We start from the raw sequence: 57,313 nt of genomic DNA on the forward strand, positions 1-57,313 counted from the left end.
GGGGGCGCGCACCGGACGGACTGGAGGCCCGGGGGGGGGGGGGGGGGCGCGCCCCCCCCCCCCCCCCGGGGGGGGGGGGGGGGGCCCGGGGGGGGGGGGGGGGTGGGGGGGGGGGGGGGGGGGGGGCGCCCCCCCCCCCCCCCGCCTCCCGTCCGTCCGTCGTGTCGGCGGGTCAGAACGCGTCGCCGGTCGGGTCCTGCGCCGTCCGGTCGATCAGGTCCTCGCCCCCGACGGGCTCGCCCTCCCAGTCGACCAGGCGCCACCCGTCGTCGAATGACCCCTCGACCTCGACGATGCCGGTGTTCTCGAGGTGCCGCTTCGTGCCGAACTCGTCGGGGGTGTTCTGCGCGACCGCACTGGCCCACGTCCGGATCGCCGCGCCGTGGCTGAACGCGGCAGCGACCTCGACCCCCGACGCGAGGATCTCCCGCACGGCGACGTCGTAGCGCGCGAAGAAGTCGTCGCCGCTCTCGCCACCGGGCATCCGGCTCGCGCGGTCGCCCGCCGACCAGCCGTGCACGGTCGAGATGTACAGCTGCACCGAGGTCCGGTCGCGCTTGCCCTGCAGGTCCCCCGCCTCGATCTCGCGCAGTCCGGGGAGCACGACGGGTTCGATCCCGAGTGCGGCGGCGAGCGGCGCCGCGGTGAGCTGCGTCCGGACCATCGACGAGACGAAGAGCCGCTCGATGCCGCGGTCGGCCAAGGCCGCCGGCAGCGCGTCCGCCTGCTGCTGCCCGAGCTCGGTGAGCCCGGGGCCGGGTGCCTCGGCGTCGAGCACGCCGTCCACGTTCGCGGGGGTCTGGCCGTGCCGGATGAGCAGGAGTCGCATGATCCCACCCTACGGACGGCCGGTGACCTACCCCTGGCGGGCCTTCCAGCGGGGGTCACGCTTGTTGATGACGTACACGCGTCCACGGCGACGCACGATCTGCGAACCGGGGATCTTCTTCAGCGCCTTGAGCGAGTTGCGGACCTTCACGGGGCTCCTTCCTGCACCGACTCCTTGTTGAGAACGGTTGTCATGTAGGGTACTCGACATGCGCCCCGCAGCAACCACCCTCGTCACCGCCCTGCACGATGCCGACGCCGTCCGCACCGCCGCACGGATCAGCAGCGGCCACCGCATGCACGTCGCCGGCAACGCCCTCGCCGCAGCCCGGGGCATCGCCGCGCGCCGCGACCAGCTCGACCGGGTGTGCGGGCCCGACGCCGACCACGACCTGGTCGTGACGCTCGCGCCCGAGGTCGACGTCCGCGCGGTCGGCATGATGCTCGCGAACGCCGCACGCTCGGAGACCGGGGACGACCGGGTCCTGCGCCACGTCGTCGCCGTGCTCCGTGCGGACGACGTCGCCCACCTGCTCTGGTCGGACGTGGACGACGCCTTCGTGGCGGCCGAGCGGGTGGTCTCCGTCGTCGAGTACGCCACGGTGATCGCACTCGACCGCATCGAGCCGCTGTCCGGTCGACGGCGTCGTGCGCTCGTGGCACTGCTCCACCGCATGGCGCCGCACGCGGTGATCGTCGCGGCGCCCACCCTGCGCAGCCCGCTCGACCTCCCGGCGTCGAACGGCGGCGCGGCGCGGCTGCTGGTGTCCGGCGCCGGATGGATGCGCGCGCTCTCGACCGACGCGGACCGGGCCGACACCGGCCGCGGTCCGCGGGACGACCTGGTGTCGATGCGGTACCGCGAACCCCTGCCGTTCCACCCGGGCCGACTCGCCGACGTCATCGCACACGACCTCGCCGCGGGGGCGAACGGCCGTGTGCTGCGCTCGAAGGGCTTCTTCCGCCTGGCGTCCCGCCCGGACCACGTCGGGTCGTGGTCGAGCTTCGGGGCGATGCTCGCGCTCGACCCCACGGCGAACCCGTCCTGGGACGAGGACGCACCCGTCGGTCAGGCGATCTGGTTCGTCGGCGAGCGCCTCGACGTGCACGCGATCGAGCGGGCCCTCGACGGCGCCCTGCTCACGCCGGACGAGCTGCTCGCCGGACCGGACGTCTGGCGACGGTGGGCGGACCCGTTCCCGGTGTGGCCGGCGCTCGACCCCTCGCACGAGCACCGACACGACTGACCGACGCCGGGCGCGTGCCCGGACGGACAGCGACGTCGCACGCGTCGATCGACACGTGCGACGTCGCTGTCCGTGTGCCGGTCACCCGAGCGAGCCGGTCGCCCTCAGCGCCGGACGGCGTCCGCCCGGTCCTGCGCCGCGAACGGCAGGTCCCCCAGGTCGAGGTTCGGGTTCGTGTCCTGCGTGAGCACGAGCTCGCGCGCCTCGTCCTCGGACTCCACCGCGGGCATCGACCCCGGGAGCGGCCGCTGCGACGACTCCCGCATGCAGAACACGCCGATCGCCCCGACGATGCTCATCGCCACGAGGAAGTACGCGGGCGCGAGCTGGTCCCCGGTGGCGGTCAGGAGTGCCTGCACGATCAGCGGTGTCGTCCCGCCGAACACCGCGATGGCGATGTTGTACGCGAAGCCCATGCCGCCGTAGCGGGTCGACGTCGGGAAGAGCGCGGGCAGCGACGCCGCCTGGTTCGACACCCACAGCGCGGTCATCAGCGCCAGCAGCCCGAGACCGGCGAGCGTCGACCACTGCGCACCGTGACCGATGAGCAGGAACGCGGGGACGGCGAGCACGACCGTGGTGCCGGCGCCGATCCACATCACGGTGCGGCGCCCGATGCGGTCCGACAGCCGACCGGCGACGGGCAGCATCACGGCGAGGAGCACGAGGACGGGGATGGTGAGGAGCGTGCCGTCGATCGCGGAGTAGCCGAGCGAGTCGGTGAGGTACGTCGGCATGTACGAGGTCAGCGCGTAGCCGACCGTGTTCGAGGCGCCGACGAGCATGATCGCGATGACGATCGGGCGCCAGTGGTCCCGCACCATGACGAGCACGTTGGCGGGGCGACCGCCCTCGGCTGCCTCGCGGTCCGACGCAGCGGCCTCCTGCGCGGCCTGGGTCGCCTGGAAGACCGGGGACTCCTCGATGCGCAGGCGGAACCAGATCGCGACGACGCCGATCACACCGGCGAGCAGGAACGGCAGGCGCCAGCCCCAGGCGGTCATCCTCTCGTCGCCCAGCGTCACCTGCAGCACGGTCACCACGGTGGCGCCGAGCGCGAAGCCCATGTAGCTGCCGAAGTCGAGGATGCTCGCGAAGAAGCCGCGTCGGCGGTCGGGTGCGTACTCGGTGACGAACGTGGTGGCGCCGGCGTACTCACCACCGGTCGAGAAGCCCTGTGCGAGCTTCAGCACGACGAGCACGACCGGAGCGACCGCACCGATGGTCGACCACGCCGGCAGCACCCCGATGAGGAAGGTCGACGACGCCATCAGGACCAGCGTCGTGGCGAGCACCTTCTGCCGACCCAGCCGGTCCCCCAGCCGCCCGAACACGATCCCGCCGAGGGGCCGCGCGACGTAGGTGGCCGCGAACACCCCGAGGCTGAAGAGGATCTGCACCGACGGCTCGGCCGTGGGCAGGAACACCTTGCCCATCGTCACCGCCAGGTAGCCGTAGACCCCGACGTCGTACCACTCCATCGTGTTGCCGACGACCATGCCGCTGACGGCCCGGCGCATCATGCTCTTGTCGACCACCGTGACGTCGCTGACCCGCAGACGTCGGGGCGGTGGGGTGGTGGTACTGCTGGGGTCGGAACCCATACGCGATCTCCTCGTGGTGGGGCGGGCCGATCGGTACCGGCCCGGAACAGCCAGCTACGGTACCGACCGACCGACATGTCACTGGTCGGGGATTCACAGGTACCGGCGTGTCACCCGGACGGGGGTCACCGCGCTTCCGCTCGCCGGTGCCGATGTGCCGCGAGGTCACGAGGCGGTAACGTCGGCCCCGTGGCGATCGAAGCGGACACGAAGGACTGGACCTGGGTGATCGGCAGAGCCTGCCCCGACTGCGGATTCGACGGCGCGGCCCTGGCGTTCCGTGACGTCCCGGCGGTGCTCACCGACAACGCCGCCGCCTGGCCGGAGCAGCTCGCCCGCGACGACGTGCGGCAGCGCCCCGACGACCACACGTGGTCGCCGCTCGAGTACGGCGCGCACGTCCGCGACGTCCACCGGAAGATGACGGAGCGCCTCCAGCTCGTCCTCGCCGAGGACGACCCGGCCTTCCCGAACTGGGACCAGGACGCCACCGCCGTCCAGGACCGCTACGACGAGCAGGACCCGGCGGTCGTCTCCCGGGAGCTCACCGACGCGGCGCGCGCCGCCGCGGCCGCCTTCGCAGCGGTCCCCGACGACGCCCTCGGGCGGACCGGTCGCCGGTCGGACGGCAGCGTCTTCACGGTCGCGACCCTCGCGACCTACTCCGCGCACGACCCGGTGCACCACCTGTGGGACGTGCGCCGGACCGCCGACCGCACGGAGTGACGGACGGGAGGCGCGGTGCCGGCCCGCACCGCGCCTCCCGTCCGTCCGTCCGTGGTCGCGTCGCGGCTCAGGCGAGCGCGTCGAGCAGGGCGCGCGCGGTCGCGGCGTCCGTCACGAGCTCGTTGATCATGCCCGCGCGGACGGCGCCGATGATGCTCGGTACCTTCGCCGCCCCGACGGCGACGCCGACCGCGTGCGGGACGCCCGCGAGGACCGCACGCGAAGTCCGGACCATGCGCTCGCTGCCGGGGAACTCGATCGGCGACCCGTCGGCGGCGAAGAAGTTCAGGCAGACGTCACCGGCGGCCTGGTCGAAGACGGCGTCCTCGACCGGGATCCCCCGCGCGAGTGCGTCGCGCGTCGCGGTCGGCGCACCGACACCGAGGATCGCCCCCTTCGCGCGCCCCCAGAGCCCGACGACGTGCTGGAAGGCGGGGTCCTCGTCGAGCGACGCCCGCATCGCGGCCGACGGCAGGGCCTGCGCGAACAGGAACGCCGGGATCGCACCGGAGTGCTCCGCTGCGGTGCGGGTGATCTCGTTCGTCTGGAACCACGGCATCGGGTCCGCCTGCCCACCGACGGTGGGGACGAGCTGCACGCCCGCGAGCGGCGGCATCCCCGTCTGCGCGACGTCGTAGACCGTCCGCCCCGAGGACACCAGGACCGCGTCACCAGGGGTGAGTCCCATCCCCTCGACCGCGGTCGCGATGGGGGCGGCGAGGTCGGCGCCGAGCGTCGTCTGGTGCGTCACGGCGGCGAGGTGCACGGCGCCGAGGCCGAGCACGACCTGCAGCCGTTCGGCGAGCGCGACGGTCTCGTCCTGGAAGGGGTCCACGACGTCGATGCGGACGAGGCCGGCACGACGGGCCTCGGCGACGAGGCGGCTCACCGTGGGGCGGGAGACCCCGAGGCGTGAGGCGATCTCGACCTGGGTGGCGTCCTCGAGGTAGTACATCCGCGCCGCCTGGTAGACGGTGTCGAGCGGGAAGCGGGCCCGCGACCCCTCGGCGCCGGTGGTGCTCTCGGAGGACATGCTGCGGGACCCTTCGGATCGGTCGGACACTCGGATCGTAGTCCGACCGAGGGTCACCGGATCGTGAACCCGCCGTCCACGCGGAGGTCCGCGCCGTTCACCATCGCGGCACCGTCGCTCGCAAGGAACAGCACCGCGGCGGCGATCTCGGCGGGGGTCGCGAACCGCCCGGTCGGGATCTCGTCCTGGTGCCGGAGGCCAGCCTCGTTCCCCCAGGCCGCCCGACCGAGGTCGGTGAGCACGACGGTCGGCGAGACCGTGTTGACCGTGACCCCGCGTCCGCCCCACTCGAGCGCGAGCACCCGGGTCAGCCCGAGGACGCCGGCCTTCGACGCGCAGTAGGCAGCGTGCCGGTCGAGGCCGACGTGGGCGGCCTGCGACGCGATGTTCACGATCCGGCCGCCGCCCGCGGCGAGCATGTGCCGCCCGACGGCCTGCGCCAGCCGGAACGTCCCGGTCAGGTTGACGTCGAGCGTGCGCGCCCAGGCCCCGGCGTCGAGGTCCTCGGCGGCGTCGAGCGCGACGATGCCGGCGCAGTTGACGAGCACCTCGATCGAGCCCGCGGCGTCGACGACCTGCTGGACCGCAGCGGCGACGGAGCCGTCGTCGGTGACGTCGCACGCGAGCCCGAGGTGCGCGCCGGTGGTGACGGCGGGCAGCTCGGCGGCAGCCTCGGCGGAGGGGTCGGCCCTGACGTCGACGATGGCGACCCGGGCACCGCGCGCGGCGAAGGCGTGCGCGATCGCGTTGCCGATGCCGGACGCGCCGCCCGTGACGACGGCGGTCCGGCCCGTCAGGTCGTTGGTCAGGTCGACGGCACCGGGGCCCGGTCGGAGCGCGGCGGCGAGGTCGGTTTCCGCGGCGAGGTCGGTGTCGGCGGTGCGGTCGGTGTCGGCGGTGCGGTCGGTGTCGGCGGTGTCGGCGGTGCGGTCGGTGTCGGCGGTGGTCATGGTCGCTCCCTTGCGATGCGCGGTGGTCGAGAGGGAACCGTACCAGAAATTGTGTTCTGGACATCTGTTCCCGACCGTGTACAGTCGTCGCCGAACCATCGGAACGGGCGCACCGCCCGGCTGACCAACGGAGGACCAGCACATGTCGACGACGACGACCGAGACCCCGGCGCAGGGCGACGCGCACCGCCAGATCCCGACCACGATGCGTGCCGTCGTGGTCCACGGCCCCGGCGACTACCGACTCGAGGAACGCCCGGTCCCGCAGCCCGGACCGGGCGAGCTCCTGCTCCGCACGGACGCCGTCGGCATCTGCGCGAGCGACCTGAAGTGCTACCACGGCGCCGCGAAGTTCTGGGGCGACGAGAACCGCCCCGCGTGGGCCGAGCGGGACCGCATCCCCGGTCACGAGTTCGTCGGGACGATCGTCGCGGGTGACGACGTCGCGCTCGCGAAGCGCGGGGTGTCCCTCGGCGACCGGATCGCCTGCGAGCAGATCGTGCCCTGCTGGGAGTGCCGGTACTGCCTCGAGGGTGCCTACTGGATGTGCAACGTCCACGACATGTTCGGCTTCAAGGGCTTCGACGGCGCCATGGCCGAGTACGTGCTCGTGCCGTCGAAGGCCCTGACGCACCCGGTCGACCGCTCGCTGCCCGGCCAGGTCGCCGCGTTCGCCGAGCCGCTGTCCTGCGCCTTCCACGCCGTCGAGCGCGGCGACATCCGGTTCGGCGACACCGTGGTGATCGCCGGCGCCGGCCCGATCGGCCTGTCCGCCATCGCCGGTGCCCGCCAGAAGAACCCGCTGCGGATCATCGCGCTCGACGTCGTCGACGACAAGCTCGCGCTCGCCCGCAGGGTCGGTGCCGACCTCACGATCAACATCGCACACGAGGACGCCGTCGCTCGGGTGAAGGAGCTCACCGACGGCTACGGCGCCGACGTCTACATCGAGGCGACCGGCCACCCCTCAGCCGTGCCGCAGGGGCTGAACCTGCTCCGCAAGCTCGGCACCTTCGTCGAGTACTCGGTGTTCAAGGACGCCGTCTCGGTCGACTGGTCGATCATCTCCGACGACAAGGAGCTCGACGTGCGCGGTGCCCACCTCGGCCCGCACACCTGGCCGGCCGCGATCAAGCTGCTCGAGTCGGGCACGCTGCCGATGGACGACATCTGCACGCACCAGTTCCCGCTCGAGGACTTCCAGCAGGCGCTCGACCTGGTCGGCGACTCGGCGGGCGCGTCCGTCAAGGTGTCGATCGTCCCGTCGCTGTCGGCGCCCACCACGTCCGTCCCGACCACGCCCGCCGCGCGGGCCTGAGCGCCGAGGAGTCCCGCGATGTCGACGACGACCGCGCGCACCACCACTGCGCCCACGACCACCACCACCCGCCCCGAGGGTCGGCTCGACCGGATGGGCATCCCCCGTCCGCTCGCCCTCGGCTTCGTCGCCGTGCTGGTCTTCATGACCGGCAACGGTGTCGAGTCGAACTTCATCACGCCGCACATGGTCGCGGTCCTCGGCAGCCCCGAGGCCACCGTCGCCACGATCGTGACCTGCTACAGCCTCGCCGCACTCATCGGCAGCTACGTCTCCGGAGCCCTGTCCGACCTCGTCGGCCCACGCCGGGTGATGATCCTCGGATTCGCCGTCTGGGTCGTCTTCGAGGTGCTGTTCCTGCTGGCGCTCGACGTGGAGAGCGTCCCCTTCGCCGCCGTGGCCTACGCCCTGCGCGGGTTCGGCTACCCGCTCTTCGCCTTCGCCTTCCTGGTGTGGGTGAACATCACCACGCCGGTCGAGCGCAACGGCGCAGCGGTCGGCTGGTTCTACGTCGCGTTCACGGGCGGTCTGCCGACCCTCGGGTCGCTGTTCGCCATCGGGGCGATCCCCGTGTTCGGCGGCGGCGCGGTGGGCGAGACGGGCGCGATGATCGCGTCGATCGGCCTGGTGGTCGCCGGGTTCCTGATCATGCTGTTCGGCGTCCGCCTGCCCAACGGCTTCTCGCGGATCGCGCCGGCCGGCGAGAGCGCCTGGCGGGTCCTGACGAGCGGCATCCGGCTCACCGCGACGCGACCGAAGGTCCTGATGGGCTTCCTCGTCCGCCTGATCAACACCGCTCCCGAGTTCGGCATGTTCGTCGTGCTCCCCGCGATCATCGCGAACGACCGCGGCTGGGGACAGAGCCGGTGGCTGCTCATGACGGTCTGCGTGTACGCGACGAACATCCTGGTCAACGCCCTGTTCGGCTGGGTCGGCGACCGCATCGGCTGGCAGCGCACCGTGAAGTGGTTCGGCATCGTCGGCTCCGCGACCGGGCTCGTCGCCTGGTGGTACGTCCCGCAGCTCGTGCCCGCCGGGTCCGACTGGGGCTACGTGCTCTCGGTCGTCGCCGGCTGCGTCTTCGGCTGCCTGCTCGCGGGCTTCGTCCCGATGGGCGCGATCATGCCGGCGCTCGCCCCGGAGCACAAGGGCGCCGCGATGGCGATGTACACGACGGCCGCCGGTGGCGCGGCCTTCCTCGGCACCGGCGTCGTCGCGGCGGTCTTCGCGCTCGGCGGCGGCGGCCAGGCGGTCACGTGGACCTTCGTCGGCCTCTACGCCTGCGCGTTCGTGATGATCCACTTCCTCGACGTGCCCCAGGGGCGCCCGCACCGCGGCGCCCGCTGAGACACGTCACCTCTCCCTCCACCCACCCCGGACCCCGGTCCACCGCACGACAGGAACGCACTCTCATGACCACGATCCACGACGACCCCGAGGACTTCGCCGACGACCAGCTCGCCGGCTGGCTGGCCCTGTACGCCGACCGGGTCCGCGGCGTGCACGGCGGGGTGGTCGCCCTCCCGACCGAGGGCGCCGACCCGCAGGTCGCCGTCGTCGTCGGCGGCGGCTCCGGGCACTACCCCGCGTTCTGCGGTGTCGTCGGCCCGGGCTTCGCCACCGGTGCCGTCGTCGGCAACGTCTTCACGTCACCCTCGGCGGCGCAGGTCTACTCGGTCGCCAAGGCCGCCGACCAGGGCCGCGGCGTCGTGCTGTCCTTCGGCAACTACGCGGGCGACACGATGAACTTCGGGCTCGCCGCCGAGCGACTCCGCGCCGAGGGCATCGACACCCGCATCGTCGTGGTCACCGACGACGTGGCCAGTGCGGACGAGGTCGCGGAGCGTCGGGGCATCGCCGGGGACTTCTCGGTCTTCAAGGCGATGGGTGCCGCAGCCGCCGCCGGTGCGGACCTGGACGAGGTCGAGCGGGTCGGTGCCGCCGCGAACACCGCCACCCGCACGATCGGCGTCGCGTTCTCCGGCTGCACCATGCCCGGCGCCACCGAACCGCTCTTCTCCGTCCCCGACCGCCACCTCGGGCTCGGGCTCGGCATCCACGGCGAACCGGGCATCCGGGACGTCCCGGTGCTGCCCGCCCGGGAGCTCGCCGCACTGCTCGTCGACCGGCTGCTGGCCGAACGCCCCGAGGGTGCCGGGCCGCGGGTCGCACCGATCCTCAACGGCCTGGGCGACACCAAGTACGAGGAGCTCTTCCTGCTGTGGGGCCGGGTACTGCCCCTCCTGCAGGACGCGGGCCTCGAGGTCGTCGAGCCCGAGGTCGGGGAGCTCGTCACCAGCCTCGACATGGGCGGGTGCTCGCTGACGCTGCAGTTCCTCGACGACGAGCTCGAACGGTACTGGCGCGCGGACGCCTACACGCCGGCGTACCGCAAGGTCGCCGCGCCGGTCGCCGCGCTCGTGCCGGCCACCGCGGTCGCCGAGGCCGCGGCGGAGGCGACGGTCGTGCCGGAGGCGACCGGCGCCTCCCGGCGGGCAGCCGAGTCCGCACGCGTCGCCGTCGCGGCGATGGACGTCCTGCTCCGCGAGCAGGAGGAGACGCTCGGCCGCATCGACGCGGTCGCCGGGGACGGCGACCACGGTCGCGGCATGGTGAAGGGGATCGGTGCGGCCCGTCGCGCGGTCGAGCAGACCGACCGGGAGGCCGGGGTCGCCTTCGTCCTCGGCCGCGCCGGTGAGGCGTGGGCCGCGTCGGCCGGTGGCACGTCCGGTGTGCTGTGGGGTGCGGCTCTCGAGGCCTTCGGCCGCGCGCTCGGCGACGACGCCGACGAGGTCGGCGCGGCCGAGGTCGTCACCGCGGCGCAGGCGTTCGCGGACTCGATCGTGCACCTGGGCGGTGCGTCCCGCGGCGACAAGACGCTGCTCGACGCCCTGCTGCCGTTCGTCGACGCGCTGCGGTCCCGGGTCGACGACGGCGCCGACCTGTCGGAGGCGTGGCAGGTGGCGGCCGGGGTCGCGGTCGCGCATGCCGCGGCCACCGCGGACCTCCGACCGAAGGTCGGGCGTGCCCGGCCCCTGGCCGAGAAGAGCGTGGGGACGCCCGACGCGGGCGCGACCTCGATGGGGATGGTCCTCACGCGGATCGGCGAGGTGCTCGCCGACCGTGCACGACGACGCGAAGGAGTGGACGCATGACGTACCGGTTGGTGGTGGGCTCGGACGACGCGGGCTTCGACTACAAGGAGGTCATCAAGCGTGACCTCGAGGCGGACGACCGCGTGGTGAGCGTGGTCGACGTGGGCGTGGACACGGACGGGCACACGGCGTACCCGCACGTCGCGGTCGACGCCGCGCGGATGGTCGCCGACGGCGAGGCGGACCGGGCGATCCTGGTCTGCGGGACCGGACTCGGTGTCGCGATCAGCGCGAACAAGGTGCCGGGCGTCCGGGCGGTCACCGCGCACGACTCGTTCAGCGTCGAGCGCTCCGTGCTGTCGAACGACGCCCAGGTGCTCTGCTTGGGGCAGCGCGTGATCGGACTCGAGCTCGCACGTCGTCTGGCGACGGAGTGGCTCGGGTACACGTTCGACCCGTCCAGCGCCTCTGCCGAGAAGGTCGCGGCGATCTGCGGCTACGACGGCTCGGAGCCGGTGGGGGCCGACACCGCGGCGGCGACCGGCCGCTGACCGTCGATCCCCAGCGCGCTGTCGGGTGCGCGACGTACGGTGCTCGCGCACCCGACGCTCCACGGTGACGCCGCTCGTGCACCCACCGCTCCACCGAAGGGGACCCGATGAAGAAGTCAGCCTGGCTGCCCGCCGCGATCGCGCCGGTCGTCGTCGCCGGAGCGATCGCCGCGCCCGTCATCGCGAACGCCGCCTCCGAACCGGTCGCCGGCTCGGACCCGACCGCGGCCGACGTGCTCGCGAGCATCACGGCCTCGCGCACCGCGCAGTACTCCGGCACGCTCTCGCAGACGAGCGACCTCGGGTTGCCCGAGCTCCCCTCCGGCAGCGGCGGGTCCTCGCTCGAGGGCGACGCGTCCGACGTCCTCGGACTGCTCACCGCGTCGCACACCGCGCGGCTGTACGTCGGCGGCGAGGACGAGCAGCGCTTCCAGCTCACGCAGCAGCTGGCGGAACAGGACGTCGTGCGGAACGGGTCGGACGTGTGGACGTGGGACTCGAAGGCGCGGAAGGCCGTGCACCTGACGCTCCCCGCCGGCTCCGACGCCCCCACGGCCGGCGCGACCACGCCGGCGCAGGCAGCCGAGCGCGCGGTCGCGGCGATCACCCCGAGCACCCGGGTGTCCGCCCCGACGACGGTCCGGGTCGCCGGACACGAGGCGTGGCAGGTCACCCTGACGCCGAGGTCCGACGACACCCTGGTCGGCACCGTGCGGCTCGCGGTCGACCAGCAGACCGGCCTGCCGCTGCGGGTCACGGTGACGGCGGCCGGGCAGCAGGACCCGGCGTTCCAGGTGGGGTTCACGAGCCTCGACTACGGCGCACCCGACGCACGACTGTTCGACTTCACGCCGCCGGCCGGCGCCGAGGTCACGACGAAGGACCTCTCCGCCGCCCAGCAGTCCGGGCAGGGCGGTCGGGCACACGGTGGCGAGCGGGGCGGTGTCGAGCCGACCGTGACCGGATCCGGCTGGGACACCGTGGTCGAGCTGCCCGCCGGCGACCCCGCTCGGACGACCCGGGACACGGACGCCACGGCGCTCCTCGACCAGCTGACGAAGCCGGTCGACGGCGGTCGGGCGCTGCAGACCTCGCTCGTGTCGGTCTACCTGACGGACGACGGTCGGGTGCTCGCCGGTGCCGTGCCGGTGTCCGCGCTGGTCGCCGCCGCGAAGTGACGGCAGCACGGCAGCCGGACGACGCAGCACGGCCGTCCGGTGACCCAGCACCGCAGCCGGGCGACGCGGCGCCGCAGTACGCGGTCCGGACCGAGGCGCTCGTCAAGGTGTTCCGGAAGCAGCGCGCGGTCGACGGGATCGACCTCGCCGTGCCCCGCGGATCGGTCTTCGGTTTCCTGGGGCCGAACGGCTCCGGCAAGACCACCACGATCCGCATGCTGCTCGGACTGTCGTCCGCCACGAGCGGCACGATCGAGGTGCTCGGCCGACCGGTGCCCGGTGCCCTGCAGGTGGTCCTCCCCCGCGTCGGCGCGCTCGTCGAGGGTCCGGCCGCGTACCCGTACCTGTCCGGCCGGGCCAACCTGCAGCGGTTCGACGCCGCCGACCCCAGCTCGGACCCGCGCACCCGCCGGGACCGCGTCGCCGCCGCCCTGGAGCGCGTGGGGCTCACCCACGCCGCGGACAAGAAGGCGCACGCCTACTCGCTCGGCATGAAGCAGCGCCTGGGACTGGCGGACGCCCTGCTCGCGCCGCGCGACCTGCTGGTGCTCGACGAGCCGACGAACGGCCTCGACCCGCAGGGCACGCGCGAGGTCCGGAACCTCATCCGATCCCTCGCCGACGACGGCACGACGGTGTTCGTGTCGAGCCACCTGCTCGCGGAGATCGAGCAGGTCTGCACGCACGCCGCGGTGATGCGGAGCGGCCGTCTCGTGGCGCAGGGGTCCCTCGACGAGCTCCGGTCCACCGGCGGACGGACCGTCACCGTGCGGACGCCGGACGTCGGCGAGGCCTCGGCGGTCCTCGTCCGGATCGGGCTCGTCCCCCGCCGGGACGCCGGCCCGGACGCCGTGGTCGCCGACCTTCCCGCCGACGTCGAGCCCGAGACCGTCACCGCGGCGCTCGTCCGCGCCGACGTCCGCGTGCGGGGCATCGCCGTCGGTGGCGGCACGCTCGAGGACCTGTTCGTCGCACTCACCGGGGAGGGCTTCGATGTCGCAGCATGACACCGTGCGCCGCCCGACGCGGCCGTTCGCCCTGCTCGGGTCCGAACTCGCCCTGGTGTTCCGCCGTCGACGGACCTGGGCGATGCTCGGTGCGCTCGCCCTGGTGCCGGTGCTCATCGCGATCGCCGTCCGCCTGACGACCGACCGCAGCTCGGGCGGCCCGGCCTTCCTCGGCGACATCACGAACAACGGCCTGTTCGTCGCCTTCACCGCGCTCACCGTCTCGATCCCGCTGTTCCTGCCGCTCACCGTCGGCGTCGTGTCCGGCGACACCGTCGCGGGCGAGGCGTCCCAGGGCACGATCCGCTACCTGCTGGTGGCGCCGACCGGGCGGCTGCGGTTCGTCCTCGTCAAGTACGCGGGCGCGGTGGCGTTCTGTCTCGCGGCGACGCTCCTCGTGGTGCTCGTCGGAGCAGCGGTCGGCGCGCTGCTCTTCCCGATCGGACCGGTCACCCTGCTGTCGGGGACGCAGGTCGGCGGCTGGTCCTACGCCGGCCGGGCCGTGCTCCTGGCGCTGTACGTCACGCTCTCGATGCTCGGACTGGCCGCGATCGGGCTGTTCGCCTCGACGCTGACGACGGTGCCGGTCGGGGCGATGGCCGCGACGGTCGTGCTCGCCGGGGTCTCGCAGGTGCTCGACCAGCTCCCGCAGCTCGACTGGCTGCACCCGTTCCTGTTCTCGCACCTCTGGCTCGGGTTCGGGGACCTCCTCCGCGACCCGATCTCCTTCGACTCGTTCGGGTCGAACGCGCTGCTGCAGCTCGGCTACGTCGCCGTGTTCGGTGCGCTGGCGTACGGCCGCTTCGCGACGAAGGACGTGCTGAGCTGACCGACGGCCGGCCGACGGCCGCGACGGCTGCCGGACACGGATCGGGCCCGGCCTCCCTCAGGAGACCGGGCCCGATCGTGCCGGGGTCGGCTCACGCCGTGGGGCTCGCCGATCCGCCGGCCATCGTCTCCGTGTCCGCCCCGCGCTCGTCGGCGTACCGGTCACGCAGGTCGCGGGCCTTCTCGGAGCGGTACCAGTCGAGCCGAGCGCCGGTCTCGACGGTCTGCATGCCGATCACGACCTTGCCGCGGGAGCGCATCTCGGCCAGGTCCTCGTACGCGTCGACGATGTACTCGAACGGGTAGAAGCCCGAGATGAGCACCTGCACGCGGCGGTCTTGCACCGCCTTCGCCAGCAGGGTCAGCAGGTCGCGGGCCTCCTCGTCGTCGGCCGGGGCCCGCAGGAACCGGATCTCGACGTCGCGCCGGTGCTCGGAGGTCACCAGCCGCTCGGCGGGCACACCGAGTCGCGAGGCCAGGTCCGCCGCACCGCCACCGCCGTGGTTGTCGATGAACGCCGTGATCGGCCGACCGCCCGCGATCTCGCGGATGCGGTCCTCCTCGCCGTCACCGTAGGCGACGGGCAGGGTGCCGATCTGCCGCAGGTAGTCGTGGTTCCGCGGACTCCCGAGGGCGATCACGGTGGCGCCGGCGTCGTGCGCCAGCTGGCACTGGATGTGTCCGACCCCGCCCGCTGCGGCCGAGATCACCACGGTGTCCTCGGGGCCGAGGCGCAGGTTCCGCACGATCGTCGCAGCGGTCGCGCCGGCCAGGTACAGCCCACCCGCGACCTCCCACCCGACGTGCTCGGGCTTCTTCACGACGGCTCCGCGGGGCACGCGGACCCAGGTCGCGTGGGCGCCGCCCTCGGGGGCGTGTCCCATGACCTCGTCGCCGACCTTGAGGTCGCGGACCTCGGCGCCACGAGCGCGGACGATGCCCGCGAAGTCGACGCCCTGGTGCGCCGGGAACTCGAGGTCGATGTGGTCGCGCAGCTTCCCCTCGCGGAGGAACCGCTCGACGTGGTTGAGACCTGCGGCGACGACCTCGACGACGATCTCGCCGGGTCCGGGTTCGGGACGTTCCTGCGGGACGAGGTCGACGACGTCGAACCCGCCGTACCGGTCGTACTGCACGGCACTACCGATGCGCATGGCTGACTCCTTCCGTGGTCATGGCTCCGGTGTACTCGCGCCGACGGGACGGTGTCCGTGAGCGAGGGGTACCGGCCTGCGGACGGGAGGCGCGGGGCGGGCCGGCAGCGCGCCTCCCGTCCGGCGGTCAGCGCGCGGCGGGTCCCGCCTGCTCCGCGATCCGCGTGACGGTCTCGGCGTCGAGCGCGAAGGCGAGCGCGTCGCGGTCCGGGTCCGGGACGCGCACCGGCGTCGACCAGACGGAGCCGTCGGCACCGACGTCGACGATCAGTGCGCCGTGGGCGACGTGGGCGGACTCCTCGTCGTACGGGCCGACGACGTCCGTGTCGTTGGCGACGCCGGGCGCGACGAGCACCGGGACGCCGGCGAGCGAGCCGACGGCGTGGTGGTGCTGGTGCCCGCCGAGGACCACCCGGACGTCCGAGCCGTCGAGGACCTCCGCGAGGTCCTCGGGGTCCTGCAGGCGGAGGGCCTCGTGCAGGAGCGTCGGCGAGGGGACCGGCGGGTGGTGGAGCACGACGACCGTGCCGTGCGGCACGGGCTCGCCGGCCAGCGCCGTCCGGAGTCGCTCGAGCGCGGTGTCGCCCAGCGCGCCGTAGCCCGCCCCGGGGACGCTCGTGTCGACCGTCACCACGCGGAAGCCCGCGACGACGGACTGACCGGAGACCGGCACGGACGGCGGCGTGTACTCCATCGTGTGCGCGAGCGGGGTGCCAGCCTCGCCCAGGACGTGGCCGTTCGCGAGGACCTGGCGGAACCCCTCGCGGAGGTCGTGGTTCCCGGGCACCAGCACGAGCGCTGCCCCGTGACGCTCGGCCCACGCGCCGATGCGCTCGCGAGCGGTGCGGTACGACTCGGGGCTGCCGTCCTCGGAGACGTCCCCCGAGACCACGACCAGGCCGACACCGGGGACGCCGTCGACGTGGGCGAGCACCGCGTCCAGGGCCGCCGTCGTGTCGACCGACCCCTGGTGCAGGGCTCCGTCGCCGGTCAGGTGGGTGTCGGACAGGTGGAGGATCCGGAGGCTCCCGGCTGCTGGCGGCTGCATGCGGCTCACGGTAGCCGCGGTGGTGATCCGGGGTCTGGACGGCGGGTTAGCGTTGCCTGGTGACCGACGCTCCGATCGACCTGCGCTCCGACACCGTGACCCGGCCCACGCCCGCGATGCGCCGGGCGATGGCCGAGGCCGAGGTCGGTGACGACGTCTTCGGTGAGGACCCGGAGACGAACGCCCTGGAGCGCGAGGTCGCGGACCTGCTCGGGCACGAGGCCGGGCTGTTCACCCCGACCGGCTCGATGGCGAACCAGCTCGGCCTGCGGCTGCACGTCGCACCGGGCGAGGAGCTCCTGGCGGACGTCCGGGCACACGTCGTCCGCGCCGAGCTCGGCGCCGCGGCCGTGTTCTCCGGCATCACGACGCGCACGTGGCCCTCGGAGCGCGGGCGACTCGTCGCGGCGGCGGTCGCCGAGGTGGCGGAGCCGAACGCCGGCGCGTACAGCGTGTCGACGACGGCGATCGCGATCGAGAACACGCACAACTTCGGCGGCGGGACCGTGCAGCCCGTCGACGAGGTCCGCGCCGTGCAGGCCTTCGCGTGGGAGCACGGCATCGCGGTGCACCTCGACGGCGCCCGGCTGTGGAACGCGCACGTCGCGTCCGGGGTCCCGCTCCGCGAGCTCGCCGCCGGCTTCGACACCGTGTCGGTCTGCCTGTCGAAGGGCCTCGGAGCACCGGTCGGCTCGGTGCTCGTCGGCTCCCGGGAGCACGTCGACGCGGCCCGGATCTGGCGGAAGCGCTACGGCGGGGGCATGCGGCAGACCGGGTTCCTGGCCGCTGCCGGTCGGTACGCGCTCCGGCACCACGTCGACCGGCTCGCGGAGGACCACGCGAACGCGCGGGTGCTCGCGGCGGCGCTCGACGTCGACCCGACGACGGTCGACACGAACATCGTCTTCGCCGAGGTGTCCGACCCGGCGGCGTTCGTGGCCGCGGCCGCGGACCAGGGCGTCCGGGTGATGCAGCTCGGCCCGAGGAGCGTCCGGCTCGTGACGCACCTCGACGTCAGCAGCGAGCAGGCCGCTCGTGCCGCCGATGTCCTGGCGTCACTCCCCCGCTGAGGACGGGCCGCGTCCTCGAGCCGCTCAGTCGCACATCCAGCGCGAGCCGAACGCGTCGTGGACCCGGCGCAGCGCCTCCGGAGTGCCCCACTCGTGCACGTCGACGCAACCCGGACCGGCCTGCGCTGCGACGACGCCGAACCGCCCGACACCGCTGTACGAGTACCGGACGTCCGACGAGCCCGCCTGCGAACCGACGCCGATCGACTCCTCCGGCAACTGCAGCTGACCGCCGTCGGGGAAGACGAGCACCTGACCGACGGGCTCGCACGCCGGCAGGTCGTCGGACGCGAGCGCGGCGACCGGCACGGGCGCTGCGTGGTCGCACGCCGGGAGCGGGACCGCGTCGCTGCCCGTCAGCGTGAGGACGCCCTCCTGCGGGCCGACGGCGACGCATCCGGTGAGCACCACCGCGAGCACGCCGAGGACCACGGGGACGAGGACGGCCCGGTTCGTCACGTGCCCATTCTGGCGCGGAACACGCCGCGGCGTCAGCGGTCAGGTCGCGAGGGCGGAGGTCTCCGCCGGCAGCGGGAACGCCAGTGGGTCGGCGTGCACGAGGTCGAGCGCACGCGCGACGGCTCCGAGCACGACGACGTCGCCGCCGAGGCGGGAGGCCACGACCTCGGGCGTCGGGTCGTACTCCCCGGTCGCCAGGCGCTCGCGTGCACGCTCGATCACCGGCGCTGCTGCATCGGCGATCGCCCCGGCGACGACCACGCGGTCGATGTCGAGCAGGCTCGCGAGCAGGACGCACACCCGGGCGAGCCGGTCGCCGAGCCGGTCGACGACCTCGAGCGCGACCGGGTCGAGCAGCGCTGCGGCGGCGAACACCGCCTCGGCCCCGGGCTCCTCGGCCCCGCCGAGCAGGGACGCCGGCCCGACGAGCCCCTCGGCGCGGGCCTCGCGGACGAGCTCGCGGGCGGTGCGACCGATGCCGTTCGACGAGGACACCCCCTCGACCAGGTCGAGCACCCGGAGCTCACCCGCACCGCCCCGGGCACCGCGGAGCAGTGCGCCGTCGACGACCAGGCCGGCGCCGAAGCGTTCCCCGGAGAGCAGCGCGGCGAAGGACGCGTCACCGGAGGAGGGTCGCTCGGCCAGCGCCGCAGCGTTCGCGTCGTTCTCCACGACCACGACACCGTGGGGCACCACGTCGGCGAAGCCCGGGTTCATGCTGTCCCAGAACCCGCCGTCGCGGGGTGAGGCGCCGAGCGAGTCCACGGGGGCCGGGATGCCCACGACCGTCACGAGCACGCGAGCCGGGTCGACGTCGGCCACGGCGAGCGCTGCCGCGATCGTCTCGGTCGTCACCCGGAGTCGGACGGGCACGTCGAGTCCCGACTCCCCGAGCGCGCCCTCGGTCCGGGCGAGCACCGTGCCGCGGAGGTCCGCGACGAGCGCCGTGACGCGGTGCTGTCCCGCGTCGACACCGACGACGACGCCGGCGTCGGCGTCGAGCTCGTAGCGTCGCGCGGGTCGGCCCTTCCGGTACTCCCCCGCCGCGCGGGCGTCGTCGAGGTCGCGGAGCCAGCCGAGCCGGACGAGTTCCGCACACGCGGCGAGCACGGTCGACCGGGTCAGCCCCGTCGCCTCGATCGCCTCGGTCGCCGTGAAGGCCCCGGACAGCGGGTCGAGGGCGTACGCCAGGACCGTCTCGGCGCTGGTGGCGCGGGGGGTCACACGGCGTTGCGGCATGCGCCGACCCTACCGCCCGAAGAGTTGCTTGCGCGATTAGATTTTCTGAGTAGATTTACTCTCGCGAGCCGACACCGACGCCGGCACGCGAGCCGGAACGGCAGGGACGCCGGGTCCGGACGGACGGAGACGACGTGCAAGCACACGCCACCACCAGGAGCGCGGCCGGGGTCACCCGCCGCGGGTTCCTGCTCGGTGCGGGCGGTATCGGCGCGGGCCTGGCACTCGCCGGGTGCGCCCCGCTCGGAGGATCGAGCAGCCGACCCGAGACCATCACCTTCTACGTGTCGAAGCCCGAGGTCATCGGGTACTTCGACGACGTCATCGCGAAGTTCCACGACAGCCAGTCGAAGATCCGCGTGGTCCGCGACTCGACGTCGAACATGTCCGCGAACTTCGTCCGGAACCGGCCGCCGGACCTCGGGTGCCTGAACTACAACTACGCGATGGTGTCGTTCGTCGAGCACGGGGCCCTGACCGACCTGTCCGACCTGCCCGAGAAGGACACGATCAACCCCGACCTGTGGCCGCTGATGCAGCAGACCGCGGACTACCCGGGTCGGACGAGCGTCCTGCCGTACTCGGTCACCGCCGCGTCCGTCATCTACGACAAGCAGCTGTTCGCCCAGCAGGGCCTCGAGGTGCCGACGACCTGGAGCGCGTTCACCGACGTGTGCAAGCGACTCGTCACGGCCGGGATCACCCCGATGTACGGCACCTACAAGGACAACTGGACCATCGCCCAGGGCATGTTCGACTACTCGGTCGGCGGCATGCTCGACGTGCCGGCGACCTTCGCGGCACTCGACAGCGAGGGCACCTCGGTCGGCAGGGGGTCGAAGGTGTCGTTCGAGAAGGACTTCGCCGCTCCGGTCGGACGCATGGTGGACCTGCTGCAGTGGCACCAGGAGGGTGCGGCCAGTCGGGGCTACGGCGACGGCAACCTGGCGTTCGCGCAGGGGAAGGCCGCGATGTACCTGCAGGGCCCGTGGGCGCTCGGCGAGATCGCGAAGACGAACCCCGACATGGACCTCGGCACGTTCCCGTTCCCCGCGACCGACGACCCCGCCGACAACAAGGTGCGCGTCAACGTCGACCTCGGGCTGTGGATCCCGGAGGCGTCCCGGAAGCAGGAGGCCGCCCGCGAGTTCCTGTCCTTCCTGATGAGCCCGGCGATCAGCGACCAGTACAACGCCGACAACAACGGCTTCGGCGTCCGCAAGGACTCCCCGCCGGTGTCGAACCCCGCGCTCAGCGGCATGCAGGACTCGTACGACCGCGCCGCGTTCTACCTGGGCGCCTCGCAGCTCATCCCCGCCGAGATCCCGGTGGCGAACTACCTGCAGTCCATCGCCTTCGGCGGTGCGCCCGAACCGCAACTCCGCACCCTCGACGGCGACTGGGCGCGGCTCGCGCTCCGGTCGGCCGCGTAAGGAGACGACCTTGGCCACCACGACCACCGAATCGATCACGACGGCGGACCGCCGCCGCCGGGGCGGAGCCGCACCGCGCCTCCAGGCCGGCAGCCGCGGACGCGGGAAGCGCGTCGACCCGCTCTTCCTCGTGTTCCTCGTCCCCACGCTCGTGCTCTTCACGCTCGCCATCACGCTCCCCGCGGTGATGGGCATCGTGCTGAGCTTCACGAACTCCGTCGGCTTCGGCGAGTTCCGGTTCACCGGCCTGACGAACTACGTCGCGGTGTTCTCCGACCCCGCGATCCTGCAGGCGTACCTGTTCACCATCGGCTTCTCGCTCGTCACCGTGCTCCTGGTGAACGCGGTCGCGTTCCTGCTCGCGATCGCGCTGACGTCGAAGATCCGCGGCAAGATCGCGCTGCGTGCGGTCTTCGTGCTGCCGATGGTGATCTCCGGCATCGTCATCGCCTACGTGTTCTCGTTCCTCTTCGCGAACAGCCTGCCGGCGCTCGCGTCCGCGCTCGGCTTCGCCCCGCTCGAGCAGAGCATCCTGGCGAACCCGGACCTGGCGTGGGTCGCGATCGTCCTCGTGACCGCGTGGCAGGCGATCCCGTCGACGCTCCTCATCTACATCGCCGGCGTCCTGTCGATCCCCGGCGAGGTCTACGAGGCGGCGGCGCTCGACGGCGCCAGCGCGTGGCGGCAGCTGGTCTCGATCACGGCACCGCTGACGGCGGGCTACATCCTCATCAACCTGGTGATCGGGTTCAAGAACTTCCTGAACTCGTACGACATCATCGTCGGCCTGACCGACGGTGGCCCGGGCACCTCGACCACGTCGGTCGCGATGTCGATCTTCAAGGGCTTCAGCGGCGGCGACTACGCGTACCAGATGGCGAACGCGACGATCTTCTTCGTGATCGCCGTGGTCATCGCCGTGATCCAGCTGCGGGCGACCCGCGGGAAGGCAGCGCTCTGATGACCATGCAAGCACCCCTCCGCCCGGGCACGACGGCCACCGGCAGCATCCGGTCCGTCGACGCCGACCGCACCGCCGGACGCCGCGGCGAGCGCTTCAACTGGCCGGTCACGATCGTCCTCGCGCTCTGCACGCTGTCGGTCCTCGTCCCGCTGTACGTCACCGTGACGATGGCGTTCAAGACGACGTCGCAGGCCGTGGACGGCAACGCGTTCTCGCTGCCCGCGCCGTTCAGCGTCGACGGCTTCGTGCAGGCCTGGGAGCTGACGGACTTCCCGCGGGCGTTCGGCGTCTCCGTGCTCATCGCGGCGATCACCGTCGTCGGCACGATCCTGCTCGCGTCCTTCACCGCGTACGCCATCGCCCGGAACTGGGAGCGCCGGTTCTTCCGCTGGTCGTTCTTCTACCTGCTCGCCGCGATGTTCCTGCCGTTCCCGGTGCTCGCGCTGTCGCAGGTGAAGCTCACCGGTCTCGCCGGACTGGACAACCCGTTCGGCGTCGCGATCCTGCACGTCATGTTCCAACTGTCCTTCAGCGTGCTGCTCTTCACCGCGTTCCTGCGCTCGATCCCGGCGGAGCTGGAGGAGAGTGCACGCATCGACGGCGCGAGCACGGGGCAGGTGTTCTGGCGTCTGGTGTTCCCGCTCCTCGCACCGATGAGCGCCACCGTCGGCATCTTCGCGTTCCTCGCATCCTGGAACGACTTCGTGATGCCGTCGCTGATCACCTCCGACCCGGCGCTGCAGACCCTGCCGGTGCTGCAGCAGATGTTCCAGACGCAGTTCAGCAACAACTACAACGTGTCGTTCGCCTCGTACCTGATGGCCATGGCACCGGCGATCCTCGTCTACCTGGTCACCCAGCGATGGGTGATGGCCGGTGTGACCCAGGGCGCGATCAAGTGACGACCGCGACCGAGGCCGCGGCTGCGGCCTCGGTCTCCGACGACACGACCACCACCACCACCACCACCACCACCCGCACGACCAACGAAAGGCCCGACGTGACCGACACGCTCGTCCAGCCCGCAGCATCCACCGACGCCGAGACCTGGTGGCGCCAGGCGAGCGTCTACCAGGTCTACCCGCGCTCGTTCGCCGACGCGGACGGCGACGGGGTCGGTGACCTGCGCGGTGTGACCTCGCGCGTGCCGTACCTCGCCTCGCTCGGGATCGAGGCCGTCTGGCTCAGCCCGTTCTACCCGTCCGCACTGGCCGACGGCGGCTACGACGTCGACGACTACCGCGACGTCGACCCGCGCCTCGGCACCCTCGCCGACTTCGACGACATGGTCGAGGCCCTGCACGGCGCCGGCATCCGCGTGATCGTCGACATCGTGCCGAACCACACGAGCGACCGGCACGAGTGGTTCCGCGAGGCCCTGGCGTCGCCGAAGGGCAGCCCGGCTCGCGACCGCTACGTCTTCCGTGACGGCACCGGTCCCGACGGGTCCGAGGCGCCGGCCGACTGGGTGTCGATCTTCGGCGGCCCGGCGTGGACCGCCGTGGGCGACGGCCAGTGGTACCTGCACAACTTCGCGAAGGAGCAGCCCGACCTGAACTGGGCGAACCGCGAGGTGCGCGACGACTTCCTGCACACGCTGCGCTTCTGGTCGGACCGCGGGGTCGACGGCTTCCGCATCGACGTCGCGCACGGCCTGGCGAAGGACCTGCCCGCGGGCGAGCTGCCCACCTGGGCCGAGGTCCTGGCGGCACCGAAGGACGGGTCGCACATCCTCTGGGACCGCGACGACGTGCACGAGATCTACGCCGAGTGGCGGAAGGTCTTCGACGAGTACACCCCGGCCCGCACCGCGGTCGCCGAGGCGTGGGTCGCCGCGGACCGCCGCGCCCGGTACGCGAGTGCCGAGGGGCTCGGGCAGGCGTTCAACTTCGACCTGCTCGAGGCCGACTTCGACGCGCAGCAGTTCCGCACGATCATCGAGTTCAACCTCGGCCTCGCCGAGCAGTCCGGGTCGTCGACCACGTGGGTGTTCTCGAACCACGACGTCGTCCGGCACGCCACCCGCTACGCACTCCCCGCCCGCGACGGCGACGAGCAGAAGCAGGGGTCGGCGTGGCTGCTCGCCGGAGGCGACCAGGCGGCGCTCGACCGTTCGCTCGGCCTCCGACGCGCCCAGGCGGCGACGCTCCTCGAGCTCGCGCTGCCCGGTTCGGCCTACCTGTACCAGGGCGAGGAGCTCGGGCTGCACGAGGTGGGCGACATCCCGGACGCCGACCGCCAGGACCCGGCGTTCTTCCGGAACCCGGGCGTCGACGTCGGCCGTGACGGCTGCCGCGTCCCGATCCCGTGGACGCGGCAGGGGTCGTCGTTCGGCTTCGGCGAGGGCGGCTCGCACCTGCCGCAGCCGGCGTGGTTCGCGCGGGTCTCGGTCGAGGCGGAGGACGCCGACCCCGACTCGACGCTGAACCTGTACCGGAAGGCCCTGGGCCTGCGTGGCCAGCTGCAGTCCGAGGAGCACCTCGAGTGGCTGGAGACCGGCCGCGACGACGTGCTCGCGTTCCGCCGGCCGAACGGGTGGACGAGCGTCACGGTGTTCGGCGACGAGCCCTACGCACTCCCCGCCGGCGAGCTGCTGCTCGCCTCCGCGCCGGTGGCAGACGGCGCACTGTCGGGTGTGGGGACCGCCTGGTTGCGTTCCTGAGGCGACCAGTCGGCGGTCTGGAGGCGCGGTGCGGGCAGGCACCGCGCCTCCAGTCCGTCAGGGGGTCACCCCGCGTGCCTGGCGGAACCGGGCGTACCCGGCCGGAACGGGCGTACCTGATCGAGCCGTTCGACCAGGTACGCCCGTTCTCGCTTCCCATCGCAGGCGTTATGGGAAGGAACGGGCGCGCTGAACTCGCGGTGTCGGTCGGTAGGGTCGGCACCATGAGCGGTGCGGCCATCAGCGTGCGGGACTTCGTCATGCGCTTCGGCGACCGGGACGTCGTCGACGGGCTGTCGTTCGACGTCGCCCCCGGCGAGACGTTCGGGCTGCTCGGCAGCAACGGCTCCGGCAAGACGACCACGATCCGGGCGCTCCTCGGCATCACGACGCCGACCTCCGGCACGCTGCACATCGACGGGGCGCCCTACCGTCCGGCGACCGGAGGGATCGGCTACCTGCCCGAGGAACGCGGGCTCTACCGCAAGGAGTCCGTGCTCGACGTCATGACCTACTTCGGCACGCTGCGGGGGTTGCGCCGTTCGGAGGCCGCCGCCTGGAGCACCGAGTACCTGGCGCGCGTCGGGCTCGCGGACCGCGCGAAGCTCCGGGTCGACAAGCTGTCCGGCGGGCAGCAGCAGAAGGTGCAGCTCGGGATCACGATCATGGACCGCCCGCGCCTGCTCATCCTCGACGAACCGACGAAGGGCCTCGACCCGGTCAACCGGCGGCTGCTGCTCGACCTGGTGGACGAACGGAAGGCGGACGGCGCGACCGTGGTCCTCGTGACGCACCACATGGACGAGGTCGAGCGGCTCTGCGACCGGATCCTGCTGCTCAAGGACGGTCGGGCGGCCGCGTACGGCAGCATCCCCGACGTGCAGGACGCCTTCGGTGGTGCCGTCGCCCGGGTGCAGCTCACCGGCTCGGTCCCCCGCTCCCCGCTGTACGAGCTGGCCCGGCACGAGGGGCACGTCGCGCACCTCGTGCCCACCGCGGACGCGGCCGTCGACGGGTCGGACGTCCTCGCCTCGCTCGTCGCGGCCGGGGTGCACGTCACCGGGTTCGAGATGCGACGGATCCCGCTCGACGAGATCTTCGTCCAGGTCTACGGCCACGACGCCGGTGAGGACCGGTCCGCGGACGGCCCGACGACGACCACGGGCACCGCGAGCGGGGCAGCCGCGTGAGCCGGCTCGGGACGGTCGTCCGCTTCGAGTTCGTGCGCGCGATCAAGAAGCCCGCGTTCTGGATCGGCACGCTCGCGCTGCCGATCGTGGTCGTCCTGGTCTCGGTGCTCGTCGGCATCGGACAGGCGGCCGGCTCCGACTCGATCTCGGCGAGCACGTCGGCGGCGAAGACACCGTTCCGGTACGTCGACCACTCCGGTCTGGTGTCGGCCAGGATCGCCGCGGAGTGGGGCGGCTCGCCCTCCGACGACCCGGCAGCCGACCGGGCGGCAGTCCGGGCGGGCACGCTCGAACTGTTCGTCGAGTACCCCGAGAAGCCCTCGTCGCAGTCGATCCGGCTGGACGCCGCCGACCGCGGACTGTTCGAGAACGGCGGGTACTCGACGCTCGCCGAACGCGTGCTCGAGCGGAGCGTCGCGGACTCGGTGGGCGACGACGAAGCCGTCGCGCTCCTCCGGGCACCGCCGTCCACCGACCTGACCACGTACGCGGACGGCCGGGTGGCGCCGGGCTGGTTGTCGATCGTGCCGCCCCTGCTGTTCCCGCTCGCGTTCTTCGGGATCGTGATCCTGCTCGCGACCCGGATGGTGACGGTGGTGGTCGAGGAGAAGGAGAACCGCATCTCCGAGATGATCCTGACCACGGTGACGGCCGGCGACCTGATCCGGGGCAAGGTCCTCGCCATGCTGCTCGTCGGGCTCGTGCAGGTCGGGGTCGTCGTCCTGCCGGGACTCGCGGTGGCACTGGCTGCACTGCCCCTGGTCGCCTCGCGGCTCGGCGGTCTGACGGTGGACCCGTGGCGGATGGTCGTCGGGGCCCTGCTGCTCGTCGGCGGGGTGCTGCTCGCCTGCGGCCTCTTCGTCGCCGTGGGTGCCGCCGTGCCCTCGATCAAGGACGCCTCGACGCTGCAGTCCGCCGCGATCTTCGCCCTGATCATCCCCCTCTACGCGGCGTTCTTCGTGATGACGACGCCCTCGTCACCGGTGGCGGCGTTCTTCACGTGGTTCCCGACCTTCACGCCGATCACGGCGATGGTCCGGAACGCGGTCGGGTCGCTGTCCGTCGTCGAGTCGGTCGTCTGCATCGTCGAGGTGTTCGCCGTCGCCGCACTGCTGCTCTCGTTCGCCGAGTACCTGTTCCGCCACTCGGTCGCGCAGTACGGGTCGAAGGTCAGCCTCAAGCAGATCGCCGGGTGGCGGAAGGGCCGGCCCCGGACCCGCTGAAGCGGGCGCGACCCGCTGAACCGGGCTCAGCTGCGGACGAGCGCCGCGGGCTCAGCCGCGGACGAGCGCCGCGTCGAGGTCCCAGGCCACGGGTTCGGGCTCACGCCACCCGTGCCGGAGCGTGCGCACGGCGCGGTCGTACTCGACCAGCACGTCGAGGTACGGCCGGACGAGCATCTGCACCTGCAGCCCCTCGTGGACGGCGAGCAGCTGGGTGGCCGCCTGGTGCGCCGGGATGCCGATGGTCTCGACGCCGGTGGCGACGTCACGCTGCAGCCCGACGGTCAGCTCCTCGACGTACTCCTCGAACCGCTTGCGGAAGAAGCCGGCGAAGTCACGCTCCGAGGCGGCGAGGGGCAGCACGCCGGCGAGCAGCCGGACGAGGCCCGGGTCGGCGACGTCCTCGGCGAGGGTCATCCGCACGTGGTCGATCGTGCACCGCGGCACGGACGAGCGTCGGGAGCCGCGGAGCTGCAGCCAGCGGTCGTACGCGACCAGGAGCAGCCCGTCCCAGGTCGGGAAGAGCCGGTCGACGATGGTGCGGTCCACGCCGCACGTCTCGGCGACCGTGCCGGCGTCGACCTCGTGGAACGGGTGCAGTCGGAAGGCCCGGATCGCGCCGCGCACGATCCGCTCGGCCGATGACGCGTCGTCCTCGACGCGCCCGCCGTGCATGTCTGCCATCCCGACATTCCATCGCACCGGTGCCACGGTGTCCCCACCCAGTGCGGGGGTCAGGCAACACCTGTCGAGCGCGTCAGCCGACGGTGACCGGCGCAGCCGAGGGCTTCCGCCCCTGCTGCATCCAGACGAAGAACCCGGTCAGGGTGAACACTCCGTAGAACACGTACATCAGACCGGACGCGTAGTACCCGGCCGAGAAGAGCAGCGGCACACCGACCAGGTCGACCGCGACCCAGACGAGCCAGAACTCGACCCACCCCTTCGCCATGCCGTAGGTCGCCAGCACGGACCCGACGAAGATCCATGCGTCGCTCCACACCGGCTCGTACGAACCGAGGGCGCGGAATACCGGGGTCAGCACGGCGGTGCCGCCCACCAGCGTCAGCACCAGCAGACCGCGGGTCGACCAGGAGGCCCACCGCGGCTCCACGACGGTCGTCGCCTCGTCCGCACGGTGCGTCCACCGATACCACCCGTAGACGCTGACCGCGATGAACATGACCTGTCGGCCGGCCTGGCCGAGCAGGTTCACCGGGTTCGGGGTGTCGAAGAGCGCCCCCATGAAGACCGTGAAGAGCAGGGCGTTCCCGAGGATCCCGACCGGCCAGGCCCAGACCTTGCGGCGCATCCCGCCGAGCGCGCTGAGCAACCCGAACACGTTGCCGATCACCTCGCGCCAGAGCACCGTCTGGTCACCGATGACGAGCTGCGCGTCGAACAACCACCGCACGATGCCCATGGGCCCTCCTCGTTCCGAGACCGTGCAACCGTACGGGCAGCAGACGCATTCCACCGGCCGCGAGACCCCGCGTGACGCGCCGGGCTAGGCTCGGGCACCGTGACGGACGGGGTCGTGCAGGACGCGGTGCAGCGCACCCGCGCTGCCCTCGACGAGGCCTCGGCCCGCCTCCGGGGAGCCGGCGTCCGCGACGAGGCCCTCGGCGAGTACGTCGAGCCGCGCGCCGTCCTCGGCATCCGGCGGGAGCCGACGATCCGCTCCCTCGGACGGGTGTGGCGCGTCGGTGCGCTGCTGCTCGGGTCCTCCCCCGAGACGGCGGGTCGGGTCTGGGCGACCGGCCGGATCACCCGGGTGACCGATCCGGGTCGTCAGCAGTTCGTCTCGGTCTCCGCCGAGGTGCGTCGCGCGTACCGGGCCGCCGCGGCGAAGGGCCACTTCGCCGCGGGCGACACGGTCAACCACGGCGCGGTACCCGTCCCGCTCGACGACTCGCTCGTCGGCGCCGACGGCGTCCTCGCCGTGGTCGACGGCGAACCGGTCGTCCGTTGGTCCCCCACCGCCGGGACCGCCGTGCCGCTCGAGGACTACCTCCGCGACCGGGTCGCCCTGCTCGTGGACCCGCCGAGGGGCGCGACCGACTGAGCCGCGGGCCCGGTCCGACGACGGGCAGGGGCTCAGACGGCGTCGGATCCGGATCCCCCGCGTTCCGCCACCACGCGGTCGAGCCACTCCGCGAGGACGGTGCGCTCGCCCCCGAGCCGGTCGGCCGACGAGCACGGCCTCGCGGCCGACCGGTGTCAGCGGCGAGACCGATCGGCGACCCACTCGTCGAACGACGGCCCGACCACCTCCGTGGCCGCACCGGGCAGGAGCGCACCGTCCCGGAACGCGCGCCCGAAGCGCCCGGGGAGGCGGAGCGACAGCGCGCGGACCCCGGGACCGGGCAACGCCCTGGTCATCTCGAGGAGGGTCGTGCGCTCCGGACCGGCGACCTCTACCCGCCGCTCGGCGCGGTCACCCGAGACGACGTCCGCCACGACGGCGGCCACCGCGGTCAGCGCCACGGGGGCGATCGACATCTCCGGCACGAGTGCGAGCCGTCCGATCCGGAAGCGCTCGGCGTTCTGCTCCGCGAACTCGTGCCACTGCGTCGAGCGGACCACGGTCAGCGGGGTACCCGTCGTCAGCGCGGCGCGCTCCTGCGCGGCCTTGCCGGCGAAGTAGCCGTACCCCTGCACTTCGGGCCGCTCGCACCCGACGATGGACAGCAGGACGTGCCGCGCGCCGACCACCGCTGCAGCGGACCCGATCGCGGTGGTCGACCGGACGAAGAAGTCCGTGGCACGTCGACGGCTCGTCGTGAAGCGACCCGTGGCCTCGACCACGACGTCGGCGCCGGTCAGCGCAGCCACGACGTCGTCTCGCAGGACGTCGAGGCCGGTCCTCCGGGACGACAACTGCACCACCCACCCGCGCGCTGCGATCGCCGCCCCGATCGCTCGACCCGATGTTCCCCCGCCGATGACGACTGCGCGCACGACACCCTCCCGATCGTTCCTCTACAGATGTAGAGAACAGTACGATGTCCGAGCTGGGAGGGGAAGCCATGGGACGACGCGAGGACCTCGCCGACGCAGCCGTCCGCCTCGTTGCGCGCGGGGGCGCGCGGTCGCTCACGCACCGTGGTGTCGACACCGAGGCAGGCGTCCCACCCGGGTCGACGACGTACTACGCGTCCACACGCCGCGCCCTGCTCGCACTGGTCGCGGCACGGATCACCGAGCAGCTGGCGGCGGACGTCGCCGGGCTCCGACTGCCGGACGACCCGGACGACGCCGCGGTCGTTGCCGTGGCGACGGGGTTCCTCGACGCCCTGGCCGCCCGCAGCGACGCACAGGCCGCGCGGCTGGCACTCCTCGTCGAGCTGCGGGACGACACCGAGCTCCGCGCTCCCCTGACCGGGGCCGACCCGGTGCGCGACGAGCTCGTCCGTGCAGCTCGGTCCCTGCTCGACGGCATCGGCGTCGTCGATCCGGATGCGACTGCACGAGACCTCGTGGGGGTCGTCGACGCCCTGCTGCTCTACCGCGTCGGCACGGTCGCCGCGGTCGACCCCACCGCGGTACTCACGGCCTACGTCGCCGGACTCGAGCGACGTTGATCCCCGTGCCGGTCAGATAGCGAGCCGGTCCGTCACCGCCGCGAGCCGCATCGCCTCCCGGCCGTCGTCGAGCGCACCGCGACTGACGGACCACAGCGCCGATTCGACCAGCCGCGCCGTGCACCAGGCGGCGATCCGGTCCTCGGGCTCACCGGTCGCGTCCGCGAGCACGGCGACCCGGTGTCGGACAGCACGCAGGGGGTCGTCCGCGCGGAAGGGGTCGTCGACCTGCACGAGCAACGGGCACAGGTCGTAGGCAGGATCGCCGACCATCGGCTTCGGGTCGATGACGAGCCACGGCTCCCGCCGGGCCGCGAGGACGTTGCCCGGGTTCGCGTCGCCGTGCACGACCACCGACCGTGCGGCACTGCGGGGAAGGGTGCGGAGCAGGTCGGTGCCGCGGCGCACGAGCCCGGGGTCGAACGGTGGCGCGAGCTCGCGCATCCGGGCATCCGCGAGCGCCGCCCACTCCGCGGCGACGTCGGCGACGCACTCGAACGGGTGGTCGTCCGGGACCCCGGTCGCCCAGAGCCGGGTGAGGAGGCGGTCCGCGGCCGGCAGGTCGTCGCGCTCCACGAGTCGGGTGCCGGGGTCGCAGTGCTCGAGCAGGAGCACGAAGGGGTCGACGGCGAGCAGGCGGACCGCACCGGCGCCGTCCCACCACGCGAGCGCTGCGGCCTCGTGCTCGGCTTCGCGGTGCGGGAGGGACAGCTTGAGGACGGCATCGCCACCGTCGGGCAGTCGCACGGGCACGACGTGCGAGACGCTGCCGCCGGCGTACGGCTCGCCGGGGCGCAGGCCCCAGCGCTCGACCGCGCGGGCGAGCAGGCGCGGGACGGACGCACGCCAGTCCTGCTCGGTCGGCCACATGCGCGCAGCGTACCGACCGCCGGACCGGGAGCTGCGGGGCGGGCGCGGTCCGGGCCTCCCGACCGGCCCCCGAACGGGGTACGCACTTGTCCGCCGCAGCACCGACTGCCGCGGCACCCGGGCGGGTCTACCGTCTGTTGCGGGCGGCAACGGGGCCGCCCGACGACGAATCGAGCATCATGCAACGACGGATGAGCACGCTCCTCGCGACGATCACGGCGGTCGGCCTGGTCGGCGCCCTGACCCCTGCCCTGCAGGCACAGGCAGCCGTCCCGACCAGCGACACCCCGGACTTCGGGAGCAACGTCAAGGTCTACGACCCGTCCACCCCGACGTCGACGATCCAGGCCGACGTCGACGCAGCGTTCACCTCGCAGCTCCGCAGCACCAGCGCGCAGTTCGGCTCGCAGCGGTACGCCTTCCTGTTCAAGCCGGGCAACTACGGTCGGGTCTGGGCGAACCTCGGCTTCTACACCTCGGTGGCCGGTCTCGGGAAGAACCCCGACGACGTGACGATCTCCGGCGCGCTCAACGTCGACTCCGGCTGGAACGCCGGCGACGAGAAGAACGCGACGCAGAACTTCTGGCGGTCGGCGGAGAACCTGTCGGTGGTGCCCGAGGGCGGGACCGACCGGTGGGCGGTGTCGCAGGCCGCACCGATGCGGCGAGTCCACGTCAAGGGGAACCTGACGATGGGGCCGTCGAACCAGGACGGCGGGCAGGGGTACTCGTCCGGCGGCTACATCGCCGACTCGAAGGTCGACGGCACGGTCACGAGCGGGTCGCAGCAGCAGTGGTACACACGGAACTCGACGCTCGGCAGCTGGCAGGGCGGCAACTGGAACATGGTGTTCTCGGGCGTGCAGGGCGCGCCGGCGAACGACTTCTCGAAGAGCTTCACGACGCTGTCGACCACCCCGGTGACGCGGGAGAAGCCGTACCTGTACGTCGACTCGTCGAACAGGTACCACGTGTTCGTGCCGTCGCTGCGGACGAACTCCACCGGGGTGACCTGGCCGAACACGCCGGGGACCGACATCCCGATGCGCAACTTCTACGTCGCGCACCCCGGTGACAGCGCGGCCACGATCAACAGCGCGCTCGCGCAGGGGCTCAACCTGTTCTTCACACCGGGCACGTACCAGCTGAACGCCGCGCTGAACGTCACGCGTCCGGACACCGTCGTCACGGGCATCGGCTTCCCGACGCTCGTGCCGACCGCCGGCAACGCGGTGCTCACCACCGCCGGCGTCTCCGGGGTGAACGTGTCGAACCTGGTCGTGGACGCGGGGACCCAGAACAGCGCGCAGCTCGTCCGACTCGGCACCAGCGGCTCGCACGCCGACCACGCGGCCGACCCGCAGAGCATCCAGGACGTGTTCTTCCGCGTCGGGTCGAGCATCCAGGGCAAGGCGTCGACGACGCTGCAGGTCAACGCGGACGACACGCTGGTCGACCACATCTGGGCGTGGCGAGCCGACCACGGCGGAGCAGCGACGGGGTGGAACGTCAACACCGGCGCCCGGGGCGTCGAGGTGAACGGGGACGACGTGCTCGCCACGGGGCTGTTCGTCGAGCACTACCAGCAGTACGAGGTGCTGTGGAACGGCAACCGGGGTCGGACGATCTTCTTCCAGAACGAGATGCCGTACGACGTGCCGGACAACGCCTCGTGGCAGAGCCCGACCGGGGCCGGCTACGCGGCGTACAAGGTCGCGTCGGGGGTGACGAACCACGAGATCTGGGGCGGTGGCGTGTACTGCTTCTTCAACACGAACCCGGCCGTCCACGCCGACCGGGCGTTCAAGACCCCGACCGGCTCGGGCATCCGGGCGCACGGGCTCGTGACGGTGTCGCTCGGGGACACGGGCAAGATCTCGAGCGTCATCAACGGGGTCGGCGGGGCGGTGCCGACGCCGGCGGGCAACACGGCGCCGAACCGGCTCGCGTCGTACAACTGACGCGGCTGTCCAGCGGCACCGGGGCCGTCGACGACACTGCTCGTCGGCGGCCCCGACCACGACCGGGGCACAAGTCCCGTCAGCCCGTCGTCACACGCCGTCGGTACCGTCCGGGCATGGCACCCGACCGCACCAGACTCGTCCTCCCCGGACAGTACGGACCGCTGTTCGACGACGGCGGCCCCGCGCTCGTGGTCGAGGCCCGCGAGTTCTTCACCGCCCGACCGGTGCACCGCGCGAAGGCGCACCTCTGGCTGAGCGCCCTCCGGCACCGCGTGCGCGAGCTCGGCGACCGGGCCGAGCACGTGCAGGTCGAGACCTTGAAGGACGCCCTGGTCGGACGCGACGACCTCGACGTGGTCGACCCGCCGTCGCGCACCCTCCGCGCGCAGGTCCGGCACTGGGGCCGCGGCACCGAGGTCCTGCCGAGCCGCGGGTTCATCACCGACGAGGCCGAGTTCGCCGAGTGGGCCGCCGAGCGCACCGGGCGCTTCCGCATGGAGACCCACTACGAACGGGTCCGCCGCCGCGAGGGCTGGCTGATGCACTCGGACGAGCCCGTCGGCGGGAAGTTCAGCCTCGACGACCAGAACCGCGAACCCCCACCCAGGGGTGCGACGACGCTCGGGCTGCCGGACCCCTGGTGGCCGACCGAGGACGACATCGACGACGAGGTCCGCCACGACCTCGACCGCTGGGAACGCGACGGCGACGTCCGCTTCGTCGGCAGGGACGACACCCGCCGCTTCGCCGTCACCGCCGACGAGGCCCGGCAGTCCCTCGACGACTTCGTGCAGGTCCGGCTCGGGGACTTCGGGCCGTTCGAGGACGCCACGCTGACGAACGACTGGACGATGGCGCACTCGCTGCTCAGCGTGCCGATGAACCTCGGCGTGCTCGACCCGTTCGAGGTCGTCGAGGCGGCCCTCACCGCGCACCGTGACCACGACGCCCCGCTCGCAAGCGTCGAGGGCTTCGTCCGCCAGGTCGCCGGCTGGCGCGACTACGTCTGGCACCTCTACTGGTGGTTCGGCGACGACTACGGCGCCGAGGAGAACGCCCTCGGCGCACACGAGCGGCTCCCCCGCTGGTGGCAGGAGCTCGACGCGTCGGAGATCGACGCGGTCTGCCTGTCCACCGCGATCGAGGGGCTGCACGACCACGGCTGGCTGCACCACATCCAGCGACTCATGGTGCTCGGCAACTGGGCGCTGCAGCGCGGGTACGACCCGGTGCACCTGACCGAGTGGTTCACCGACGTGTTCGTCGACGGCACCGACTGGGTGATGCCGGCGAACATCATCGGGATGTCGCAGCACGCCGACGGCGGCATGGTCGCGACGAAGCCGTACGCGTCCGGCGGGCGGTACATCGACCGGATGTCCGACCACTGCGGCGGGTGCCGCTACGACCCGACGAAGCGGCTCGGCGAGGACGCCTGCCCCTTCACGGCGGGCTACTGGGCCTTCCTGTCGCGCACGGAGCCCGCGCTGCGGGACAACAACCGGATGGCGCGACCGCTGCAGCAGATGCGGAAGCTGGCTGACCTCGACGAGGTGGTGGCGCAGGAGGCGCGACGCGGCACGCCCTGACCGGCCACGGTCGGTCGGGTGGCCACGGGGCGGACGGGAGGCTCGGTGCGACGCCGCCACGAGCCTCCCGTCCGTCCTCCGTCACCACCGCGCACGCAACCGGCGTGCGTTCATGGAGCAGCAGACGTCGGGTCGCCACCGTCCACCCGACGGTTCCTGCTCCACCGCGCGAGGGAGGCGCCCGGGAGGAGCGCCCCGGTAGGGTCGGCTCGTGGCCAGCAACGACGCATTCGACGACCGCTACGACCTGCGCGAGTTCGCGCCGACGACCGACGACCAGGGCGCTCCGACTCCGGAGACGGAGGCGTGGATGCACGCCGTGGGGCTCGGCTTCCACGAGCCGCACCCCGATGCCGAGGGCGCCGCGCGGATGGCGTCGCACTTCCTCGAGGACCGGGAGACGTTCCTCGGTGTGTACGTGCGCGAGCCGCTCCCCGGATCCGTGGACGAGACCTGGCCGGCGGGCACCTTCACGTGGTTCCGCAAGCGCCTGACCTGGGACGAGGGCGCCGCGATCGACACCCAGGCGATCTCCGCCGTCACGGTCCGGCCGACCGAGCGCCGTCGAGGGATCCTCCGACGGATGATGACGCACGCGCTCGAGCGCGGTGTCGCCGAGGGCTACGCCGTCGCATCGCTCACCGCATCCGAGGGCACGATCTACCGACGCTTCGGCTTCGGCTGCGCCATCCGCGAGCGAGCGGTCACCGTCCGCCGCGAACGTGCCCTGCCGCTGCTCGCACCGACGACCGGCACCGTGACGGTCGTGACGCCGGAGTGGCTCGCCGAGGGCACCGGCCGCGCCGTGTTCGACCGGTTCGACGCGCGCACCCCCGGCTCGATGGTCCGGAACGCCGGCACGTGGCCGATCGTCCTCGGGCAGCGGAACGGCGACGGCTCCCCGGCGAAGGACGTCCGCGCCGCGGTGCACCGCCCGGAGGGCGCAGGGTCCGACCCGGCCGAGATCGACGGCTACGTGACCTGGCGCGTGAAGGAGGGCACGGGCGACACCGTGCTCGAGGTCGTCGACCTGGTCTACGCGACCGATGCCGCGTACCTGTCGCTGTGGGAGTTCCTGCTGTCGATCGACCTGAACGACGTGGTGAAGTACAACCGCTCGCGGCTCGACGACCCGATCGTCGCGGCGCTCGGCGACAACCGTGCGTACGACGTCGAGCACGAGGAGGACCACGTGTGGCTCCGGGTGCTCGACGTGCCGGCGGTGCTCACCAGCCGCCCGTACGCCGTCGACGGGTCGGTGACGCTCGCGGTCGCGGACGCGATGGGCTTCGCGGCGGGCACATACCGGCTCGACGTCGTCGACGGGCAGGGCACGGTGACGCGCCTGTCCGACGGCGACGACGGCGAGGCCGACCTGCGGCTCGACGTGGCGGACCTCGGCGCGGTGCTCATCGGTTCGGTGTCCCCGGTCACCCTCGCGGCGGCCGGGCTCGTGCGGGCGGCGGACCCGGCGGCGCCGGCGCTGCTCCGGGCGATGCTCACGCCGACGCGGACGCCGCACGGGATCACGTACTTCTGATGCCGGACGGCGAGCTCACCACGTCGATCGGACGTGCGCGGCAGGCCGTGGCCGTGCTGGCATCCCCGACGCTCCGCGCCGCGGTGGTCGGTGGCGGGACGCTCGACGACCGGACCGCGGCGTCCGTGGCGGCGTTCGACTGGCTGGGCGACGGCGGACCGGACAGCGCCGTCCTCGGACGGACGACGAAGGACCTGCAGCGGTTGCAGGGCCCGGCTGCGCTGCTCGAGTTCGGGCGGATCGAGCGCATGCCCGTGCCGGAGGACCAGCGGCACCCGGTCTCGGTGCGCATCATCGGCATCGTCGGGGATCGCCTCGGTCGAGCGCGGCCGGTGTCGGAGCGCGAGCTCAACGCGGCGATCGCGATGTTCTGCGCCGACGTCGCGATCGTCCGGCGCGACGCGGTCGACCTCGGTGTGCTCGAGCGGACGGACGACGGCGCGGCCTACCGCTTCACCCGCTGACGACCGGCGGGGCCCCTTCCGCAGAACGCGACGTCGGCGACTCCTCGCAGCGCTGTACCGCTGCGAGCGGTCGCCGACGTTGCGCGTTGCGGTCCCGGACTGCCGGCTGAGCGGGCCTCGCCCTAGGCGCGGCGGCGCACCCGTGGGTCGACGAACGCGTAGACGACGTCCACGATCACGTTCGCGGTGACGATGAGCAGCGCCGAGAACACCGTGAAGCCGACGACCACCTGCAGGTCGAGGGTGTGCACCGCGTCGATGAGCAACGCTCCGAGGCCCTGCATCGAGAACACCTTCTCGGTGATGACCGCACCGCCGAGCAGCGACCCGAGGTCGAGCCCGAACAGCGTCACCACGGGCAGGATCGCCGTCCGGAGTCCGTGCCGCACGACGACCTGGCGCTCCCGCAGGCCCTTCGCGCGGGCGGTCCGGACGAAGTCCTGCGACATCGACTCGAGCATCTCGCCGCGGGTCAGCCGGGCGTAGATGGCGGCGCTGATGAACGCGAGCACGCACCACGGCAGCACCAGGTGCGTCACCCAGCCGACCGGGTCCTCGACGAACGGCACGTAGCCGCTCGTGGGCAGCCACCCGAGGGTGAACCCGAACAGCAGGATCGCGAGCAGCCCGATCAGGTACGCGGGCGAGGACACCCCGGCGACGGCGACCGTCATGACCGCGCGGTCGGCGATCGTCCCCCGCTTGAGCGCGGACACCGTGCCGCCTGCGACACCGGCGACGAGCCACAGCACGGCGGCCCCGACGGCGATCGACGCGGTCACGGGCAGGCGCGACGCGATGAGGTTCGTGACGCTGTCGTGCAGCTGGAACGAGTACCCGAAGCACGGCGCCGCGCACGTGATCGTGGACGCGCCGGAACCGAACGTGCGACCCGCGAAGATGCCGGCGAGGTACGCCCCGAACTGCGCGAACCACGGCTTGTCGGTGCCGAGGAACGCCTGCACGTCAGCGAGCCGCTCGGGCGTGCACGGCTTGTCGCAGATCGCCCGGGCCGGGTTCGTCGGCAGCAGCATGAACAGCGCGTAGGTGATCGCCGCGACGACGAACAGCACGACGACCGCACCGAGGATCCGGACGGCCAGGAAGCGGAAGGTGTTCACCGGTCGCCCCCTCGCGGGTCGAGGGCGTCGCGCAGGGCGTCACCGAGCACGTTGAAGGCCAGGGTGATGAGGAACAGTGCGGCTCCGGGGAAGACGAGGTACATCGGGTCGGTCTGCACCCAGCCGATCGCGTCGCCGATGCTGCGGCCCCACGACGGCGTCGGCGGGTTGACGCCGACGGCCAGGAAGGACAGCGCGGCCTCGGCGCCGATCATCGACGGGATCGAGATGGTCGCGTAGACGGTGATCGTCGCGGCGAGGTTCGGCAGGAGCTGCTTGCGGATGACGTGCCAGCGCCCCGCACCCATCGCGGTCGACGCGACGACGTAGTTCCGGCTCACGAGCGAGAGCGTCTGCCCGCGCACGACGCGGGCGACGGAAGGCCAGCCGAAGAACCCGATGACGAGCACGACGAGCAGCGGCTTCGGGAACGAGGTCGGCACGACCGCGGTGAGCGCGATCATGAAGACCAGGGAGGGGAAGCCGAAGATCACGTCGACCACGCGCGACAGCACCCGGTCGTACCAGCCGCCGAGGAACCCCGTGGTGACACCGACGAGCACCCCGATCACGATCGACATCGCGGTCGCGGCGAGCCCGATGCCCAGCGACGTCCGCGCGCCGTACGTCACGATGGCGAAGAGGTCCCGCCCGGTCAGCGGCTCGACGCCGAACCAGTGCTCGCCGCTCACACCGCCGGCAGCGCCGCGGGGCGCCCCGAAGTCGTTCAGCGCGTCGACGTTGTAGCTGTACGGGTTCTGCCCCGTCACGGCTGCGATGAGCGGTGCGGCGATCGCCACGACGACGAACACCGCGATGACGACCGCGGCGGCCACGGCCCAGCGGTCCTGACGGACCCGGCGCACGACGGCCCGGAACCCGGTGGTCCGACCGGCCGACGCGGAGACGGGCCGGTCGACGACGTTCGCGGTCACGAGACCACTCCTTCCCAGGCCCGCCAGGCCTCGCGGCGGGCGGCCTGGCGCTCGGGGTCGGCGACCGGGGCCGCCGCGAGCAGCATGCGCGTGTAGTCCTGCTGCGGGTGGTCGAGCACGGCGGAGGTCGCGCCGCGCTCGACGATGCGGCCGTCGTGCAGCACGACGACGTCGTCGGCGAGCTGGCGCACCACCGCCAGGTCGTGGCTGATGAGCAGCATGCCGAAGCCGAACTCGTCCTGCAGGTCCGCGAGCAGGTCGAGCACGGCGGCCTGCACGGTGACGTCGAGGGCGCTGGTCGGCTCGTCGGCGATCACCAGCGCCGGTCGGAGCGCCAGTGCCCGGGCGACGGCGACGCGCTGCCGCTGGCCGCCGGACAGCTGGTGCGGGAACCGTTCGGTCCACGACGGGTCGAGCTGCACCGCGGACAGGAGGTCGCGGGCGCGGTCGGCGCGCGATGCCGGAGTGCCCTCGCCGTGCACGAGCAGCGGTTCGGCGATGCTCCAGCCGATGGTCTGTCGCGGGTTCAGCGACGACGCCGGGTCCTGGAAGACGATGCCCACGCGGCTGCGGAGCTCGCGGAGGCGCTTCCCGCGTGCGGTGCGCAGGTCGTTCCCGTCGACCTCGACCGAGCCGTCCACGACGGGGACGAGTCCGGCGAGCGCGCGGCCGATGGTCGACTTGCCGGACCCCGACTCCCCCACCAGGCCGAGCGTCCGCCCGGCCGTGAGTTCGAGGTCGATCGCGCGCACGATGGGTTCACCGCGGCGTGCGTAGCGCACGGCGACGTCGCGCAGGCGCGCGACCACGGCTCCGGGCTCGACCACGTGCTCGGCTGCCGACGCGAGACTCGCGCTGGGCGACGTTCCTCGCGCCGCGGAGCCCGAGGACGGTCGCTGGGCCCGAGACTCGACCTCGTCGCCGGACGCGGGTCGTGCCTCCAGGGCGGGGACCGCGGCGAGCAACTCGCGCGTGTAGTCGGCCGTCGGGTGCGCGAAGACGTCGGCGACCGTGCCGTGCTCGACGGGGTCGCCGCGGCGCATCACCAGGACCTCGTCGGCGACGTCGGCCACCACACCCATGTCGTGGGTGATGAGCAGGACGGCGAGGTCGCGCTCGCGACCGAGCCGACGCAGCAGGTCGAGGATCCCGGCCTGCACGGTGACGTCCAGCGCGGTCGTCGGCTCGTCGGCGAACAGCGCGACGGGGTCGCCCGCGAGCGCCATCGCGATCATCGCCCGCTGGAGCTGCCCGCCGGACAGCTCGTGCGGGTACGCCTTCCGGATCCGGGTGGGGTCCGGGAGCCCGGCGGCGCGGAGCAGCTCGTCCACGCGGGCCGAGACGCCCGCGCGGTCGAGGTCGGTCGGGTGTGCCCGCACGGCCTCGGCGATCTGCGTGCCGATCGACAGCACCGGGGTGAACGAGTTCATCGGTTCCTGGAACACGACCCCGATGCCCGCACCCCGCACGGCACGCAGCGCCTCCGCGGAGGCGCCGATCAGCTCGGTCCCGCGGAAGCGGGCGCTGCCCGACACCCGGGCGGCGGCCGGCAGGAGTCCGAGCACGCTCATGGCACTGACCGACTTGCCGGAACCGGACTCGCCGACGAGTGCGAGCACCCGACCGGGCGTCAGGGTGAAGGAGACGTCACGGACGACGGGCTCCGCGTCGCCGAACGCGACGCGGAGCCCCTCGACCTCGAGCAGCGGTGCACTCACTGGGCGAGCGAGACCTTGAGGTAGTTCGGGTAGGCCGGGAAGTCCGCGATGCGGAAGTTCTCGACGTTCGACCCGGCCAGGAAGGACTGCTTCGCGTAGATCAGCGGGACGACGGGGGCGTCCTCCATGATGCGGCGGTCCGCCTGCGCCCACAGCTCCTGCGCATCGGACTGGTCGACGGTGCCGGTCGCCTTCGCGATGAGGGCGTCGACCTCGGGGTTGCTGTACTTCGAGACGTTGTAGCCGCCCCCACCGATCTGCGACGAGTCGTAGAGCGGCTGGATGTTGGCGTTCGCGCTCGGGAAGTCCGGCTGCCAGCTCGACAGCGACAGGTCGAAGTCGGTGCCGTTCGTGGTGGCCTGCGTGAAGGAGTCGTAGTCGAGCGGCTTGAGCGTCACGGCGATGCCGGCGCGCTTCAGACCGGCCTGCAGCGCCTGCGCCTGCGCGAGGTACGTCGGGTCGTTCTGCGTCACGAGGGTGAGCGACAGGTCCTCGGCCCCGGCCTCCTCCAGGAGCGCCTTCGCCTTGTCGACGTCGCCCGTCGCGCCGGTCTCGTACAGGTCGTAGTCCTGGCGTCCGGCGATGCCCGGCGTCACGAGGGTCGTCGCGTACTCGCCGGCGAGCGCACCACCGGCCGCGATGCGGAAGGACTTGCGGTCGACCGCGTACTGCAGCGCCTGGCGGACCTTGAGGTCCTTCAGCGCCCCACGCTGGGTGTTGATCGCCATGTAGGTGATGGGGCCGGCCTTGCTCGTCGCGAGGCGGTCCTGTGCAGCGGGGTTGGCGCGCACCTGGTTGAGCTCGGCGGCACCGAGGAACTGCGCGCCGAAGGCGTTCTTCGCGTCACCGTTGTCGGCGATCAGGCTCTGCGTCGTGGTCGAGGCGTCCTGGCTCTCCTTGAACACGATCTTCGACGGACCGGCGGTGCGGATCGCGTCGGTCTTCGCGCTCCACTCCTTGTTGCGGACGAGCGTGACCTGCGAGCCCTGCGTGTTCGACTCGATCTGGTACGGACCGCTCGACACGGGCTTCGCGTCGTAGGCGCCGGTGTCCTTGCCCGCGCCCTCGGGCACGGGTGCGAACGCCGGCATCGAGGCGAGCCACGGCCAGTCGCCGTACGGGGCGTCGAGCTTGAAGACGATGGTCTTGTCGTCCGGGGTCTCGATGCTGTCGAGCGTCTTCCCCTCGAAGGGGCCCTGGTAGTCCGAGCCGCCGACCAGCAGGGACTTGTGGTAGCTCAGGCCACCGGTGAGGTTCGGGGCGAACGACCGCTCGATGCCCCACTTGACGTCCTTCGTGGTGATCGGCGTGCCGTCCTGGAACTTCAGGCCGTCCTTCAGCGTGTACGTCCAGGTCTTGCCGCCGTCGCTCGACTCACCCGTGGTGGTCGCGAGGTCCGGCACCACCTTCGCGGTCTTGCCGGGCTGGACGTCCCACGTGGTCAGGCGGCGGGCGACCAGGCCCATCGAGGTGATGCCGAGGCTCTGGCTCGTCGCCGGGTCCCAGTGCAGCGCGGTCTGCGCCGTCAGGATGTCGAGCGTGCCGCCCTTGCTCGTGCCGGTGGACGCGTCGTCCGACGCGCCGCCACCCGAGCAGCCGGTCAGCACGAGGGCTGCGGCGGCGGCGACGGCCGCGGTGATCGTCAAGCGCTTGGGGCGGTGCATGGTGTGCTGCTCCTCGTGGGGTGGGGGTGTCGGGCGCGGACGACCGGGTGGCCCGGTCGGCTGCGGCCCTCGTCGTCGTGGTGGACGGGGCGTCCGGCCCGGTTCGGGTGGCCGGGCGGTCCATGGTCGCACCGGTCGGTGCGCGGATCCGAACGCCCGCGGGGTCCGGACGACATGCAACGCAACATTGCATGACGCAACGTCCCAACGTCTGCGCCCCGAGCGTATTCCCGGGGCGCGCGGGTCGTCCGGATCGCGCCCGGCGCCGGGCCAGGTCGGACCGGCCGGGAGGCACGGTGCGGCCCCGTCAGGCCGCGATCATCGTGCGCGCGGCCCGTCCGGACGACCGCTGCCCCGTCACGCCGCGACCGTCGTGCGCGCGGCCCGCCCGGCGATCGCACCGACGCCGAGCGCCGCGCCGAGGAACACGACGGCGAGGATCCCCCACCCGACCGTCCCGAGGTCGACGGCGGTCAGGGTCACCACGGTCGGGGCGATCATCGCCGCCACCGCGTACCCGGTGCCGTAGATGCCCTGGTAGGCGCCGACGCGGTCCGCCGGTGCGAGCTCGAAGCTCAGCGCCCACCCGGCGGCGCTCGACGTGATCTCCGCGAGCGAGTGGGCGACCGCCGCGAGGACGAGCACGGCGGTCGCGATCGCCGCCGGCACCCAGTCGTCCCCGCGTACCCATCCGGCAGCCGCCCACAGCCCGCACGCCACCGCCATGACCCACCCCGCGTGCCGCATGACCCGCGCCGCACCCGCGACGGTGTCGGTCCCGCGGCTCAGCCTGACCTGCAGCAGCACGACGATCACGGTGTTCACGAGCAGCAGGGGCGAGACGAGCACGTCCGGCGCGACGGTGTGCTGCACGACCCAGATCGGCACGCCGACCTCGAACAGGCCGAACTGCATGCCGAACAGTCCGGTCAGGGCGGTGACCGCGAGGAACCGGACGTCACGGTAGGGGCTGCGGCCGGCGGGCTCCTGCCGAACGATCGTGCCGGTGTCGGTCCGGTCGGCCGGTGCCGCGTCGACCCGCACCGCGGGGAGACCGGCGACGAGCACCGCCGACGCCAGGAACAGGGCGCCCGAGAGGACCATCGTCACGCGGTAGGCCTCGCCGGTGCCGATCGCGAGCGGGACCGCGGCCAGTGCGGTGCCCACGCCGATGCCGACGTTCGTGACCGTGCGCATGGTCGCCCGGACGCGGACGCGCTCGGCACCGGGGAACGCCCGTCCGACCGCGGCACCCCGGACGGAGCCGCCGCCCTGCTGCGCGAGCGTCACGACGGACGCCGTCGCGATCAGGGTCGGCAGGTCGTGGACGAGCACGTAGCTGACGAGCGCGAGACCCTGCACGAGGTGCAGCCAGACGAGCATCCGTCGCGCGCTGAAGCGGTCCGCGAGGTGCCCGAAGACCAGCGACGAGGCCACACCGACCGCTCCGGCGACGGTGAGCCCGAGACCGACCGCGACCGCCGGGATCCCGACGATCGTGATGAGGTACAGCGACGTGAGCGTGATGAAGGCGCCGCGACCGAGGGTGTCCACCAGCGTGACCGTGAGCAGGCGTCGGAGGGTCGGGTCCTGCCGGACGAGGGTGCGGATCGGGACCGGTTGCGCCGTGGTGCTCACGCTCCAGTTCTCGCACCGTCGCGGTGCTCCGCCGAACAGATGTAGCGTCTGGCTTCATGATCCGGTACCGCCTCGACCCGTCGGACGTCTCGGCGGTGCGGTTCGGCATCTCGCCGCTGTCGGAGCTGGGCCTCGGGCTGCGTGCCTTCCGAGCGCCGGAGCGGTACCCGCTGCAGCGCCCGTGGCTCGAGCGCATCGCCGGCGTGCTCCCCGTCCTCGACCGCCCCGTCCTCGCCGGTCTGGTCGACGAGCGCCGGTGGGTCGCGGACTTCGTCAACCCCCGACCGGACTCGCCCCTCGGGTCGATCGACGACGAGCTCCGAGCCCTCGGCCGGATCTCCCCCGCACGGCTCCGCACCGACCTCGAGCGGGTGCACGGCTCCGTGCCGGACGTGTTCGTCGGACGGCACGAGGACGTCGTCGACCGGCTCGTGCGCGCGCTCGCGACGACGTGGGAGCTCTGCTTCGCACCGTACTGGCCACGGATGCGCCGCGTGCTGCAGGCCGACGTCACGCACCGCGGACGGATCGCCGCGCTCGAGGGTGTCGGCGCGGCGCTCGGCGGCCTGTCCGAGTCGGTGCGGTTCGACGGTCGGCACGTCGACGTCCGTCTGAACAGCCCGATCGCCCGCGACCGTCCGGTGCAGGGCGAGGGCTTGACGCTCGTCCCGTCAGTCTTCGTCGTCCGTGCGTCGACGCCGATCGACGACGACCTGCCTCCGACCGTGATGTACCCGGCCCGGGGCCAGGGAGCGATGTGGTCGACCGCGTCGCACCCCGACGTCGGGGCCGTCCGGGACCTGCTCGGTGCCACCCGGGCGGCGCTCCTCGACGCGCTCGGCGAGCCGGCGTCGTCGACCGACCTCGCCATGCGGTTCGGCGTCTCGACCTCTGCCGTGAACCAGCACCTGCGGGTGATGGAGCGCGGAGGACTGCTGAACCGCACCCGGTACGGCCGAGCGGTCCTGTACTACCGCAGCGCGGTCGGCGACGCGCTCGTCCGCCGGGAGTGAGCGCGCCGCCGTGGCGTGTCAGCGGTCGAAGAGTCCGCCGAGGAAGTCGTTGCCCAGGTTCGACGCCTGCTCGCCCAGCCCGGAGGCCTGCTCGCCGAGCCCGGAGGCCTGCTCGCCCAGTCCGCCCAGGAACTGCTCGCCCTCGGCGGCGAAGCCCTCGACCCCGCCGCCCAGGTCCGCGAGTCCGAGGTCACCCATGCCGGAGGCGATGCCCTCGAAGTCGACGCCGAGGTCGGCCGCGCCGGCCAGGACCGGCGCGGCTGCTGCGCTGACCACCGCTCCACCGGCGACGGCCACCGCGAGACCGCCCAGGGCCATCGCACCGGCACCGACGGCCCCGCCGCCGGCGAACGCGCCGCCGCGCCCACTGCCGCCGCCCGGACGACCCGAACCACCGAGCACCCGACGGATGAGCCCGGGCCGCGACATCTCACCACGGGTCATCGCACGGGCCATGCCGCCGGACGAGTCGTCGCGCAGGTGCTCGTGCGGCGGCAGCTCGGAGTTGAGCCGGTCCCGCACCTGCTGGCGCTGCGCCGGGGTGAGCCGGGCGAAGGCGTCGTGGTGCACCTGCTCGATCTGGTCGGGGTTCGCCGTGCGGAGCAGGTAGTCGTACTTCGCGAGGGCGACCTTGTCGGGGTCTGCCTGTCCCTGGTGTCGCTGCGGCTGGCGGTACTGCTGCGGCTGTCCGTACTGCTGCTGGCCCGGCTGCTGCTGCCGTGAGCGGTCGTCGCCCGTCAGCTTGTCCGCCGCGCCGCGGACGATGTCGCGCCAGTCGGCCCCACCCCCGGTGCCGCGCGCGTTCTGCTGGTCGCCGGCGGCGGCGTTCCCCTGCGCGCGCTGCTTCTGCATCTGCTTGTCGATGACCTTCGAGGCCATGCCGAGGATCCGGTTGAGATTCGCCATGCCCCAACCTTTGTGATCACACATGTGAGCACTCAGCGACGGAGCAGTGCGCCACCCGCCGGTCAGGTCCGAGAGCGCTGTGAACGCTTGTTCAGCCGAACACCTCTGCCAGCCGGACGAAGAAGAGCGCACCACTGACGAGGCCGAGGATGACGGCGGCGAGCGAGACGCCGAAGCCAGTGACCCGCTCCCCGACCAACTGCCCAGCTCGCACGAGGCCGATCGCGCCGAAGACGATCCCGAGCAGGCTGGGGATCGCCAACAGGTTCACGATGAAGGCGATCAGGGACAGCACGAGACCGGCGTACCCGTAGGGATTCGCTGCCCGCGTGGCACGATCACGGGCGATCCTCGCCCCGCGTCCGGTCGCACGCCCGGGCATTGCGATCCCTCGGTACTCGGATGGAGCGGGTGGGCGCGGCGAGGCCTCCACGAACCTCCCGAACGAGGGCACCACTGGCTGTGGAGCGGGATCGCCCCACCGTTGGCCGTCCCACCAACGAAGCCGGGCCTGGTCTTGCGGGTCCGGGTACCAGCCCGCAAGGGGGAGAGTCACAGGTCATCTCTCTGAGGCATGCTCGGAGCGTCACCAGATCGGTCACGCTCGGGGCAGCCCCTGTTCGGGACCGATCACTAGTACATCACCGGACGGTTCGGTAGGGTGTCCTCGCCCGCGCACCCGCCGGAGCGCGGCCAGGTGAACGTGCGAGGCCCGGATCTGCTGGAACAGATCCGGGCCTCAGTTCGCCTTCCGAGTGGAAAGCCAGGGATGCAAACCCATCCCCGAGCTCAGCGCTCGGACCGATGGTAGCCGAGCCCGCTCGGCTTCGCATCCCTGGCTCGAAGCTCTTCGTGTCCGCCGGCGACGACACCAGGAGGTCCTCGATGTCGCGAGACGACGACGGCCGGAACAGGCGTCACGCGCTCTGGCTGGGGATCGCGAGCTTGCTCGTGAACACCACCAGGCTGCTGGTCGACCTGCTCCGCAAGGGCTGAGGATGCGGGTGCCCCTCGCCGCCACCAGCGGCGAGGGGCACCCCGTCGGTCAGGACAGCAGGCGCGTCAGGACAGCAGGCGCGCCAGGAACGCGTTGCGGAACCGCCCGGTCGGGTCGAGGTCCCGCGCCAGCGCCGAGAAGTCGTCCAGCCGCGGGTACGCCTGGTGCAGGCGCTCGACGCTCGCGGCCGAGACCTTGCCCCAGTGCGGCCGAGGGTCGAAGGGCGCGAGGAGCTCCTCGATCCGCTCGACCGTCTCGGCGACGGCGGCGGCATCCCGTCGGAAGGTGAAGTGCAGGCCGACCGACTGCCGTCCCGACGAGGGCGCCAGCCAGGCCGTGTCGGCAGCGACCGTGCGGACCTCGGCCGCGATGAGCAGCGGCGCGAAGAGCGGTTCGAGCGGACGCAGGGCCTCGAGCGCGGCGACGGCGTGCTCGGCGGGGATCAGGTACTCCGCCTGGATCTCGGCGCCGGTGGACGGCTCGAAGGTCGACCGGAAGTGCGGCAACCGTTCGGCCCACGGCCCGGGGACACCGCCCTGCTCGGTCACGCTCGCGGCGTCGTTCTCCCCCGGGTGCACCGGACCGTCGGCTCGGCGTGCACCGACTGCGACGAGGTCGACCGACGGTGCGGGTTCGTCCACGCGGTGCTTCGTCCACACCTGGCGGGCGCCGCGGTCGTCGAACGACGTGAACATCGACACCGAGTACGCGTCCGACATCACCGCGTCGAAGTGTGCCGTCACGGCGTCCCACGGCAGGTCGAGGTGCACGGTCGTGGCCACCTGGAACGTCGGCTCGATCGCGAGCTCGACCGCGGTGACGACGCCGAGCGCGCCGAGTGCCACCCGGTGCGCGTCGAGGGCGCCGTCCGGCGACGACGCGTCGACCCGGACGACGTCGCCGGAGGCCCGGACGACCTCGAGACCGACGACCGCCTGCGCGAGCGACGGGTTGCGGACGCCGGAGCCGTGCGTGCCGGTGGCGACCGCGCCGGCGACCGAGATGTGCGGCAGGGAGGCGAGGTTCGCGAGGGCCCAGCCACGAGCCTCCAGGCCGGCCGCCACCTGCGCGTGCGTCATGCCGGCCGCGACCCGCACCACGCGCCGGTCGGCGTCGATCTCGAGCACCGGAGGCAGGCCGGCGAGCGTGACCTGCACGGCGTCGGTGTCGGCGATCTCGTTGAACGAGTGCGTCGAGCCGAGCGCCGTCAGGCGCGGCGTGGCCGCGACGAGCTGCTGCAGGGCCGCCACCGAGGTGGGGCGTTCCAGCGCGGAGGCGTGGTAGGTGACGTTCCCCGCCCAGTTGGTGCGTGTCGTCGCGGCCACGGTCACGGCCCTAGAACCCGCGGTCCAGACGGTGCCACGCCTGCTGCAGGCGGAGCTCGTCCTTGAACGCGCGGGCCGTGGTGTGCTCGTCGATGACGAGGAACTCGGTGCCGACCATGGTCGCGAGGTCCTCGACGACCTGCAGGCCGACGGCGGTCGTCATCACGGTGTGGTGCGCGGCGCCGGCGGTGAGCCAGGCCTCCGCGGCGACCGGGAAGGACGGCCGAGGCTCCCAGACGGCGCGGCCGACGGGCAGCTTGGGCAGCGCCGAAGTCGGCGGCACCACGTCGACGACGTTCGCGGTGAGGCGGAAGCCGTCACGGGTGTCCGACAGCGCGACGACGACCGCTTCGCCGGCGTCCGCGGTGAAGACCAGGCGGACCGGGTCGTCCTTGCCGCCGATGCCGAGGGGGTGGATCTCGAGCGTCGGCTTCGTCGTGGTGAGCGTCGGCGAGACCTCGAGCATGTGGGCGCCGAGGATCTTCTCCGCACCCGGGGTGAGGTCGTACGTGTAGTCCTCCATCAGCGAGGCACCACCCGGGAGGCCCGCGCCCGCGACGTTCATCGCACGGACGAGCACGGCGGTCTTCCAGTCGCCCTCGGCGCCGAACCCGTAGCCGTCGGCCATGAGCCGCTGCACCGCCAGGCCCGGCAGCTGCTTGAGCGTGCCGAGGTCCTCGAAGTTCGTGGTGAACGCCGCGGAGCCGTTCTGCTCCAGGAGTGCACGGAGGCCGAGCTCGATCGCGGCACCGTCGCGGAGCGCCTGGTGACGGTCACCGCCGTCGCGCCGCAGCGATGCGTCGACGTCGTAGTCGCGCTCGTAGACGGCGACGAGCTCGTCGACCGCTGCCGTGTCCGCCTCGGCCTCGGCCACCGCTGCGGCCAGCTCGTTGACCGCCCAGGTGTTCACCTGCACGCCGAGCTCGATCTCGGCCTCGGTCTTGTCGCCCTCGGTGACGGCGACGTAGCGCATGTTGTCGCCGAAGCGCGTGAGCTTGAGCTCACGGACGGCGGCGGCACCGGCCGCCGCGCGCGTCCAGTTCTCCACTCGCGAGACCACGCGCGGGTCGGACACGTGCCCGACCGCGGTCGCGTGCCGGACGCCGAGACGGGCGAGGGCGTAGCCGAACTCGCGGTCGCCGTGCGCGGCCTGGTTGAGGTTCATGAAGTCGAAGTCGATGTCGCCCCACGGCAGCGCGACGTTCGCCTGCGTGTGCAGGTGCAGCAGCGGCTTCGTGAGCGCCTGCAGGCCGCCGATCCACATCTTCGCCGGGCTGAACGTGTGCATCCAGGTCGTCACACCGATGACCTTGTCGTCGGCGCTGGCCTCGATCAGCGCGCGGCGGATGCCGTCGGCGTCCTTGAGGACCGGCTTCCACACGAGCTTCACCGGCACGTGCGGCGCCAGCTCGGCGTGCACGGCGCGGCTCTGCTCCTCGACCTGGCGCAGGGTCTCCTCGCCGTACAGGCCCTGCGACCCGGTGAGGAACCAGACCTCGTAGCTGTCGAGGGTGGCCTGGGGGTTCACCTGCGTCATCGCATGGCTCCTTCGGGGTTCTGTCCGTAGACGTTCTGGTAGCGATCGAAGAGTCGATCGATGTCGTCGGGGGCGATGGGGACGAGCTCGCCGCCCTGCTTCGCGATGTGCACGGTGCGGGCGACGTCCTCGCACATCACCGCGGCCTTCACGGCGTCCTTCGCGTCCTTGCCGATCGTGAAGACCCCGTGGTTCTGCATGAGCACGGCGCGGCTCCGGTGGCCCGCGAGGGTGTCGACGATGCCGCGGCCGATCGAGTCGTCGCCGATGATCGCGAACGGGCCGACCGGGATCGGTCCGCCGAACTCGTCCGCCATCGCCGTGATCACGCACGGGATCTCCTCGGCGCGCGCCGCCCACGCGGTCGCGTACGTCGAGTGGGTGTGCACGACGCCGCCGACCTCGGGCATGTTCCGGTAGACGAAGGCGTGCGCGGCGGTGTCGGACGACGGGCCGTGCGCGTTGCCCCACCCGTCGGCGGGGACGCCGTCGAGGGTGCAGACCACCTGGTTCTCCGGGGTCAGGTCGTCGCTGGCGACCCCGCTCGGCTTGATGACGAACAGGTCGGTGCCGGGGACGCGCTGGGACACGTTGCCGCCCGTCCAGATCACCAGGCCGTAGCGGACGAGCTCACCGTGCAGGGCGGCGACGCGCTCGCGCGTGGCGGCGACGGCCTGCCTCGTGTCGTCGGTGGGCGCTTCGGTCATCGGGTCGGCTCCTGTTCGGTCTGGAGGCGCGCCTCGACCACGTCGATCGGCTCGCCCTGGTCGGTCGTCGGGCTGGTGCGGGTCGCCGCGGCTGCCACGTCCTGCACGGGGAGGGCCGCGCGGTACCGGGCCAGGTAGTCCTGGAAGCCCCGGACGTCGCGCTCCTCGGGCTCGGCGACGTGCACCGCGTCCCCGCGGAACACCGTGTCGGCGAGGAAGTCCTCGAGCGGGCGGTCGGTGTGCTCCAGGTACGCCGCGAGCACGGCGATGCCCCAGGCGCCGCCCTCGCCCGCGGTCTCCTCGAGGGCGACCGGCACGCGGAGCGCCGCGGCGAGCAGGCGCTGCGGGGCACCCGGCGTGCGGAAGAGTCCGCCGTGCGCGGTCATCCGGTCGACGGCGACGCGTTCGCCGTGCAGGACCTCCATGCCGATCGCGAGGGTGGCGTAGGCGCCGTGGACCTCGGAGCGGACCAGGTTGCCCAGGGTGAAGCGGGCACCGGGAGTGCGGAGCAGCAGCGGACGGCCGTCCTCGACGCCCGTGACGGGTTCGCCCGCCAGGTAGTTGAAGGAGAGCAGCCCGCCGGCGTCGGGGTCGGCGTCGGCGGCCTCGGCCAGCAGGGTCGCGTAGACGTCGTCGACCGCGACCGACGGGCTGCCGGTCCGCTCGCTCGTGGCGTCGGCGAAGCGACCGAACACACGTGCCCAGGCGGCGATCTCGCTCGCGCCGTTGTTGCAGTGCACCATCGCGACGGCGTCGCCGGCCGGGGTCGTGACGACGTCGAGTTCCTCGTGCGGGGTCCGGAGCGCGCGTTCGAGCACGACCATAGCGAAGATGCTCGTGCCGACGCTGACGTTGCCGGTGCGCGGAGCGACGGCGTTCGTCGCCACCATGCCCGTGCCGGCGTCGCCCTCGGGCGGGCAGAACGGGACGCCGGGCTGCAGCGTGCCGGTCGGGTCGAGCCACGCGGCACCCTCGGGGGTGAGCACACCGGCGTCCTCGCCCGCCACGAGCACCTCGGGCAGCAGGGCGCGGAGGTCGGGGACGTGGTCGCCGAGCAGGGTCTGCGTGGTCGCGAGCATCGCGGCGTCGTAGTCACGGCGGCCGGGCTCCCCCGGGGCGCTCTCGACCGGGCCGGACTCGATCGGGAACATGCCGCTGGCGTCGCCGACACCGAGGACGTCGCGGCCCGTGAGCATGCGGTGCACGTACCCGGCGAGGGTCGTGATGCCCGCGAGCTGCGCCACGTGCGGTTCCTCGTCGAGCACGGCCTGGTACAGGTGGGCGACCGACCAGCGCTGTGGCACGTTGAAGTCGAGCGCGGCGCTCAGGCGCTCGGCGGCGGGGCCGGTCGAGGTGTTGCGCCAGGTGCGGAACGGGACGAGGAGCTCGCCGTCCTCGTCGAACGCGAGGTACCCGTGCATCATCGCGGAGACGCCCGCGGCGCGGAAGGCCGTCGGACGGACGCCGAACTGCCGCTCGACGTCGGCGACCAGGTCGGCGTAGGCCGCGCGGACCCCGGCCTCGACGGCGACCAGCGGGTAGGTCCAGCGGCCGTCGACGTACTCGTTCTCCCACTCGTGGGAGCCGCTCGCGATCGGTCGGAGTTGCTCGTCGACGAGCACGGCCTTGATGCGGGTGGAGCCGAGCTCGACACCGAGGGTCGTGCGGCCGTCCTCGACCTGTTGCCGGCGGTCGTCGCTCATGTGTCCTCCCGAGACCTCGTCGTCCTGCGTGAGCGCTCACATCCTGGCACGTGAGCGCTCACGCGTGCAACGCGACGGCGCGCCGCGGTCCCCGCCGCTCGCCGCTCCCTCTGCCACCCTCCGCCCGTACCCCGCTCGAGTCGCCCCGAGCGGGCACGATCTGTCACGGTCAGCACCCCTCGCCGACACATCTCACCCGCTCGGCGACGCGCACGCGGCACGTCCTGCCCACTCGGCGCCCCGGTCCGCCGGCCCCGGACACCCGCCGGGCTACGCGCCGAGGGTGCTCTCGCGGACGACGAGCGCCGGGGTGACGGCCGTCGACGCCGGACGCCCACCCGCCACGAGGTCGAGCAGCGCCCGCCCCGCGATGCGACCGAGCTCGTCGAGCCGCAGGTCGACGGTGGTCAACGGCGGCCTCGAGGCCAGCGCCACCACGTCCCAGTCGTCGTACCCGGTCACCGCGACGTCGCCCGGCACCGTCCGACCGGTCTCACGCAGCCGGTCGCACACGCCCCGGGCGATCTGGTCGTTCCCGCACAGCACCGCGTCCACCGCGGTCGAGTTCCGGTCGAGCAGGTCCACGGCCTGCCGCCCCCAGCGCTCGGACCACTCGCCGTGCATCGGAGCACCCACCATCCGCTCCCCGAGCACCGGAGCGGCGCCGCGCGCCCGGTCCACCGCGGACCGCGCGTCCTCGGGCCCGGTGACGACGGCGACCCGCTGCCGTCCGAGTCCGAGCAGGTGCGCGGCCGCAGCAGCAGCACCTGCGGCGTCGTCGAGGGTGATCGACACGTCGGACGGGTCGGTCGAGGGCGTCAGCGCGTAGACGACGGGGACCGGCACGGGTACCTCGATCGGCGGACGGGCGTCGGCGGACCGACCGGTGACGACGATGCCGTCGACACCCCGGGCGACGAGCGAGCGGAGGTAGTGGGCCTCGCGGACGTGGTCGTCGCGGGTGTCGCAGACGAGCACCATCATCTCGCCGGCGGACAGGGCGTCCTCGGCGCCGAGCAGCACCGGCATGGTGAACCGTCCGAACGAGTCCGTCGTGATCATGCCCACCGTGAACGTGCGGCCGGACGACAGCGCCCGCGCCCGTGCGTCACCGACGAAGCCGAGCTTGTCGGCGGCGTCCTTCACGCGACGACGGGTCTCGTCGCGCAGCTGCCCGGTGTCGTTGAGTGCCTTCGAGGCGGTCCCGATCGACACCCCGGCGAGCGCCGCGACGTCGGTGATGCGGACGGACCGGTTCGGGTGATCGACGGCCACGGCAAGGTCCTTTCCGACTCGGAGGGCTGGCCCGATGCTAGCGCGGAAGGCTCTTGTGCATGCCCTGACGGTGCCGTAGCGTCAAGAACGGAAAGCGCTTTCCGAACGGACGGCCGCCAGTCAGACGCAAGGAGGCGCCATGACCACCACGACCGGCACCAGGACCGACACCCCCGCGACCGGGCGCCGCGTGCGGACCGCGACCCCGGCCCTCCCGACCGCGGCGGCGCACCTGTCGTGTCGTCCGCTCCCGGCCGGAGCCGCCCGCATCACCGGGGGCTTCTGGGCCCAGCGCCAGGACCGCAACGGTCGCGACGCCGTCCGCAGCGGGTACGAGCGCCTCCGCGACGCCGGGAACTTCCGGAACCTCCGGATCGCCGCCGGCGACGAGCAGGGCGAGGTCGTCGGGCCGGTCTTCATGGACTCCGACGTGACGAAGTGGCTCGAGGCCGTCGCGTGGGAGTACGGCCGCGCCCCCGCCCAGGACCTGCTCGACCTGCAGCGCGAGGTCACGGCCCTGTACGCCCGGGCACAGGCCGCGGACGGCTACGTCGACTCCGTCCAGCAGGTGCGCGGGAACGGCGAGCGCTACGTCGACCTGAAGTGGAGCCACGAGCTCTACTGCGCCGGGCACCTGTACCAGGCCGCCGTCGCGCAGCACCGTGCGACGGGCGACACCGCGCTGCTCGACGTCGCGACGAAGAACGCCGACCACCTCGTCGCCACGTTCGGGCCCGGCGACGACCACACCCAGGACGTCGACGGGCACCCGGTCGTCGAGACGGGCCTCGTCGAGCTGTACCGCGAGACCGGGGACCGCGCCTACCTCGACCTGGCGCACTGGTTCGTCGACGCCCGGGGGCACGGCATCATCGAGCGCGCCGGCGGCGAGCCGACGTACTTCTCCGACCGGGTCCCGGTCCGCGAGGCCACCACCGTCGAGGGCCACGCGGTCCGCGCCGTGTACCTGGCCGCGGGTGCCGTGGACGTCGCGATCGAGACCGGTGACGCCGAGCTCCTGGCGGCGAGCGAGCGGCAGTTCGCGGACATGCAGGCGACCAAGGCGTTCATCACCGGCGGCCTCGGCGCCCGCTGGGACTGGGAGGCGTTCGGCGACCCGTACGAGCTCCCGACGGACCGCGGCTACGCCGAGACCTGCGCGGCGATCGGCGGCGTCCAGTGGGCGTGGCGCCTGCTGCTCGCGACCGGGAAGCCGGTCTACGCCGACGCGATCGAGCGCCTGCTCTACAACGCGTTCCTGCCCGGGGTCAGCCTGGCGGGCACGGAGTACTTCTACGTCAACCCGCTGCAGCACCGCGACGGCGCCCACCGGGACGAGAACCGCTCCCCCGCCCACGGCCGCCGCGGCTGGTTCGACTGCGCCTGCTGCCCGCCGAACATCATGCGCACGTTCGCGAGCCTCGACGGCTACCTGGCGACCGCGACCGACGGGGGCCTGCAGGTCCACCAGTACGCGGACGCCGACCTCGGTCCCGTGCGGGTCTCGACCGGGTACCCGCACGACGGCCGCGTGGTGGTGACGGTCACCGAGGGCGGCCCCCTGGCACTCGGGCTGCGCATCCCCGCGTGGTCGGACACCACCACCGTGACGACCCCCGACGGCACCGCCTCGCCGGAGCCCGGCACCCTGCACGTGGTCGAGCGCGACTGGTCGGTCGGCGAGACCGTCGAGCTCGCCTTCGACACGACACCGCACCGGTACGTCGCAGACTCCCGCATCGACGCGGCGCGCGGTCAGCTCGCGATCGAGCGCGGCCCGCTCGTGTACGCCGTCGAGCAGGCCGACCAGCAGGGCTTCACGGTCGACGACCTGACGGTCGACGACCTGACGGTCGACGACCTGACGGTCGACGCCACGGCGCCGATCACCGAGGAGCGCCGCGACGACCTGCTCGACGGGGTCGTCACGCTGCGCGTGCCCGGGTACGCACCGGGGCGGCACGAGCAGGCGGCGTGGCCGTACCGACGGATCGACCGGCCGGGAGGCGCGACCCACCCCGCCGACGCGGCCGCCGCCTCCGACGTGGCCGGCCCCACGGACGCAGCCCCGGCCTCCGACCCGACCGGCCCCACGACCGCGGCCGGTCGCACGGACGCGGCCACGGGCCTCCAGGCCGGACCGCCCGTCACCGCGGTCGCCGTGCCGTACTACGCCTGGGCGAACCGCGGCCCTGCGCCGATGCGCGTCTGGCTCCCGCTCGCCCGCTGAGGCCGACGCTCAGGCCGAGCGGCGCACCACGAGCTCGGGCAGGAGCAGCGTCTCGTCGCGGGGCTCACCCTCGACCACGGCGCGCACGGCCTCGAGCACCCGCTGCCCCATCGCCATGAAGTCCTGGCGCACGGTGGTGAGCGGCGGGGTGAAGTGCGCCGCCTCGGGGATGTCGTCGAACCCGACCACCGCGATGTCGTCCGGCACGCGGAGCCCCTCGTCGGCGAAGGCGTGCAGCACCCCGAGCGCCATCTGGTCGTTCCCGGCGAAGACCGCGTCGACCGCGTGCACGTCGATCGTCCGCGCCGCCGCGAACCCGCTCGCCGGGGTCCAGTCGCCGTCGAGCACGACCGGCTCGAGCCCCGCCTCGCGCATGATCCGACCGTAGCTCTCGCGGCGCACCTCGGACTCCTGCGAGACCGAGGGCCCGGCGATGTGCACCACCCGGCGGTGCCCGCGGGCGAACAGGTGCTCCATCACGAGTCTCGTACCGGCGGCCTGGTCGATGGCGACGGCGGCGACACTGCGTGCGGCCGGGGTCCGGACGGCGTCGCGCTGCACGGCGTTCGCGACGACCACGGGGACGGTGACCGGGATCGTCAGCGACGCGAGCGCGTCCAGCACGCGGTTGTCGGCCGCGACCAGCACGATCGCGGCGACGTCCTGCGCGAGCAGCGTGGTGAGCGCCCCGGACAGGTCGACCGGCCGGGGGTCGTCCGGCAGCGTCGAGAGCAGCACGTGGTAGCCGGCCGACCGAGCGGCCCGTTCGAACCCGACCGCGGTGCTAGACGGTCCGTACAGCGCGTCGCCGGCGGTGATGATGCCGAGCGCGCGGCTGCGTCCCCCGGCGAGGGCCCTGGCGGCGGCGCGGGGCCGGTACCCGAGCGCGGCGACGGCGTCGGTCACCTGCGAGCGGTAGGCGTCGCGGACGGTGGGGTCGCCGTTGATCACGCGGGAGACGGTCTGGTGCGAGACACCGGCGCGCTCGGCGACGTCGAAGATCGTCGGGGCCTTGCGACGTCTGCCGCCGGGGCCCCCGAGCGCGGTCGTGGTGGTCACGTCGCCGAGCGTACCGTCCGGGCCGCTCCGCGAGGCAAGATCCCGAAACGGTCACGACGAGTTGACACCCCGGTACGGAACCCTCAGTATGTGAGCGCTCACACGAGCGAATCCCACGGGGCACAGCAGCCCCAGCACCCGAGCGCGTCGAGGACGACGCGAGAGGAACAGAGGTACTTCGATGATGAAGCGCAGGATCATCGCGGGGGTCGCGGCCCTCGGCATCGCGTTCTCCCTGGCAGCTTGCTCGGCCGGCGGCCGTGCGGCGAGCACGGGCGGCGGCGACACCGCGGACGGCAACAAGGGCGCCCTGGTCGGCGTCGCGATGCCGACCAAGGTCTCCGAGCGGTGGATCAAGGACGGCAACGCCGTCAAGAGCGACCTCGAGAAGGCCGGCTACAAGGTCGACCTCGAGTACGGCGACAACAAGGTCCAGCAGCAGGCCCAGCAGGTCAGCAACATGATCACCAAGGGCGCGAAGGTCCTGATCATCGCCTCGATCGACGGTGGCGCGCTGTCCGACCAGCTCGACCAGGCGGCGAAGGCCGGCATCAAGGTGATCTCCTACGACCGCCTGCTCACCGGCAACAAGAACGTCGACTACTACGTGTCGTTCGACAACTACAAGGTCGGCGTCGACCAGGCCACGTCGCTGCTCACGGGCCTC

51 protein-coding genes and 1 pseudogene (1 of these 52 cut by a window edge) are annotated in these 57,313 nt (G+C 72.7%); 25 read left to right on the plus strand and 27 right to left on the minus strand.

Annotated elements, in window-relative coordinates:
• Positions 1-172: 172 nt before the first annotated feature.
• On the minus strand, positions 173-829 hold the full coding sequence (locus ABIC52_RS12710) for a histidine phosphatase family protein (protein ID WP_354027502.1): 657 nt from the start codon (positions 827-829) through the stop codon (positions 173-175).
• A gap of 27 nt (positions 830-856) precedes the next feature.
• Positions 857-979 (minus strand): type B 50S ribosomal protein L36, encoded by a 123-nt coding sequence (gene ykgO / locus ABIC52_RS12715; protein WP_058743312.1) that lies wholly within the window; start codon positions 977-979, stop codon positions 857-859.
• A gap of 58 nt (positions 980-1,037) precedes the next feature.
• On the opposite strand from ykgO, the gene ABIC52_RS12720 reads away from it, so the two are divergent.
• Entirely contained in the window at positions 1,038-2,075 is a 1,038-nt protein-coding gene (locus ABIC52_RS12720; protein WP_354027503.1) for a GTP-binding protein, read from the plus strand.
• Between the two features lie 104 nt (positions 2,076-2,179).
• Here the strand turns inward: ABIC52_RS12720 and ABIC52_RS12725 are convergent, their stop codons facing one another.
• Complete coding sequence (locus tag ABIC52_RS12725; RefSeq protein ID WP_354027504.1) at positions 2,180-3,679, minus strand: MFS transporter; 1,500 nt, start codon at positions 3,677-3,679, stop codon at positions 2,180-2,182.
• A 189-nt stretch (positions 3,680-3,868) separates the two neighbouring features.
• Between ABIC52_RS12725 and ABIC52_RS12730 the strand changes: the two genes are divergently transcribed.
• The gene (locus ABIC52_RS12730) at positions 3,869-4,405 is read left to right on the plus strand and encodes a DinB family protein (RefSeq protein WP_209678783.1); all 537 of its coding nucleotides are present in this window, start codon (positions 3,869-3,871) and stop codon (positions 4,403-4,405) included.
• A 67-nt stretch (positions 4,406-4,472) separates the two neighbouring features.
• Here ABIC52_RS12730 and ABIC52_RS12735 read toward each other — a convergent pair whose 3' ends face one another.
• Complete coding sequence (locus tag ABIC52_RS12735) at positions 4,473-5,438, minus strand: sugar-binding transcriptional regulator (protein ID WP_126890556.1); 966 nt, start codon at positions 5,436-5,438, stop codon at positions 4,473-4,475.
• 53 nt (positions 5,439-5,491) lie between these two features.
• A complete protein-coding gene (locus ABIC52_RS12740; protein WP_354027505.1) occupies positions 5,492-6,388 on the minus strand; it encodes a GolD/DthD family dehydrogenase in 897 nt (298 codons plus the stop codon).
• Between the two features lie 142 nt (positions 6,389-6,530).
• Here ABIC52_RS12740 and ABIC52_RS12745 point away from each other — a divergent pair, with 142 nt between their 5' ends.
• The 7 genes from ABIC52_RS12745 (at position 6,531) to ABIC52_RS12775 (ending at position 14,366) form a co-directional block, all read left to right on the plus strand.
• Positions 6,531-7,706 carry a zinc-binding dehydrogenase gene (locus tag ABIC52_RS12745; RefSeq protein WP_209678787.1) on the plus strand — a complete coding sequence of 392 codons (1,176 nt, stop codon included), beginning with the start codon at positions 6,531-6,533 and terminating at the stop codon, positions 7,704-7,706.
• Positions 7,707-7,724: 18 nt separating this feature from the next.
• The gene (locus tag ABIC52_RS12750; protein ID WP_209823881.1) at positions 7,725-9,053 is read left to right on the plus strand and encodes an MFS transporter; all 1,329 of its coding nucleotides are present in this window, start codon (positions 7,725-7,727) and stop codon (positions 9,051-9,053) included.
• 65 nt (positions 9,054-9,118) lie between these two features.
• Positions 9,119-10,861, plus strand: coding sequence for a dihydroxyacetone kinase family protein (locus tag ABIC52_RS12755; protein WP_209678791.1), 1,743 nt, complete (start codon positions 9,119-9,121; stop codon positions 10,859-10,861).
• Positions 10,858-11,352: a ribose-5-phosphate isomerase gene (locus tag ABIC52_RS12760; protein ID WP_354027506.1), complete on the plus strand. Its 495-nt coding sequence runs from the start codon at positions 10,858-10,860 to the stop codon at positions 11,350-11,352. Before ABIC52_RS12755 ends, ABIC52_RS12760 begins: the two co-directional genes overlap by 4 nt.
• A 107-nt stretch (positions 11,353-11,459) precedes the next feature.
• Positions 11,460-12,530 (plus strand): LolA family protein, encoded by a 1,071-nt coding sequence (locus ABIC52_RS12765; RefSeq protein WP_209678796.1) that lies wholly within the window; start codon positions 11,460-11,462, stop codon positions 12,528-12,530.
• Between the two features lie 107 nt (positions 12,531-12,637).
• Positions 12,638-13,537 carry an ABC transporter ATP-binding protein gene (locus ABIC52_RS12770; protein ID WP_354027541.1) on the plus strand — a complete coding sequence of 300 codons (900 nt, stop codon included), beginning with the start codon at positions 12,638-12,640 and terminating at the stop codon, positions 13,535-13,537.
• Entirely contained in the window at positions 13,524-14,366 is an 843-nt protein-coding gene (locus ABIC52_RS12775) for an ABC transporter permease (protein WP_209823886.1), read from the plus strand. Before ABIC52_RS12770 ends, ABIC52_RS12775 begins: the two co-directional genes overlap by 14 nt.
• 91 nt (positions 14,367-14,457) lie before the next feature.
• On the opposite strand, the gene ABIC52_RS12780 is transcribed toward ABIC52_RS12775, so the two are convergent.
• Entirely contained in the window at positions 14,458-15,519 is a 1,062-nt protein-coding gene (locus ABIC52_RS12780) for an NADP-dependent oxidoreductase (protein WP_209678804.1), read from the minus strand.
• Positions 15,520-15,646: 127 nt separating this feature from the next.
• Positions 15,647-16,567: a metallophosphoesterase gene (locus ABIC52_RS12785; RefSeq protein ID WP_354027507.1), complete on the minus strand. Its 921-nt coding sequence runs from the start codon at positions 16,565-16,567 to the stop codon at positions 15,647-15,649.
• A gap of 59 nt (positions 16,568-16,626) precedes the next feature.
• On the opposite strand from ABIC52_RS12785, the gene ABIC52_RS12790 reads away from it, so the two are divergent.
• Positions 16,627-17,637 carry a threonine aldolase family protein gene (locus ABIC52_RS12790; RefSeq protein WP_354027508.1) on the plus strand — a complete coding sequence of 337 codons (1,011 nt, stop codon included), beginning with the start codon at positions 16,627-16,629 and terminating at the stop codon, positions 17,635-17,637.
• A 24-nt stretch (positions 17,638-17,661) separates the two neighbouring features.
• Here ABIC52_RS12790 and ABIC52_RS12795 read toward each other — a convergent pair whose 3' ends face one another.
• Positions 17,662-18,096, minus strand: coding sequence for a hypothetical protein (locus ABIC52_RS12795; protein WP_126890546.1), 435 nt, complete (start codon positions 18,094-18,096; stop codon positions 17,662-17,664).
• A gap of 39 nt (positions 18,097-18,135) precedes the next feature.
• Complete coding sequence (locus tag ABIC52_RS12800) at positions 18,136-19,335, minus strand: ROK family protein (protein ID WP_209823887.1); 1,200 nt, start codon at positions 19,333-19,335, stop codon at positions 18,136-18,138.
• 134 nt (positions 19,336-19,469) lie between these two features.
• Here ABIC52_RS12800 and ABIC52_RS12805 point away from each other — a divergent pair, with 134 nt between their 5' ends.
• From ABIC52_RS12805 to ABIC52_RS12830, 6 genes are all read left to right on the plus strand, one after another.
• A complete protein-coding gene (locus ABIC52_RS12805; protein ID WP_126890544.1) occupies positions 19,470-20,768 on the plus strand; it encodes an ABC transporter substrate-binding protein in 1,299 nt (432 codons plus the stop codon).
• Between the two features lie 10 nt (positions 20,769-20,778).
• The gene (locus tag ABIC52_RS12810) at positions 20,779-21,729 is read left to right on the plus strand and encodes a carbohydrate ABC transporter permease (protein ID WP_238638070.1); all 951 of its coding nucleotides are present in this window, start codon (positions 20,779-20,781) and stop codon (positions 21,727-21,729) included.
• A complete protein-coding gene (locus ABIC52_RS12815) occupies positions 21,729-22,634 on the plus strand; it encodes a carbohydrate ABC transporter permease (protein WP_174234680.1) in 906 nt (301 codons plus the stop codon). The genes ABIC52_RS12810 and ABIC52_RS12815 overlap by 1 nt, the downstream gene beginning before the upstream one ends.
• Before the next feature lie 98 nt (positions 22,635-22,732).
• A complete protein-coding gene (locus ABIC52_RS12820) occupies positions 22,733-24,394 on the plus strand; it encodes a glycoside hydrolase family 13 protein (protein WP_354027542.1) in 1,662 nt (553 codons plus the stop codon).
• Positions 24,395-24,618: 224 nt separating this feature from the next.
• Complete coding sequence (locus ABIC52_RS12825; protein ID WP_209678815.1) at positions 24,619-25,584, plus strand: ABC transporter ATP-binding protein; 966 nt, start codon at positions 24,619-24,621, stop codon at positions 25,582-25,584.
• A complete protein-coding gene (locus ABIC52_RS12830; RefSeq protein WP_354027509.1) occupies positions 25,581-26,807 on the plus strand; it encodes an ABC transporter permease in 1,227 nt (408 codons plus the stop codon). Before ABIC52_RS12825 ends, ABIC52_RS12830 begins: the two co-directional genes overlap by 4 nt.
• A 51-nt stretch (positions 26,808-26,858) precedes the next feature.
• On the opposite strand, the gene ABIC52_RS12835 is transcribed toward ABIC52_RS12830, so the two are convergent.
• Together ABIC52_RS12835 and pnuC are read right to left on the minus strand one after the other, a co-directional pair.
• Positions 26,859-27,491: a TetR/AcrR family transcriptional regulator gene (locus tag ABIC52_RS12835; protein ID WP_209823888.1), complete on the minus strand. Its 633-nt coding sequence runs from the start codon at positions 27,489-27,491 to the stop codon at positions 26,859-26,861.
• A gap of 73 nt (positions 27,492-27,564) precedes the next feature.
• Complete coding sequence (gene pnuC, locus ABIC52_RS12840; protein ID WP_354027510.1) at positions 27,565-28,230, minus strand: nicotinamide riboside transporter PnuC; 666 nt, start codon at positions 28,228-28,230, stop codon at positions 27,565-27,567.
• Between the two features lie 99 nt (positions 28,231-28,329).
• Here pnuC and ABIC52_RS12845 point away from each other — a divergent pair, with 99 nt between their 5' ends.
• Complete coding sequence (locus ABIC52_RS12845; RefSeq protein ID WP_354027511.1) at positions 28,330-28,872, plus strand: hypothetical protein; 543 nt, start codon at positions 28,330-28,332, stop codon at positions 28,870-28,872.
• Between the two features lie 155 nt (positions 28,873-29,027).
• Here the strand turns inward: ABIC52_RS12845 and ABIC52_RS12850 are convergent, their stop codons facing one another.
• The gene (locus tag ABIC52_RS12850) at positions 29,028-29,768 is read right to left on the minus strand and encodes an SDR family oxidoreductase (RefSeq protein ID WP_354027512.1); all 741 of its coding nucleotides are present in this window, start codon (positions 29,766-29,768) and stop codon (positions 29,028-29,030) included.
• Positions 29,769-29,836: 68 nt separating this feature from the next.
• Between ABIC52_RS12850 and ABIC52_RS12855 the strand changes: the two genes are divergently transcribed.
• Positions 29,837-30,391 (plus strand): TetR/AcrR family transcriptional regulator, encoded by a 555-nt coding sequence (locus tag ABIC52_RS12855; RefSeq protein WP_209823892.1) that lies wholly within the window; start codon positions 29,837-29,839, stop codon positions 30,389-30,391.
• Positions 30,392-30,403: 12 nt separating this feature from the next.
• On the opposite strand, the gene ABIC52_RS12860 is transcribed toward ABIC52_RS12855, so the two are convergent.
• Positions 30,404-31,261 (minus strand): aminoglycoside phosphotransferase family protein, encoded by an 858-nt coding sequence (locus ABIC52_RS12860; protein WP_354027513.1) that lies wholly within the window; start codon positions 31,259-31,261, stop codon positions 30,404-30,406.
• Positions 31,262-31,452: 191 nt separating this feature from the next.
• Here ABIC52_RS12860 and ABIC52_RS12865 point away from each other — a divergent pair, with 191 nt between their 5' ends.
• From ABIC52_RS12865 to ABIC52_RS12880, 4 genes are all read left to right on the plus strand, one after another.
• Positions 31,453-33,222: a pectate lyase-like domain-containing protein gene (locus tag ABIC52_RS12865; RefSeq protein WP_354027514.1), complete on the plus strand. Its 1,770-nt coding sequence runs from the start codon at positions 31,453-31,455 to the stop codon at positions 33,220-33,222.
• Positions 33,223-33,338: 116 nt separating this feature from the next.
• A complete protein-coding gene (locus ABIC52_RS12870) occupies positions 33,339-34,814 on the plus strand; it encodes a cryptochrome/photolyase family protein (protein WP_354027515.1) in 1,476 nt (491 codons plus the stop codon).
• A 211-nt stretch (positions 34,815-35,025) separates the two neighbouring features.
• On the plus strand, positions 35,026-36,354 hold the full coding sequence (locus ABIC52_RS12875) for a GNAT family N-acetyltransferase (RefSeq protein WP_354027516.1): 1,329 nt from the start codon (positions 35,026-35,028) through the stop codon (positions 36,352-36,354).
• The gene (locus tag ABIC52_RS12880) at positions 36,354-36,818 is read left to right on the plus strand and encodes a DUF2087 domain-containing protein (RefSeq protein ID WP_126890526.1); all 465 of its coding nucleotides are present in this window, start codon (positions 36,354-36,356) and stop codon (positions 36,816-36,818) included. Before ABIC52_RS12875 ends, ABIC52_RS12880 begins: the two co-directional genes overlap by 1 nt.
• 122 nt (positions 36,819-36,940) lie before the next feature.
• On the opposite strand, the gene ABIC52_RS12885 is transcribed toward ABIC52_RS12880, so the two are convergent.
• The 5 genes from ABIC52_RS12885 to ABIC52_RS12905 form a co-directional block, all read right to left on the minus strand.
• Complete coding sequence (locus tag ABIC52_RS12885; RefSeq protein ID WP_126890525.1) at positions 36,941-37,939, minus strand: ABC transporter permease; 999 nt, start codon at positions 37,937-37,939, stop codon at positions 36,941-36,943.
• Entirely contained in the window at positions 37,936-38,874 is a 939-nt protein-coding gene (locus ABIC52_RS12890) for an ABC transporter permease (RefSeq protein WP_126890524.1), read from the minus strand. Before ABIC52_RS12890 ends, ABIC52_RS12885 begins: the two co-directional genes overlap by 4 nt.
• Positions 38,871-40,592, minus strand: coding sequence for a dipeptide ABC transporter ATP-binding protein (locus ABIC52_RS12895; protein ID WP_209823898.1), 1,722 nt, complete (start codon positions 40,590-40,592; stop codon positions 38,871-38,873). The genes ABIC52_RS12890 and ABIC52_RS12895 overlap by 4 nt, the downstream gene beginning before the upstream one ends.
• Positions 40,589-42,256, minus strand: coding sequence for an ABC transporter substrate-binding protein (locus ABIC52_RS12900; RefSeq protein ID WP_209823899.1), 1,668 nt, complete (start codon positions 42,254-42,256; stop codon positions 40,589-40,591). The genes ABIC52_RS12895 and ABIC52_RS12900 overlap by 4 nt, the downstream gene beginning before the upstream one ends.
• Positions 42,257-42,613: 357 nt before the next feature.
• A complete protein-coding gene (locus ABIC52_RS12905; protein ID WP_354027517.1) occupies positions 42,614-43,894 on the minus strand; it encodes an MFS transporter in 1,281 nt (426 codons plus the stop codon).
• Positions 43,895-43,950: 56 nt separating this feature from the next.
• On the opposite strand from ABIC52_RS12905, the gene ABIC52_RS12910 reads away from it, so the two are divergent.
• Positions 43,951-44,907 (plus strand): ArsR/SmtB family transcription factor, encoded by a 957-nt coding sequence (locus ABIC52_RS12910; protein WP_354027518.1) that lies wholly within the window; start codon positions 43,951-43,953, stop codon positions 44,905-44,907.
• Positions 44,908-44,925: 18 nt separating this feature from the next.
• On the opposite strand, the gene ABIC52_RS12915 is transcribed toward ABIC52_RS12910, so the two are convergent.
• The 8 genes and pseudogenes from ABIC52_RS12915 to ABIC52_RS12950 all read right to left on the minus strand — a co-directional run bounded on the left by ABIC52_RS12915 (position 44,926) and on the right by ABIC52_RS12950 (position 53,357).
• Positions 44,926-45,813: a hypothetical protein gene (locus ABIC52_RS12915; RefSeq protein WP_354027519.1), complete on the minus strand. Its 888-nt coding sequence runs from the start codon at positions 45,811-45,813 to the stop codon at positions 44,926-44,928.
• A 91-nt stretch (positions 45,814-45,904) separates the two neighbouring features.
• Positions 45,905-46,108 (minus strand): hypothetical protein, encoded by a 204-nt coding sequence (locus tag ABIC52_RS12920; protein ID WP_238638074.1) that lies wholly within the window; start codon positions 46,106-46,108, stop codon positions 45,905-45,907.
• Between the two features lie 183 nt (positions 46,109-46,291).
• Positions 46,292-46,369: pseudogene (locus ABIC52_RS12925) on the minus strand (DUF2510 domain-containing protein); the annotation flags it as partial.
• A 506-nt stretch (positions 46,370-46,875) separates the two neighbouring features.
• The gene (locus ABIC52_RS12930; RefSeq protein ID WP_354027520.1) at positions 46,876-48,135 is read right to left on the minus strand and encodes an FAD-binding protein; all 1,260 of its coding nucleotides are present in this window, start codon (positions 48,133-48,135) and stop codon (positions 46,876-46,878) included.
• Between the two features lie 10 nt (positions 48,136-48,145).
• Positions 48,146-49,672, minus strand: a complete 1,527-nt coding sequence (gene araA / locus ABIC52_RS12935) for an L-arabinose isomerase (protein ID WP_209678889.1) — start codon at positions 49,670-49,672, stop codon at positions 48,146-48,148.
• Positions 49,669-50,379, minus strand: a complete 711-nt coding sequence (locus ABIC52_RS12940; protein ID WP_209678892.1) for an L-ribulose-5-phosphate 4-epimerase — start codon at positions 50,377-50,379, stop codon at positions 49,669-49,671. Before ABIC52_RS12940 ends, araA begins: the two co-directional genes overlap by 4 nt.
• Positions 50,376-52,082: a xylulokinase gene (locus ABIC52_RS12945; RefSeq protein ID WP_354027521.1), complete on the minus strand. Its 1,707-nt coding sequence runs from the start codon at positions 52,080-52,082 to the stop codon at positions 50,376-50,378. The genes ABIC52_RS12940 and ABIC52_RS12945 overlap by 4 nt, the downstream gene beginning before the upstream one ends.
• Positions 52,083-52,352: 270 nt before the next feature.
• Positions 52,353-53,357: a LacI family DNA-binding transcriptional regulator gene (locus ABIC52_RS12950; protein ID WP_354027522.1), complete on the minus strand. Its 1,005-nt coding sequence runs from the start codon at positions 53,355-53,357 to the stop codon at positions 52,353-52,355.
• 139 nt (positions 53,358-53,496) lie between these two features.
• On the opposite strand from ABIC52_RS12950, the gene ABIC52_RS12955 reads away from it, so the two are divergent.
• Positions 53,497-55,587 (plus strand): glycoside hydrolase family 127 protein, encoded by a 2,091-nt coding sequence (locus ABIC52_RS12955; RefSeq protein ID WP_354027523.1) that lies wholly within the window; start codon positions 53,497-53,499, stop codon positions 55,585-55,587.
• 9 nt (positions 55,588-55,596) lie between these two features.
• Here ABIC52_RS12955 and ABIC52_RS12960 read toward each other — a convergent pair whose 3' ends face one another.
• Entirely contained in the window at positions 55,597-56,646 is a 1,050-nt protein-coding gene (locus ABIC52_RS12960; RefSeq protein ID WP_209678990.1) for a LacI family DNA-binding transcriptional regulator, read from the minus strand.
• A 181-nt stretch (positions 56,647-56,827) separates the two neighbouring features.
• Between ABIC52_RS12960 and chvE the strand changes: the two genes are divergently transcribed.
• On the plus strand, positions 56,828-57,313 hold the 5' portion of the coding sequence (gene chvE / locus ABIC52_RS12965) for a multiple monosaccharide ABC transporter substrate-binding protein (RefSeq protein WP_126891470.1). Its footprint extends 648 nt past the window's final position; 486 of the gene's 1,134 nt are visible here — the first part of the coding sequence; its start codon is at positions 56,828-56,830; its stop codon lies beyond the right edge, outside the window.

It is taken from the genome of Curtobacterium oceanosedimentum, assembly GCF_040545555.1.
Taxonomy (GTDB): domain Bacteria; phylum Actinomycetota; class Actinomycetes; order Actinomycetales; family Microbacteriaceae; genus Curtobacterium.

What these genes read in the sequence shown, in the direction of transcription:
- ABIC52_RS12710 (WP_354027502.1), bottom strand. Translation starts at nt 829, where the DNA reads ATGCGACTCCTGCTCATCCGGCACGGCCAGACCCCCGCGAACGTGGAC.
- ABIC52_RS12720 (WP_354027503.1), top strand. Translation starts at nt 1,038, where the DNA reads ATGCGCCCCGCAGCAACCACCCTCGTCACCGCCCTGCACGATGCCGAC.
- ABIC52_RS12725 (WP_354027504.1), bottom strand. Translation starts at nt 3,679, where the DNA reads ATGGGTTCCGACCCCAGCAGTACCACCACCCCACCGCCCCGACGTCTG.
- ABIC52_RS12735 (WP_126890556.1), bottom strand. Translation starts at nt 5,438, where the DNA reads ATGTCCTCCGAGAGCACCACCGGCGCCGAGGGGTCGCGGGCCCGCTTC.
- ABIC52_RS12740 (WP_354027505.1), bottom strand. Translation starts at nt 6,388, where the DNA reads ATGACCACCGCCGACACCGACCGCACCGCCGACACCGCCGACACCGAC.
- ABIC52_RS12745 (WP_209678787.1), top strand. Translation starts at nt 6,531, where the DNA reads ATGTCGACGACGACGACCGAGACCCCGGCGCAGGGCGACGCGCACCGC.
- ABIC52_RS12750 (WP_209823881.1), top strand. Translation starts at nt 7,725, where the DNA reads ATGTCGACGACGACCGCGCGCACCACCACTGCGCCCACGACCACCACC.
- ABIC52_RS12755 (WP_209678791.1), top strand. Translation starts at nt 9,119, where the DNA reads ATGACCACGATCCACGACGACCCCGAGGACTTCGCCGACGACCAGCTC.
- ABIC52_RS12760 (WP_354027506.1), top strand. Translation starts at nt 10,858, where the DNA reads ATGACGTACCGGTTGGTGGTGGGCTCGGACGACGCGGGCTTCGACTAC.
- ABIC52_RS12765 (WP_209678796.1), top strand. Translation starts at nt 11,460, where the DNA reads ATGAAGAAGTCAGCCTGGCTGCCCGCCGCGATCGCGCCGGTCGTCGTC.
- ABIC52_RS12775 (WP_209823886.1), top strand. Translation starts at nt 13,524, where the DNA reads ATGTCGCAGCATGACACCGTGCGCCGCCCGACGCGGCCGTTCGCCCTG.
- ABIC52_RS12780 (WP_209678804.1), bottom strand. Translation starts at nt 15,519, where the DNA reads ATGCGCATCGGTAGTGCCGTGCAGTACGACCGGTACGGCGGGTTCGAC.
- ABIC52_RS12785 (WP_354027507.1), bottom strand. Translation starts at nt 16,567, where the DNA reads ATGCAGCCGCCAGCAGCCGGGAGCCTCCGGATCCTCCACCTGTCCGAC.
- ABIC52_RS12800 (WP_209823887.1), bottom strand. Translation starts at nt 19,335, where the DNA reads ATGCCGCAACGCCGTGTGACCCCCCGCGCCACCAGCGCCGAGACGGTC.
- ABIC52_RS12815 (WP_174234680.1), top strand. Translation starts at nt 21,729, where the DNA reads ATGACCATGCAAGCACCCCTCCGCCCGGGCACGACGGCCACCGGCAGC.
- ABIC52_RS12825 (WP_209678815.1), top strand. Translation starts at nt 24,619, where the DNA reads ATGAGCGGTGCGGCCATCAGCGTGCGGGACTTCGTCATGCGCTTCGGC.
- ABIC52_RS12835 (WP_209823888.1), bottom strand. Translation starts at nt 27,491, where the DNA reads ATGGCAGACATGCACGGCGGGCGCGTCGAGGACGACGCGTCATCGGCC.
- pnuC (WP_354027510.1), bottom strand. Translation starts at nt 28,230, where the DNA reads ATGGGCATCGTGCGGTGGTTGTTCGACGCGCAGCTCGTCATCGGTGAC.
- ABIC52_RS12855 (WP_209823892.1), top strand. Translation starts at nt 29,837, where the DNA reads ATGGGACGACGCGAGGACCTCGCCGACGCAGCCGTCCGCCTCGTTGCG.
- ABIC52_RS12860 (WP_354027513.1), bottom strand. Translation starts at nt 31,261, where the DNA reads ATGTGGCCGACCGAGCAGGACTGGCGTGCGTCCGTCCCGCGCCTGCTC.
- ABIC52_RS12865 (WP_354027514.1), top strand. Translation starts at nt 31,453, where the DNA reads ATGAGCACGCTCCTCGCGACGATCACGGCGGTCGGCCTGGTCGGCGCC.
- ABIC52_RS12870 (WP_354027515.1), top strand. Translation starts at nt 33,339, where the DNA reads ATGGCACCCGACCGCACCAGACTCGTCCTCCCCGGACAGTACGGACCG.
- ABIC52_RS12880 (WP_126890526.1), top strand. Translation starts at nt 36,354, where the DNA reads ATGCCGGACGGCGAGCTCACCACGTCGATCGGACGTGCGCGGCAGGCC.
- ABIC52_RS12900 (WP_209823899.1), bottom strand. Translation starts at nt 42,256, where the DNA reads ATGCACCGCCCCAAGCGCTTGACGATCACCGCGGCCGTCGCCGCCGCC.
- ABIC52_RS12910 (WP_354027518.1), top strand. Translation starts at nt 43,951, where the DNA reads ATGATCCGGTACCGCCTCGACCCGTCGGACGTCTCGGCGGTGCGGTTC.
- ABIC52_RS12915 (WP_354027519.1), bottom strand. Translation starts at nt 45,813, where the DNA reads ATGGCGAATCTCAACCGGATCCTCGGCATGGCCTCGAAGGTCATCGAC.
- araA (WP_209678889.1), bottom strand. Translation starts at nt 49,672, where the DNA reads ATGACGCAGGTGAACCCCCAGGCCACCCTCGACAGCTACGAGGTCTGG.
- ABIC52_RS12940 (WP_209678892.1), bottom strand. Translation starts at nt 50,379, where the DNA reads ATGACCGAAGCGCCCACCGACGACACGAGGCAGGCCGTCGCCGCCACG.
- ABIC52_RS12945 (WP_354027521.1), bottom strand. Translation starts at nt 52,082, where the DNA reads ATGAGCGACGACCGCCGGCAACAGGTCGAGGACGGCCGCACGACCCTC.
- ABIC52_RS12955 (WP_354027523.1), top strand. Translation starts at nt 53,497, where the DNA reads ATGACCACCACGACCGGCACCAGGACCGACACCCCCGCGACCGGGCGC.